This window comes from Streptomyces sp. NPDC001373, from assembly GCF_042895815.1.
Taxonomy (GTDB): Bacteria; Actinomycetota; Actinomycetes; order Streptomycetales; family Streptomycetaceae; genus Streptomyces.
In genome coordinates this window covers 243,180-297,075 of record NZ_JBIAWQ010000009.1, presented here as the reverse complement: position 1 = coordinate 297,075, position 53,896 = coordinate 243,180, and the positions used below count along the sequence as shown (strand labels likewise).

The following is a 53,896-nucleotide window of genomic DNA, read 5'->3' as shown; positions in this document are numbered from 1 at the left end:
GGTCACGCGACCGCCGGTGGCGCACGCCGCCCCGGTTTTGTATCGTGTAGGAACAAAGTGGTTCCGTCCACACTCCCTGACCGGTGGACGGAACCACTTGTTTCTCTTCTCCCGCCCGTCTGGAGTCCCGCCGATGCCGGCCAGCACCGATTCCGCCAGCGTCGTCCTCACCGCCAGGGCCCTGCTCCTGGACATGGACGGCACCCTCGTCAACTCCGACGCGGTGGTCGAGCGCTGCTGGCGCGCGTGGGCGCTGTCCCACGGGCTGGACCCGCAGAAGGCCCTCACGGTGGTCCACGGCCGCCAGGGCTACGCCACCATGGCCCTCCTGCTCCCCGGGCGCCCGATGGAGCTCAACCACACCGAGAACGCCGAGATGCTGGCCCGCGAGACGGCCGACACCGATGGCGTGGTGCCGGTGGCGGGCGCGCCGGAGTTCATGGCGGCGATCTCCCGCCTGCCGCACGCCCTGGTCACCTCCGCCGACGCCGCCCTCGCCGGGGTCCGGATGACGGCGGCGGCCCTGCCGATGCCGGACGTACGGATCACCGCCGAGTCCGTCGGGGCCAGCAAGCCCGACCCGGAGGGCTTCCTCAAGGGCGCCGCCGAACTGGGCGTGGACCCGGCCGACTGCGTGGTCTTCGAGGACTCCGGCGCCGGTATCGCGGCGGGTCTGGCGGCCGGCATGCGCGTGGTCGGCACAGGCCCCCGCGCCGCCGCCCACGGCCCGACGGTCCACGTCGACGACCTCACCTCGGTCCGGGTCGAAGCCCTCGCGGACGGCTCGATCCGGCTCACCCTCACCCCGGCGCGCTAGCCGCGCCGGGGCGGACGGGGCGCGTCAGGCGTCAGCCGACGATCGCCTCGTACAGGGAGAACGCGGCCAGCGCCGCCATGACACCTGCCGCGATCTTGGTGATGAGCCGCAGCGGTACGTACTTCATGAGGGTGCGGCCGCCCAGGATGCCGATGCCCGCCACCGCCCAGAGCGCCAGCACCGCGCCGAGGCCGACGGAGAGCGGGTTCTCGTAGCGCGCGGCGAGGTTGGCGGTCATGATCTGGGTCAGGTCGCCGAACTCCGCCACCAGGATCAGCGTGAAGCCGGCGCCGGAGACCTTCCAGAAGGACTGGTCGGCGGGCGGCTTGACCTTCTCGTCCTCGTCGCTCTTCTTGAAGAGCAGCATGGCCGCGCCCGCCAGGAAGAGCAGGCCGACGACGGCCTGGACGAGCCGGTGCGGCAGGAGCGTGAGCACGCTGCCGGCGGCGATGGCGAGCGCGACGTGCAGGGCGAAGGCGGCGGCCACGCCCGCGAAGACGTAGGAGGCGCGGTAGCGGGTACCGAGCATCAGACCGGCCAGAGCCGTCTTGTCGGGGAGTTCGGCGAGGAAGACGACGCCGAAGGCGATCGCCAGCACGGTGAAGCTGAACACGGGGGTGAAACCTCGATCGGTCGGGCAGGACGCCATCGGGACCGAGAGACCTGGGGTGGTTCAGGGGTCGCTTCGGCTCGGCGGCGCCCTGAGGACAACGACACTCCGCACGCCTCGCGCATGCGGAGTGCGCATGCTGCGTCGCGCGCGTCGCGTCACATGGACAGGACACTGCGGCCGAAGGTCTCGCTAGCGGTCCGCTGACGCGGCTCGCCTCCGGGCGCCGGCTGGGGTGACCCAGCAGTATGTCGACGGTCCGGCGAAGAGCTACTCCCCTTCTGCTCCGCCCAGGGTACGCGACGGCCGCTGCGGCACCACCCTGCCCGGAATGTGAGCTTGACCCCACCCTGCCCCGTCCCTCCGGGCGGAATCTCAACTTCCCCTTGAACAGGGGCCGTTGATCTTCTTGATGTGACGTGCCCATGTCGGCAATCTGTCACCTGGCGCCCATCCCCGCGACACCCGGCGCCGCCACCATGGCCGCGCCCCGCCGGGGCCGCACGGCCACCAACCCCCCGCTTCAGGGAGCCCCCTCATGGCCCTCACGTCCGTCCGCACGCCCTCCGTCTACGCGCGTCGCATCCGCCGCGCCGGACGCGCCGGCGTCCTCGCGTCCGCCGTCGCACTCGCCGCCCTCACCTCCCTCGTGAACGCCCCGGCCGCGCTGGCCTCCCCGCCCACCCCGATCAGCGCCGCCGAGGCCCGCGCCTACCTGGCGACGGTCACGCCGGCGGCCGAGGGCTCCCTCACCGGCTACAGCCGTTCCCAGTTCCCGCACTGGAGCACGGTCTCCGGCACCTGCAACACCCGGGAGACGGTCCTCAAGCGCGACGGCGTGAACGTCGTCACCGACTCCTCCTGCGCCGCCGTGAGCGGCAGCTGGTATTCCGAGTACGACGGCGCCACCTGGACCGCCGCCTCGGACGTCGACATCGACCACATGGTCCCGCTCGCCGAGGCCTGGCGTTCGGGCGCCAACACCTGGACGACCAGCAAGCGCCAGCAGTTCGCCAACGACCTCACCCGCCCCCAGCTCATAGCCGTCACCGACAACGTCAACCAGGCCAAGGGCGACCTCGACCCCGGCAAGTGGCTGCCGCCGCGGACCGCCTACCGCTGCACGTACGCCCGGTCGTGGGTCCAGGTGAAGCAGTACTGGGGGCTGAGCATGGACGCCGGGGAGAAGACCGCCCTGGTGAACATCCTGAACGGCTGCTGACCCCGCCGCCTCCGGGATTTTTCACCCCCGCGATCCCCCGCCAGGGGGAGGCCGGGCAGCCACCCCTCCCCGTACCGTGATCGAAAGGGCTGTCGAGGAGGGGGAGCCTGATGGCCGGACTGCGGCTGGGACCACTGCTGCGCCACGTCGACTGGGACACGGGCGGCTCCGCCACGATCTGGATCGAGGCGGACCGCCCCTGCACCGCCGAGGTGCGCTGCGCCGACGGGGCCGGCGGCAGCGCCCGCACCTTCCAGATCACCGGCCACCACTACGCGCTGGTCCCCGTCACCGGCCTGACGCCTGGCACGGCCACGGCGTACGAGGTGCTGCTCGACGGCGTCCCCGTCTGGCCCGAGCCCGACGGCCGCTTCCCGCCCAGCACGATCGCCGCCCCCGCGGTGGGCGGCGGCCCCGGCCCCCACGCACCGGGCCTGCGGGTCACCTTCGGCTCGTGCCGGCAGGCCGCCCCGCCCGCCGGCCGCCGCGGGCCGCACGGCGCCGACGCCCTGGACGCCCTCGCGGCGCGCCTGGCCGCCGACCCGGCGGAGGTCCGGCCGGACCTGCTGCTGCTCCTCGGCGACCAGGTCTACGCCGACCGGCTGTCGAAGGAGACCCGGCGCTGGCTGGCGGCCCGCCGCGACCTGCGTGAGGCCCCGGGCGCCCAGGTCGCGGACTACGAGGAGTACACCCGCGTCTACGACGAGTCCTGGGGCGACCCGGAGATCCGCTGGCTGCTGTCGACCGTCCCCAGCCTGCACATGTTCGACGACCACGACGTCATAGACGACTGGAACACCAGCGCCTCCTGGCAGGCGGAGATGCGCGCGACCCCGTGGTGGCCGGAGCGGGTCCTCAGCGGACTGATGTCGTACTGGGTGTACCAGCACCTGGGCAACCTCTCCCCCGCCGAGCTCGCGGCGGACCCCCTCTACGCGGCCGTGCGGGCCACCCCCGACGGTACGGACGCGCTGCGCGCCTTCGCGGCCGCCGCGGACGCCGATCCGGCCTCGGTGCGCTGGAGCTACCGGCGGGACTTCGGCCGGACGCGGCTGCTGATGGTCGACACCCGCGCCGCGCGGGTGCTGGCCGAGGACGGGCGGGCCATGCTCGACCCGGCGGAGCAGCGCTGGCTCCGGGAGAACGCCCTGTCCGGGCACGGCGGATACGACCACCTGCTGATCGGCTCCTCGCTGCCGTGGCTGATGCCCCCGCTGATCCACGACGCCGAGGTGTGGAACGCCGCGCTCTGCCGCGGGGAGCGCGGTCCGAGGTGGGCCCGGATCGGGGAGGACCTGCGGCGGCGCGGCGATCTGGAGCACTGGGCGGCGTTCCCGGCGTCGTTCGCCGCGCTGAGCGACCTGATAGAGGAGGTCGGGACGGGCCCGAAGGCGCCGGCGACGGTCGCCGTCCTCTCCGGGGACGTCCATCACGCGTACGTGGCCGAGCCGCTCATACCCGGTACGGCCCGGGTCTTCCAGCTGACCTGTTCGCCGGTGCACAACTCCATCCCCGCAGTGGTGAAGTGGGGCTTCCGGCTGGGCTGGTCACGGCTGGGCCACCGGCTGGGGCGCGGTCTCGCGCGGCACGGCCGGACGGGACGGCCGGCGCTGAGCTGGCGGCGTACGGGCGGCCCGTGGTTCGGCAACCAGCTGATGACGCTCACCCTGGCGGGACGCGGCGCCGGTCTCCGCCTCGACCAGGCCCGCTCGTCGCGGCCCGGCGCCCGTCTGGTGACGGTGCTGGACCGCCGGCTCACCGGAGCGGAGTAGGCCGGGACTCCGGCGCGCCGGCGCCGGGCGTACGCTGTATGGCTGTCAAGCCGCCCCTGCCGCCTCCCCGCGACCACGCGGCGCTCCGGACTGGGGAGTCCCGCTGTGATCGAGACGATGGGGTCGCTGACCGCGAGCCCGTGGATCTACGTCCTGGTGGCGGTGTCGGTCCTGCTCGACGTGTTCCTGCCGGTGCTGCCGAGCGGGGTGCTGGTGATCACCGGCGCGGCGGCCGCGGCGGCGGGCGGACCGCCCGCGCGGGTGCCGGACGTCGCGGTGCTGCTGACGGTAGCCGCCACTGCCTCGGTGCTGGGCGACATGGCCGCCTACCGGCTGGCCCGCCGCAGCGGGCCGCGCCTGGACCGGGCCATCGCCCGCTCCCGCCGCCTGACCCTGGCCCACGAACGGCTGAGCACGGCCCTGGCGCGCGGCGGCGGCCTGCTGGTGGTCCTCGCCCGCTTCGCCCCGGCCGGCCGGTCGGTGGTCTCGCTGGGCGCGGGCAAGACGCGGCGCAGGGTGGCGGAGTTCCTGCCCTGGTCGGTCCTGGCGGGCATCAGCTGGGCGGGCTACAGCGTGGCCCTGGGCTACTTCGGCACCCAGTGGCTGGGCACGGCCTGGCTCGGCACGGCCGTCTCCCTGATCGCCCTCTTCACGGCGGGCTCCCTGGCCGCCTTCCTCCTCCGCCGCCCGCCCACCACCCCCACCGCGGCGGCCTGACCACCCCGGCCCCACCACAGCCCGCACGCGGGCCCGGGCCCACCCCGGCCCGCTCCTCACGGCGACGACCGACCCTGGCACCCACCGCCCTGCTCTCCCCCTCCCCGAACCTCACGGGCGCGCCCCACGGCGACAGCCCGCGCCCCGCAAGCAGGCGCGGCCCGGCAAGAACGCGCCCCTCACGAGTCCCAGCCGGCCCCGGACGACCCCGCTCCCACCGCCTTGCGGACACGGGCGCAGCGCCGCAGGGACGCGACTCGCGCCGGACCGACCCGGGCCGGGCGACACAGGCCGGGCCCCGGCCACCGCGGGACACCCCGAAGCCGGGCCCCACCCGGCACCCGGCCCGCACCACACCCCCGCATGCGGCACCAGCCCTCCCCCTCCTCCCCCCTCGGAGGGATGGGCCGGGTGGGGCAGTGGGTCACCCGTTCACCCGGCAGCGATCGCCGCCTACCCTCCGGGCTTCTAGCGTCCAGAACACGGCGCGCCATCGAACCGGCGTCACATCCATGTCCCGGACGCGCCGTTCCGAGAAGCCCGAGGAGATCCCACCATGCCGCCCACGCGCATCCGGCATCGCCTGACCGGAGTCGCCGCCGCGACCCTGGTCGTCGCAGCCGCCGCACCCGCCACGCTCGCCTCCGCCACCCCCGCGGGCGGTGTGACCCCTTCCGCCACCGTCTCGCCCGGCACCGTCTCCCCCGGCGGCCGCGTCACCCTCAACGTCGACGGCTGCTCGACCCGCACCGGCCGGGCGTCCTCCCGCGTCTTCAACGCCGTCACGCTGGCCCCGGGCAGCGCGAACGCCTCGAACCTCTTCGGCTCGGCCACCGTCTTCAGCGACGCCACGCCCGGCTCCTACCCCGTCACCTTCGAGTGCGGCGGCCGGCGGGTCACCGTCACCCTCCAGGTCTCCCCCGGCGCGGCCCGTGGCGGCCTCGGCGGCAGCATGGACTCCGTGGGCCGGGGCGAGATCGCCGTCGGCGGCGCCCTCGCGGCCGGTGCGCTCGGCGCCGGGATCTGGATGCTGCGCCGCCGCGCGGCGGAGGCCCGCTGAGCCGCCCGTCCCCGGCCTCAGACGGCGGCCGCGGCCTGCCCGCGCACCTTCACCCCGTCCAGGAGCAGCCGCGTCGCCTCGGCCACCGCGTCCACGGCGGCGTCGAACACCTCACGGTTGTGCGCGGCGGGCGCCCGGAACCCGGAGACCTTCCGTACGTACTGGAGCGCGGCCGCTCGGATCTCCTCCTCGGTGGCCTTCTCGGGGATGGCGGGCGGGCGCAGGGTCTTGATGGAGCGGCACATACCCCCACTATGGCCCCACGGACGGAAGCTCCGCCCCGGAAAGCCTCATGATGAGCCCGGCCTGCAGCCGTCCCCGCAGGTCCGGGTCGGCGACCTCCTCCAGCAGGGCGATCGCCTGCCGGGTGCTCTCCGCGGCCCGCCGGTCCTCCCTCAGGGACGCGGTCTGGGCGGCCATGTAGCGCAGGGCGATGTCGGCCCGCCGGTGGAACAGCTGCCCGACGAGGGTGACGACCAGGCCCACGGAGCTGGTCACCACCCCGATGTAGGCGTCCCCGCCGGTCTCGGCCTTCCAGACCCCGAGCCCGATCCCGAAGAGCAGCACGGCCGCGCCGGCCCCGGCGAACCGCTGGCTGGTGGCGAAGCTGCTGCGCGCCTGCGCCAGCCCGTAGGCGTAGTACTCGACGAGCATCGGGGTGAAGTCGTCGTGCCGGTCCCCGGGCCCCTCCCCGTGCCCCGCCGAGGCGTCCACCAGCCGGGGGTCGCCCGCCTCGGGCGGCTGCTCCCCCAGCTGGGCGAGCAGCCGTTCCCGCTCCGCGTCCCGCTCCCGCTCGAACCGCTCCCGCCCCGGCCACCACACCAGCCCCAGCCCGCCGACGGCCAGCCCGAACGCCCCGACGGCCCAGACCCACTCCCCGGCACCGGCCACGCCCATCACCCCTGTGGGATGGTCCCCGTCCCACCGCGCGGGAAACCGGCCCGGATCCTAGACTGACGAACGCCCGGAATGTCCGCCAGCAGGAACCCGAGGGAGACGCCCGATGGCCAAGCGAGGGAACAAGAAGCGCGCCCGCAAGAAGAAGAAGGCCAACCACGGAAAGCGCCCCAACGCCTGACCGGGGCCGCCCCACCCCGAAGCCCCTGGCCGCGACCGGCCGGGGGCTCGCAGACGGGGATCACCTCCCAGGTACGCCGAGGAGACCCGGCCCGCTGTCGACGGGGAGCACACCGGTCCCGACGGCCGGCCTCCCCCGCGGCAGGCTCGCCGCCGACGCCGGCGCCGCCGGCACCCACAGGGACGCGATACCGGCGGCGACGAAGGCGGCCGAGGTCAGGACCAAGCTGTAGCGGAACATCCGCCGCTTCACCGGGGCGGACCCCGCGGTCTGGACGCGATGGGACATGACTGCTGCTCCTCTCCCGTTCCCGTCGCCCCGCCAAACCGGCGCGACCGGACCTCAACCAAGCCCGCGGGCGACACCCCGAGTCACGCCCCGGAAAACCGTGACGTGACGAACCCGCCCACCGCCCCCGGACACAACAAGAAAGGCCCAGGCTCCCCCAAACAACGGGTGACCTGGGCCTTCATCGCGTTCACGACTGGTGGGCGCGGACGGTTTCGAACCGCCGACATCTGCTTTGTAAGAGCAGCGCTCTACCCCTGAGCTACGCACCCGTGGACGAGTGGACAGCCTACATGGAGGGCGCACCCCCCACGCAAACCCGTTGCCTTGGGGGAGAATGGACCGGAGCTTGGCGGACGGGGCACGGGAGAGGGATTGTGACGACGGCACCCCGGCGGTGGTTCGGCGGGCGGGACGAGAGTCGGCGGGCGGATGCCCAGGCGGCCAAGGACGCCGCCGCGGCCGCGTTCTACGAGTTGGACACCGCCCAGCGGGACCTGCGGATCTCGATGGAGACCATCGCCGCCGCCGACGGTTCTCCCGCCGCGCGGCAGGCCGCCGAGGGGTTCGCCGCGCTCGGGCGGCGCATCGACGAGGTCAGCCACACCTACATCGAGGCGGTCGACGCGCACGACCTGGACCGGGTCGACCTGGAGGGGTCCGTCGCCGGGCAGGCCAGGCAGCAGCTGACGCGGGCCCGGGACGAACTCGTCCGGGTCAAGGGGGAGCTGGAGCGGTTCACGCAGGGGCTGCAGCCGCTGCTGGACAAGGCGGAGACGCAGTTGGCCCGGGTGGCGCCGGCGCGGGAGCGAGCAAAGGCGGCACTGCTGGCCGCGAGCGACGCGCTGGACGCCGTACGGGCCACGGGGATGCGGGCCGACGACCTGGCGGCGCGCCTGGCCGCGCTGGGGCCCGAGCTGACGAAGCTGAACCAGGGCGCGGCGCAGCACGGGGTGCAGGAGACCGTGCAGCGGGCCGACCGGATCCTGCGGGACGCGGAGGCGGTACAGGCCGAGGCGGAGCGCCTGCCGGAGCGTGCGGCGGAGATCGACCGGCGGCTGGTGAGCCTGCGGACCCGGGCGCAGGCGTTGCGCAACCGGGCGGACCGGGTGGATCCGGTGCTCAGCGAGCTGCGCCGCCGGTTCAGCGCGGCCTGCTGGCAGGACCTCCAGCACGTCCCCGACCAGGCCGTACGGGATGTCGCGCAGGCCGAGGAGCGCCTGGCGGAGGCGGGCCGGGCGCGCGAGGAGCAGCGCTGGGCCGATGTGGCGGCTCTGGTCGAGGCCGTGCGTACGGGACTGGACGCCACCGACGAGGCGGTGTCGGCCGCGCAGGACCGGCTGTCGCGGCTGGAGGCGGTGGCCCGGGACCCGCAGGCGGAGGTGCGGCGGACCCGGTTCGCGATCCGGGACGCGCAGCGCCTGGCGATGGAGGGCCGCAGCGTGCCCGATCCTCGGCACGCGCGGCCGCTGGACGAGTCGGTGGCCCGGATGGAGCGGGCGCTCGCCGGGCTGGAGGGCCGCCACCCCGACTACTGGCACTTCCTCCAGGAGCTGGAGGAGGTACGGGCGGCGGTCGCCCGGGTGGTGGCCGACATGCGGGGCCGCCGCGCCGGCGACTGAGGACCGGCCGACGGGCTAACGGCGGACCGGCCTGTGCCGCGGGCGGCCTGCCCGGGATGGCGCCGGCCGGGACGGGAAGGTGGGCGGAGTTGTCCGGGGGCGGGCTTCGGCGGATGCTGGAGGGTGCCGGGAACGGAACCGAGGAGGGCGCCATGGCTGCCCGAACTTTCCACAGGCCCCGCGAGCGCCACGCATCCCCCGCGCCCCGGGAGTCGTACGCGCCGCACGCGGCCTACGGGTGCACCGAGCCGCACGAGCACTACGCGCCCTACGTGCCCCACGAGCCCTACGGGCCGCCCCCCGCACCGCACGGCCCCGGGCTGGTGCAGCGGATGCTGCACCCCGTCAACGCCAGCCTCGACGAACACCTGCCCATCGACCACAAGCTGAGCAAGGTCTACCGGGTCGGCGCCGGGCTGACGGGCCTGCTGCTGATCGTCTTCGGGATCCTGGGACTGGTCCACCGGATCGGGTTCTTCGACACCGGCGGCGACACGGTCCTGGCCCTGAACACCAACGGTGCGCTGAGCGTGCTGTCGATCTGCATCGGGGCCCTGCTCGTCGCCGGGATGGTGATCGGCGGGACCTTCGCCTCCACCCTCAACATCACGCTGGGGCTGCTCTTCATCGCCAGCGGGTTCGTCAACCTGGCCCTGCTGGACACCGGGCTGAACGTCCTGGCCTTCAAGATCCAGAACGTGCTGTTCAGCTTCGTCGTCGGCGTGATGCTGATGTGGTTCGGGATGTACGGACGGGTGGGCAGCGCCCTCCCCCACGACAACCCGTACTGGCGGGCCCGCCACCCCGAGCAGGCCGCCCGGGAGGAACGGGCCCGTGGCGGGGCGGCGGCTCTGTAGCCTGTGCGCATGCCTCGTTACGAATACCGCTGCCGGACCTGCGACGACACCTTTGAGGTGAGCCGTCCGATGGCCGAGTCGTCCGCGCCCGCCGACTGCCCGGCCGGGCACGCCGACACCGTGAAGCTGCTCTCCGCCGTCGCCGTCGGCGGGACCGGCGCCGCCCCCGCGCCCTCCGGCGGGGGCTGCTGCGGCGGAGGCGGCTGCTGCTGAACGGAGCCCCGGGCGCCCGGCCCCCCGTCGGCCAGGTCGTCCCGGCTCCCGCCGGCCGGCCGTCCCGGTGCTAGCGCTTGCGCGACAGGGTGAGGCCGTCCGAGACGGCCAGCAGGACGGAGTCCATGCGGGTGTCCGCCATGACGTGCTCGTTGAACGCGCGGACGCTCGCACCCCTGCTGTCGGGCGACTCGTCGAGCACCGTCCCGTGGAAGAGGGTGTTGTCCGTGACGATCAGCCCGCCCGGCCGCATCCTCGGTACGAGCTCCTCCCAGTAGAGGATCTGGTTCTGCTTGTCCGCGTCGACGTAGGCCAGGTCGACGTGCGGTTCGGCCGGCATGGCGCGCAGCGTGTCCAGGGCGGGGGCGATGCGCAGGTCGATGCGGTCCGCGACGCCGGCCGCCTCCCAGGCCTCGCGGCCGTACGCGGTCCACTCCTGCGACACGTCACAGGCGATCAGGCGGCCGTCCGCCGGGAGGGCCTGGGCCATGGACAGGGCGGAGAAGCCGGTGAAGGTGCCGACCTCCACGATGTGCTTCGCGCCCGTCAGCCGGACCAGGAAGGCCAGCAGGGGCCCCTGCTCCTCCGCCGACTGCATGCCGGCGGACTCGGGGAACTTCTCCCAGGTGGTGGCGACCAGCCCCCGCTGGATCTCGTCCAGCGGGGGATTGTGCGCGAGGACGTAGCGGTAGAGCTCGTCGGTGATCTTGGTGCTGTTGCCCTTGGTCATGCGGCCAGTGTCGCAACCGCCCGGCCGAAGGAGCGGACGATCTCCTCACCGGCGAGTACACCGGCCTCGTGCAGGGCCGTCACCGTCGGCGCCGTCCAGCCCGCGTCGGCCAGTTCGCCGTGTCCCGGCCGCCAGGCCCGGTCGGCCGCCAGCAGCAGGTCCGCGTCGAGCAGGGAGTCGCCGGCGGCGAGGGTGGTGTGGGCGCCCGTGCGGCGGGCGACCTCGCGCATCGCGGCGCTCTTGGTCAGCGGGCGCGGCACGGCGTAGATCTTGCGGCCCTGGAGGGAGACGGTCCAGCCCCGCTCCTCGGCCCAGCGGGTGAGGGCCTTGAGCCACTCGTCGGGGACCAGCGCCCGCTCGACGACCAGGTACGCGAAGAGGTCCTCCGCGACCCGGGCCTTGCGCAGCCACTGCGGGTCGGACACGTCCAGCAGGTGCTGCTGGACCTCCTCCAGCGGGGCGCACTCCTCGGCGAGCCGCCGGGCCACCACGCGCCGCCAGTCGCGGTCGGGCACGCCGTCCACCAGCAGCTGTCCGCCGTTGGCGCAGATCGCGTACGGCGCCGGTGGTCCGGGGAAGCGGATCCGCTGGTACTGCTTGCGCGTACGGGTGGTGGTCGGGACGAACACCACCGCCGGGCCGGCGGCCAGTTCGGCGAGCAGCGCCGCCGCCGTCTGCGTCATGAAGGACAGCGGCCTGCCCTCGTGCACCTCGACGCACAACAGCCGGGGGGCCTGCGGGTCGGGCATGGTCAGGCCGAGGGCGGCCGCCGAGTAGATGAGCGTGCGGTCGAGGTCACTGGCTACGAGGACGGTCACTTGGCTGCCACTGCCTTTCCGTCGGCGCCCGTGGCGCCGCGCGTGAAGCGGGGGTGGATGAGTCCTACACAGGTGTACGGGAGGTCGTCGACCTCTTCGACCGGCACGCCGCGCTGCCCGGCGAGCAGGCGGACGTGGTCCAGGTCGGCGCCGGCGCCGCGCTGGGCCAGGATCCTCCACGGCACGCGGCGCAGCAGTACACGGGTGGTCTCGCCGACGCCGGGCTTGACCAGGTTCACGTCGTGGATGCCGTACTCCTCGCTGATCCGCTCGACCGCCGCCCAGCCCACCCAGGTCGGGGTGCGGTCGGCGGCGAGGAGTTCCTTGACCTCGGCGTCGACGGCCTCGGCGACCTCGTCGAAGCGGGCGGCGACGGCGTCCACGAAGGCGCCCGAGACGTCGGCGCCGGCCAGCTCCCGGTAGAACTTCGCGCCGTGGAAGTCGTCGGGGCCGACCAGGTCGGAGCGGAGCACCGTGCGCGAGACCAGTCCGGAGACGGTGGAGTTCAGGCAGGCGGAGGGGATCAGGAAGTCCTCGCGGGTGCCGTACGTCTCCACGCAGGCGCCGGGGTCGGCGAGGACCACGATCTCCGGGTTGAAGCCCTCGAAGCCGGACAGGGCCTCGCGCAGTTCGCGCGTGATGGCGCCCTTGCCGGTCCAGCCGTCCACGAAGACCACGTCGGCCGGGTCGTGATGGGCCGCGAGCCAGCGCAGGGCGTTGGCGTCGATGCCGCGGCCGCGCACGATGGAGACGGCGTAGTGCGGCAGGTCGAGGCCGTGCCGGGCGGCGGCCCAGCGGCGCATCAGCACGCCGACGGGGGTTCCGGCGCGGGCCAGGGACACCAGTACCGGGGAGGGGGAGCGCTCCGCGAGCACCGTCTCGGTGACGGTGCCGACGGCGCGGGCCACGCGGGCGGCGGAGGCAGTCAGGGCGTCCTGGTAGAGCTTCTGGTAGCGCTCGGAGGGCTGGTACTCGACGGGCAGGGACTCGGCGTAGTGCGCGCCGCCCGCCTGGATGGCCTCCTCGCGCTCCTCGGTCGGGGCCTCCAGCTCGACGGCGGAGAGGTCCTGGAGCAGCCAGCCGACGTCCTCGGGGGCGTACGAGGAGAAGGCGGGCCCCCGCAGGGGCTCCGGCAGGGTCGGCTCGGACATGGTCGGCTCCTGCCGGTGGGGCGCGTCGGGTATGCCGGGCGCGTACGAGGGGACGACGGCCAGCACGACGCGGCCGGTGTGCGGGGCCAGGGCGGCGAGCAGCCCGGTGTGCAGGCCGGGGGTGTCGCCGGCGGAGTCCACGACGGCGACGACGGCGTCGAAGCCGGCGCCCGCGACGTTGTAGGCGTAGCGGTCGCCGGGACCGTCGGCCGGAGCGTCGTGCGCGGGGAAGACGAGCCGGGTGCGGATGGCGTAGCCGGGGTCGTCGACGGCGAGGACGGGCGAGCGGGTGGTCGAGGAGAAGCGCACCTCGTCCGCCGCCCCCGACTCCTCCAGGGCCGCCGCCAGGCGCAGCGGGGCGTACATCAGCTCCTCGTTGCCGAGGACGAGGACCCGGCCGGGCCGCTCGCCCAGCCCGGCGGCGACCTGCCGGGCGAGGGCGGGCAGGGCCGCCTCCAGCGCCTCTCGGTGGCCGGGGGTGAAGCCGTGCCGGCCCCCGTCGGGGACCCCGGCGGGCCACTCGAGGGCGACGCGGGCGTACGGGGCCCCTGCGGGGCCCCTCGCGGTGTCGCCCCCGAAGGCGGGCCCGGCCGTGCCCCGCGCCTCGTGTTCCTCGACCAGGGCCTGGCCCCTGGCCAGGACGCCCTCCGGCAGGCAGACCGTGCCGGAGGCCAGGGCGACCAGGTCGACGCGGGCGCCCAGCTCGGCGGCGAAGGCGGTGAGACGGTCCCGGTCGGCGGCGGAGCGCATGTCGACGAGGGCGACGACCACGTAGTGGCGGCGCGGGTGGCGGGCGTGCAGGTCGCGGATGGTGTTCAGGACGGTGTTGCCGGTGGAGAACTCGTCGTCGACGAGGACCAGCGGCCCGTCGCCCGCCAGCAGCTTCGGGTCCTCGGGCAGCAGCAGGTGCGAGGTGGCGTGCGAGTGCGCCTCCTCGAAGCCGCCGGCGGGCCGCATGCCGGGCACCGGGCGGCGCGTGGAGTGCAGGTACGGGGCCGCGCCCAGGCCGTCGGCGACGCAGTGGCCCAGCCCGGTGGCGGTCTCGGCGTAGCCGAGGACCAGGGCGGAGGCGGAGCGGTCGCCGAGGAGCTCCCGGACCCGCTCGCCGAGCCCGTATCCGGCGGCGTAGACGGTCGCGGGGGACTGCGGGACGTGCTTGCCCAGCACCTGGGAGACCAGCAGGTGGGCGCGCTTGGGGTTGCGCCGCAGCGCGAGCCCGAGCAGTTCGGCGAGCCGGGCCGCGCCCTGCGGGCCCTCGCCCGCCGGACCCTCCAGGCGTACGCCCAGCCGCTGCGCCACCCAGGTCCCCGGCCACTGCGCGTCGATCGTCTTGCCCTTCATCGCCGTCCTCGTCGTCCGCTGCGGCCCGCTCACAGCTTGAGCCCGGCCGTCAGGAGGTCGACGAAGCCGACCTCCTCCTTCGCCACACCGAAGACCTCGGCGCGCAGCATGGTGCGCTCGGCCCAGGCCCGGTGGGGCTTCACCTCGTTCATCTTGTTCGTGTAGGCGGAACGCATCACGCCGCCGCCGTCGCGCTCGGGCCGCAGGATGTCCTGGGCGTCGCTGAACTCCTCGTGGGAGACCACCGACAGCGCGTGCACCGGCGTGACGTGGGCGGGGTGGATGCAGGTCTTGCCCAGCAGCCCGTTGGCGCGGTCCAGCTCGACCTCGCGCAGCAGCCCGTCCAGGTCGTGTTCGATCAGGGCGGTGCGCAGTTCCTCGACGCCCTCCTCCAGGAAGGGGCTGCGGCGCAGCTGCGGCTTGAAGAGGCGCTGCTGGCTGCGGAAGTACTCCCAGACGGGGCCGGTGACGGTGAAGCCGGTGCCGTCGGCGCGGCTGAGGACGTTGACCACGTCGGCGATGACGCCGGCCACGATCTGGACGTCGTACGCGGTCATGTCGGGGGTGCGGCGCAGTCCGTACACGGAGCAGAAGTCGGTGACACCCAGGCGCAGGGCCAGGACGCGCTCGCGGTGGCGGTCGACGGTGCGCGAGATGCCGGCGAGGGCCCCGGCCCGGGTTTCGAGGTGGAGGAGGTCGGGGGTCTCCAGCACGGGCATGGCGTACAGCCGGGGCAGGCCGCTGACGGCCTCGGCGTGGGCCACGGCGTCGAGGAAGCCCGTCCCCCGGTCCGCCGTGAACTTCGGAAGTACGAATCCGGCCAGGTTCCGCGCGGATGCGCCGAGGCGGCGGACGAGGTCGGGTATCTGCTCGGGGGTGCGGACGCGGATGAAGAGGAGCGGGAGCTCTCCGGCGGCGGCGTCCGCACCGGGTCCGGCGTCGAGCTCGGCGAACTGGCGGACGAGGTTCTCCTCGCCGTCGACCACGTCGGCGTCGCTGATGGAATCCTCCAGGCAGAGGACCATCGAGACCACGCCGCGGCCGGCCTGCTTGCGGATGTCGGCGGCCAGGCGCGGCCGGGTGGCCGGGCTGTAGAGGGTGGCCCCGAGCGCTGCGGCGAGCGTGCGGGCGGGTGAGGCCAGGGTGAACTCGGCGGGCTCCTGGTGGAAGAGGCCCTCACGGACCGTGGGCGATATATGCCCGAAGTGACGCATGTGCTTCCCCCGTACTGCCTCAGAGGCCCGACTGGCGTGGCCGGTAATAGTACGTACGAACGTGAGTCAAGAGTTCCTCAAGCACATGAAGTTCCGGTAACCCTCTCGCACCATGCCCAGCTCCACCGTTCCGGACAAGGCCCTACGGGGGGCCGCATTGTTCCTCCCCCGCCCGGGAGGGCAGGATGACGGGCATGACGCACGCGATGCAGAAGGGCTCGAACATCCCGGTGGCCGCCACGGCGGTCCGGGCGGTGCTGCGCTGGACCACCGGGCCCGAGGTGCCGGACGTGGACGCCTCCGCGCTGCTCGTGGGGGCGGACGGGCGCGTGCGCTCGGACGAGGACTTCGTGTTCTACAACCAGCCCCGCCACCCCTCGGGGTCCGTCTGGCGCCTGGGCAAGAAGCAGGTGGGCGACGGGGTGACCGACGCGGTCCAGGCGGATCTGCGGGCCGTCCCCCCGGCCGTGGACCGGATTCTGGTGGTGGCCTCCGCCGAGGACGTGCCCTTCCAGCGGGTGCACGACCTGCGCATCCAGCTCTACGACGCCTCCCCCGGCGCCGGGGCGGAGCCGCTGGCCCACTTCGACGTGCGGCCGGAGACGGGCGCCGAGACGGCGCTGATGTGCGGCGAGCTCTACCGCCGGGGCGAGGGGTGGAAGTTCCGCGCGCTGGGCGAGGGCTACTCCAACGGCCTGGTGGGGCTGGCGACGGACCACGGGATCTCCGTCGACGAGAACGCCGGCGAGGCCGCCGAGGGCGCCCCCGCGGCTCCCCCGGCCGCCGCGGGGGCCGGGGACGACCGGACCGCCGCCATGCGCCCGCCGGCGCCCGCCTCGGTCACCCAGGCCCCGCCGCCCGTCCAGCCCGCCTACGGCTACCCGCAGCAGGTCTCCCCGGTGCCCGTGCCGGCGCCGGGCGGGGACCCGTCGTTCCGGCTGCCGGTGCAGGGCCCGCAGTTCATCCGCCGCTGACGGCCGGGGCGCCGCCGCCGGGGCTCAGGCCTTGGTCTTGTAGCCCCGGCCCCACTGGAGCCCCCAGCCGTACAGCCGGTCGAGCTCGGCCTGGAACCCGTACACGAACTTCACCTCGCGGCGGACGACCAGCTCGCCCTTGACGTTCTGGAGGGAGACCACCGCGCAGGAGCGGGCCTGCGGGTGGCGCTCCTCCAGGGGGATCTCGATCCTCGGGCCCGCGGTCGGGTAGAGGGTGACGAGGGCGTGCGTGCGGTCGAAGGCCGGGGTCTGGTCGTAGATGTAGACGAAGACCAGCAGCCGCTTGATCTGGTCGGCGTGGTCGAGGTTGACGTAGAGGGTCTCCCCTGAGGGGGAGCCGAACCGGTCGTCCCCGCTGAGCTTCACGTACGGCGGGTCGTTGAGGTCGCCGAGCAGGTTGCCCAGCGGCTGTACGGCGCCGCGGGTGCCGTCCGCCAGCTCGTACAGGCACCCCATGTCGAGGTCGACGTTCACCATGCCCTGGGTGTGGGCCTGCACCATGTCGGGCTTGAACAGCTTGAACGGGTGGCGGAAGAGCTGCCCGCTCTGGCCGGAGCGGCCGCCGATGTCCGAGGTGCGCATCCGCCAGGAGAGGTTCACCCGGAGGTTGCCGTGGACGGCCTGCTGTTTGGTGAGCGAGACGGTCGGCTGCCGTTTGGTCAGCTCGATGGCGTTCGACGAGGCGTTGCCCGAGTCGAACCGCATGGCGCGGGCGCCCCTGACCCCGTCGAAGAACCCGTCGAAGAACCCCATGTACCCCAACCCCCCTGGTCGGTCCGTGCGCGGATATGCGGCGGGGGGGGGGGGGGGGGGGGGGGGGGGGGGCCCCCCCCCCCCCCCCCCCGCCGGTGAAGAGACGGCTCGTGTAGGAGCGTTCCGCAATCGGGGCCGGGTCACACCCCGGCGCCGACCTCCGCGGGCTCTCCGTCGCCGCCCTCGGCCTCCAGCCGCTTGTTGCGGCGCACGGAGGACCAGAAGGACCAGGCGATCAGCACGACGCCGACGAGGCCCGTGATGACCTCGTTGATCTCGTACTGGATGGTGACGAGCAGGATCACGGCGAGGGCGCCGATGGCGTAGTGCGCGCCGTGCTCCAGGTAGACGTAGTCGTCGAGAGTGCCCTGGCGGACCAGGTAGACCGTGAGCGACCGGACGTACATGGCACCGATGCCGAGGCCGAGGGCCATCAGCACGATGTCGTTGGTGATGGCGAAGGCGCCGATGACCCCGTCGAAGGAGAAGGAGGCGTCGAGGACCTCGAGGTAGAGGAACATGAAGAACGCGGCCTTGCCGGCCATCGCGACGGCCGAGACGGGCTTGCCGCTCTTCTTGGCCGCTTCCTCCGCCTCGTGCTCGGCCTCCTCCTCTTCCTCCAGTCTGTTCTCGAAGTAGCCGGAGAGGCCTCCGACGATCATGTAGGTGATCAGGCCGAGGACTCCGGAGATCAGGACGGTCTGCGCCTTGTCCACGTGGACCCCGCCGTGCTGGTGGGCCTGGGTGGCGAAGGTCATCGAGGTGATGACGAGGATGATCAGCGCGATGCACGCGGACAGCATGTCGATCTTGCCGAGCTTGGCGAGCGGGCGTTCCAGCCAGGCGAGCCACTTGATGTCGCGGTCCTCGAAGATGAAGTCGAGGAAGATCATCAGAAGGAACATGCCGCCGAAGGCGGCGATGGACGGGTGGGCGTCCGTGACGAGCTGCTGGTATCTGTCCTTGTCGGTCATCGCGAGATCGACGGCCTCGAGGGGCCCGATCTTGGCGCTGATCGCGACGATCACGACGGGGAAGACCAGGCGCATGCCGAACACGGCGATGAGGACGCCGACCGTGAGGAAGATCTTCTGCCAGAAGGCATTCATCTTCTTCAGGATTCCGGCGTTGACCACCGCATTGTCGAAGGACAGCGAGATCTCGAGGATCGTCAGGATCGCCACGATCCCAAAAGCGGTCCACCCCCCGTAGAACACCGCTGCGGCCAGACCGAGCGCAGTGACTGCGAACGACCAGCCGAAGGTTTTGAGAACCACTGGCACCCCATCGTCTTGTACGGCTTTACGAAACGTTGACCCCGAAGTCTAGAGCGATGCCCCGCAGGCCCGACGCGTACCCCTGTCCCACCGCACGGAACTTCCATTCGCCCCCGTAGCGGTAGACCTCGCCGAAGATCATCGCCGTTTCGCTGGAGGCGTCCTCGGTCAGGTCGTAGCGGGCGAGTTCCTGGTCGTCCGCCATGTTCACCACACGGATGAAGGCATTGCTGACCTGGCCGAAGCTCTGCCGGCGGCTGTCCGCCTCGTGGATGGAGACGGGGAAGACGATCTTGTCGACCTGGGCCGGGACCTTCGTGAGGTCGATGATGATCGACTCGTCGTCGCCCTCGCCCTCGCCGGTGAGGTTGTCGCCGGTGTGCTCGACAGATCCCTCGGGGCTCTTCAGGTTGTTGTAGAAGACGAAGTACTGGTCGCCGAGCACCCGGCCGTCGCGGCAGAGCAGCGCGCTGGCGTCGAGGTCGAAGTCGGCCCCCGTGGTCGAGCGCGCGTCCCATCCGAGGCCGATCAGAACCCGGGTGAGGTTCGGTGCCTGCTTGGACAGGGAGACGTTGCCCCCCTTGGCGAGTGTGACGCCCATGATGTGGTCCTCCCCGAACGACGTGGTGATGGTGGCCGCGCCACCCGGCTCCATGGTGGCAAAGCCGGTCCGGCGCCGTACACAGAGGTGCACGGCGCCGGACGTACGAACTTCTCTCGGCTCAGACGTTGACGCCGAAGTCCTGCGCGATACCGCGCAGACCCGAGGCGTAACCCTGGCCGATGGCGCGGAACTTCCACTCCGCGCCGTTGCGGTACAGCTCGCCGAAGACCATGGCGGTCTCGGTGGAGGCGTCCTCGGAGAGGTCGTAGCGGGCGAGCTCGCTGTTGTCGGCCTGGTTCACGACGCGGATGTAGGCGTTGCGGACCTGGCCGAAGCTCTGCTGGCGGCTCTCGGCCTCGTAGATGGAGACCGGGAAGACGATCTTGGCAACGTCGGCGGGGACGCCGGCCAGGTTGACCTTGATCGCCTCGTCGTCGCCCTCGCCCTCGCCGGTCAGGTTGTCACCGGTGTGCTCGACCGAGCCGTCCGGGCTCTTCAGGTTGTTGAAGAACACGAAGTTCGAGTCGGTGGCGACCTTGCCCTGGTCGTTGGTCAGGATCGCGCTGGCGTCGAGGTCGAAGTCGACACCGGTGGTGGTGCGGGCGTCCCAGCCCAGACCGACGATGACCGCCGTCAGGTTGGGCGCGGCCTTGGTCAGCGAGACGTTGCCGCCCTTGCTGAGGCTGACTCCCACGAGTCCTCCATTGGTGTGTGTGGGGCGGTGCCCCGCGTGCGTTGCTAACGGATCAACGTTTAGATCCTAGTGACGGGTTCCCGCCCACAGGCGGTTTTCACGGCGAACCCGTCCGGGCGTCCTCAGAGGCTGTCGAGGGCCTTGATGTACTCGTTCAGGTCACGGGCGTCGGGCAGCCCGTTGACGACGCTCCAGCGCACGACGCCGTCCTTGTCGATGACGAAGGTGCCGCGGACCGCGCAGCCCTTCTCCTCGTCGAAGACGCCGTACGCGCGGGAGGTCTTCCCGTGCGGCCAGAAGTCGGAGAGCAGCGGGTACTCCAGGCCCTCCTGGTCGGCGAAGACGCGCAGGGTCGGCACGGAGTCGTTGGAGACGGCCAGCAGCTGGACGTCGTCGTTCTGGAAGCGGGGCAGCTGGTCGCGCAGCTCGCAGAGCTCGCCGGTGCACACGCCGGTGAAGGCGAACGGGTAGAAGAGCAGCACGACGGCCTTCTCCCCCCGGAAGTCGGAGAGCCGCACGGTGGCGCCGTGGTTGTCCTTGAGCTCGAAGTCCGGGGCCTTGTGTCCGACCTCGATCGCCATCTCTCGCATCCCTTCGTTCCTGTGGTCCCGCACGGGGCCGTTCGGGTGAGACCCACCCTAAGGCCGGTCCCGGCCGATCGGGCCGCCGACGGGCGCGGCGCGCCGCGACGGGCACGGCCGGCGGCGGTGCGGGGCCCGGAACGCGCACACCCCGCCGGGCCCGGTGTGATCCGGGCCCGCGGGGTGTGCGTCCCACTTGGCTGCGGGGAGCGGCTCAGCGCTTGGACTTGGCCGCCTTCGGCGTCACCAGCTTGGTGGAGGTCCACTCCTTGCCGACGGGCAGGCCCTTGGCCAACGAGAGACCGGCGGTCTCGGCGGCCTCGCTGATGTCGCTGGCCTCGACGTAGCCGTCACGGCCCGTCTTGGGGGTCAGCAGCAGGATCAGTGCGCCGTCCTCGACCAGCTCGGTCGCATCGACCAGGGCGTCCGTCAGATCGCCGTCCTCGTCGCGGAACCACAGCAGCACCGCGTCGGCGACGTCGTCGTAGTCCTCGTCGGCGAGCTCACTGACGAGGTCCTCGACGGTTTCACGGAATTCCTGATCGACGTCCTCGTCGTAGCCGATCTCCTGGACCACCTGTTCGGACTGGAAACCCAGCCGGGCGGCCAGGCTCTCCGCGTGGTCCGCGGTCGCGCTCACGGGGTGCCTCCTGCTCATGTTCGGTGAATGTCTTTCGGCGGCGCGCGTACGCGCAGCATTGGGCGTAGTCCACACGGGCGCGGCGGATCGCGCAAGTACCCGGCCGCCGAGACCGTCGAAACGGTGACGATTGCGGCCGTCTCGCCGCAACTTTCAGGGTTCCCGAGGGGACCACCGGTGATTCATCCCACACCATTCCAGCGCATTCGGCACCGCAGAGGACTTTCCTACCTGTTTGAGGGACGAACGTCCTTACGAACCCGGTGATCGTCCTGGGCGTAAGGTTGCGATTTGGCCCCGCCGAGTCCAGGACCGGCACGGCCCGCCCGGCGCTCCTTCCCCGCTCCAGGTGTTACCCAGTGGTAGAGGTGAAGATTTCGCCCGGGCGTAAGACCATGGGAGGCGGCGACCCAAGGCACGACTCCCCTGACAGCGAAGGAACAGCGTGGCTTCCGCATCCGATCGCAATCCGATCATCATTGGCGGCCTGCCGAGCCAGGTCCCGGACTTCGACCCGGAGGAGACCAAGGAGTGGCTCGACTCCCTGGACGCCGCCGTCGACGAGCGGGGCCGTGAGCGCGCCCGCTACCTGATGCTGCGACTGATCGAGCGGGCCCGCGAGAGGCGCGTGGCCGTCCCCGAGATGCGCTCCACGGACTACGTCAACACCATCGCGACCAAGGACGAGCCCTTCTTCCCCGGCAACGAGGAGATCGAGCGCAAGGTCCTCAACGCCACCCGCTGGAACGCGGCCGTCATGGTCTCGCGCGCCCAGCGCCCGGGGATCGGCGTCGGCGGGCACATCGCCACCTTCGCCTCCTCCGCCTCCCTCTACGACGTGGGCTTCAACCACTTCTTCCGGGGCAAGGACGAGGGCGACGGCGGCGACCAGATCTTCTTCCAGGGCCACGCCTCCCCCGGCATCTACGCCCGCGCCTACCTGCTCGACCGGCTCTCGGAGCAGCAGCTCGACGCGTTCCGCCAGGAGAAGTCGAAGGCCCCGTACGGCCTGTCGAGCTACCCGCACCCGCGGCTGATGCCGGACTTCTGGGAGTTCCCGACCGTCTCGATGGGCCTCGGCCCGCTCGGTGCGATCTACCAGGCCCGGATGAACCGGTACATGGAGGCCCGCGGGATCGCCGACACCTCCAGGTCCCACGTCTGGGCGTATCTCGGCGACGGCGAGATGGACGAGCCGGAGTCGCTCGGCCAGCTGTCCCTGGCCGCCCGCGAGGGCCTGGACAACCTGACCTTCGTCGTCAACTGCAACCTCCAGCGCCTCGACGGCCCGGTGCGCGGCAACGGCAAGATCATCCAGGAGCTGGAGTCGATCTTCCGCGGCGCCGGCTGGAACGTCATCAAGCTGATCTGGGACCGCTCCTGGGACCCGCTGCTGGCCCAGGACCGCGACGGCATCCTGGTCAACAAGATGAACTCCACCCCCGACGGGCAGTTCCAGACGTACGCCACCGAGTCCGGCGCGTACATCCGCGAGCACTTCTTCGGCGGCGACCAGCGGCTGCGCGCGATGGTCGAGAACATGACCGACCGGCAGATCCAGCACCTGGGCCGCGGTGGCCACGACCACAAGAAGGTCTACGCGGCCTACGCGGCGGCCAAGGCCCACAAGGGCCAGCCGACGGTGATCCTGGCGCAGACGGTCAAGGGCTGGACGCTCGGCCCGAACTTCGAGGGCCGCAACGCCACGCACCAGATGAAGAAGCTGACGGTCGACGACCTCAAGCGCTTCCGCGACCGGCTGCACATCCCGGTCACCGACGCGCAGCTGGAGAGCGGTGCCCCGCCGTACTACCACCCGGGCCGCAACTCGCCCGAGATCCAGTACATGCACGACCAGCGCAGCGCCCACGGCGGGTACGTGCCCACCCGCGTGGTGCGCGCGAAGCCCCTGGCCCTCCCGGACGACAAGGCCTACGCGGCCGCCAAGAAGGGCTCGGGCCAGCAGTCGATCGCCACCACGATGGCCTTCGTCCGCATCCTGAAGGACCTGATGCGGGACAAGGAGATCGGCAAGCGCTTCGTGCTGATCGCCCCCGACGAGTACCGCACCTTCGGCATGGACGCCTTCTTCCCCAGTGCCAAGATCTACAACCCGCTGGGCCAGCAGTACGAGGCGGTCGACCGCGACCTGCTCCTCGCCTACAAGGAGTCCCCGACCGGCCAGATGCTGCACGACGGCATCTCGGAGGCCGGCTGCACGGCCTCGCTGATCGCCGCGGGTTCGGCGTACGCGACGCACGGCGAGCCGCTGATCCCGGTCTACGTCTTCTACTCGATGTTCGGTTTCCAGCGGACGGGTGACCAGTTCTGGCAGATGGCCGACCAGCTGGCGCGCGGTTTCGTCCTGGGTGCGACCGCCGGCCGGACCACCCTGACGGGTGAGGGCCTCCAGCACGCCGACGGTCACTCCCAGCTGCTGGCGTCGACCAACCCGGGCTGCGTGGCGTACGACCCGGCCTACGGCTACGAGATCGCGCACATCGTCAAGGACGGCCTGCGGCGCATGTACGGCCCGACGGAGACGAACGAGCCGGGCGAGGACGTCTTCTACTACCTGACGGTCTACAACGAGCCGATCCAGCACCCGGCCGAGCCGGCGGACGTCGACGTGGACGGCATCCTCAAGGGCATCCACCGCGTCTCGCAGGGCACCTCGGGCGCCGTCGGGGCGCAGATCATGGCCTCGGGCGTGGCGGTGCCGTGGGCGCTGGAGGCGCAGCGGATCCTGGCCGAGGAGTGGGACGTCCGGGCGGACGTCTGGTCGGCGACCTCCTGGAACGAGCTGCGCCGCGAGGCCGTCGCGGTGGAGGAGCACAACCTGCTCCACCCGGAGGAGGAGCAGCGCGTCCCGTACGTGACCCGGAAGCTGTCGGGCGCGGAGGGGCCGTTCGTGGCGGTCTCGGACTGGATGCGCGCGGTACCGGACCAGATCGCGCGCTGGGTGCCGGGGACCTACACCTCGCTGGGCGCGGACGGTTTCGGCTTCGCCGACACCCGCGGCGCGGCGCGGCGCTTCTTCCACATCGACGCCCAGTCGGTGGTCCTGGCCACCCTCACCGAGCTCGCCCGTGAGGGGAAGATCGACCGCTCGGCGCTGAAGCAGGCCGTCGACCGGTACCAGCTGCTGGACGTCGCGGCCGCCGACCCGGGCGCGGCGGGCGGGGACGCGTAGCCGCGACGGGACGGACACGGGCGAAATCACTTTTCCGTGGGGGCGTTGGGACACCTGTCCCAACACCCCCTTCCCGTGTACCTACGATGATCCGTATGAAGGAAACCTCCCGCCAGGCGCGGTGGGAGCGCCGTACTCAGGTCCCCCTGCTGGTGCTCGCCGTGGCATTCGCCGTCGCCTACGCCGTGCCCATCGTCGCGCCGGACGCGGGAGAGGGGGTGCACCGGGCCTGCACGCACGCGGAGTGGGCGGTGTGGGCGGCCTTCGCGGTGGACTACGTGGTGCGGCTGGGGCTGTCCGCGAACCGGCGGGTCTTCGTCCGGACGCACTGGCTGGACCTGGCGGCGGTGGTGCTGCCGCTGGTCCAGCCGCTGCGGCTGCTGCGGCTGGTGGCGACCCTGATGCTGGTGGGGCGGCGGGCGCGGATGGCCCCGCAGATCCGGCTGACCACGTACGTGGCGGGTGCCGTGGTCGGGTTGCTGATGTTCGGCTCGCTCGCGGTGCTGAGCGTGGAGCGGGACGCGCCGCACGGGAACATCAAGAACCTGGGCGACGCGGTGTGGTGGTCCTTCACCACCATGACCACGGTCGGGTACGGGGACCACTCCCCCACCACCGGTCTGGGCCGGGTCCTGGCGGTGGGGCTGATGCTGTCGGGGATCGCCCTGCTCGGTGTGGTGACCGCCAACATCGCCGCCTGGTTCATCGCGCGTTTCGAGCGCGACGACCAGGTGGAGCGGCTCCAGCTGGCGGCCGTCCGGGAACTCCAGGAGGAGGTGCGGGCGCTGCGGGCCGAGGTCGCGCGGCTGGGCCACGGCTCCCGGTGCGCGATGCCCGCCCAGGCCGGCCCGGGGCCCGAGGCGGCCGCCGGCCAGGCCGGGCCTACCGCTCCCACACCTTGAACGCCCTGACCTGGTAGGGGGACTGGGGCAGCCAGACCCCGTCACCGGGGTAGGTCTGGAACTCGCCGGTCTCCGCGCACTCGGCCGACTGGTACGTGGTCACCGGACGCCCGGTGCGGTTGACCAGGGACTGGAAGCCGGCCTTCGGCGGCAGGGCGGTGCAGCTGTTGATGTCGAGGGTGCTGAGGTCGTAGGTCTGCCTGGTGCCCTTGAAGTCGGGTTTCGCCCACAGGCACAGCTCTCCCGTGGCACAGGGCGGGGCCCCGGCGGCGTGGGCGCCGCCGGCGGTGGACGGGATGAGGGCGCAGGCGGCCAGGAGGGCGGCGGCGAGGGTGGTGACGCGTGCGGTGCTCCACGTACGCATGACGGGGTCAACTCCTTGTGGACGTACGGGCCCCGGACCGTTTCCGAGGACTCCGTGGCACCACGCTGACCTGCGACGACGTACGAGCGGAAGGGGCCGCGGGCGGGTCCACCCTGATAGGCGACAGCCCCGCCACGGGGCTGCGGCGGGGCTGCGGCGGGCGCGGGGTTGACGCGGCCGTGACGGCGGGCGGTCCGGTTCAGATGTGGGCGGCGCCCGCCCCGGCCCCGGCGTTCTCGCCGCGCTTGGTGAAGCAGGCGACGACCGCGGCGAGGACCGCGACCACTGCGGCGCAGGTGAAGGCCGTGCTCATGCCGGAGACGAAGGTCTCGTGCGCGACGGTGGAGATGGTCCGCGCGACCGGCTCGGGCACCCCCGGCGGGACGGGGGCGATGCCGACCTGGACGCCCCGCTCCGCGAGCTCCAGCTGCTCGGGGGTGAGCGGGGGCAGGCCCGCGCCCTTCCAGTTGTCCCCGAACGTGTCACTGACCTCCGCGGCCATGACCGCTCCGAGGACGGCGGTGCCGAGGCTTCCGCCGACCTGCATGGCGGCCTGCTGGAGACCGCCGGCCACACCGGAGAGCTCCAGCGGTGCGTTGCCGACGATGACCTCGGTGGCGCCGACCATGACGGGCGCGAGGCCCAGGCCCAGGAGTGCGAACCACAGGGACATCGTGAGGGTGCCGGTGTCGGGGGTGAGGCGGGACATCCCGAAGCAGGCGACGGCCGTGGCCACCATGCCGGCGACCAGCGGGACGCGCGGGCCGACCTTGGTGATGGCGGCGCCGGCCAGCGGCGAACCGATGATCATCATGCCGGTGAGCGGCAGCAGGCGCAGACCGCTGTCGACCGGGCTCATGCCGTGCACGTTCTGCAGGTAGAAGGTGACGAAGAACAGGCCGCCCATGAAGGCGAAGGCCATCAGCACCATCAGAACGGTGCCCGCGGACAGCGCCGTCGAGCGGAACATGCCGAGCGGGATCAGCGGCTCGGAGACCCGGGTCTCCCAGAAGGCGAAGAGGCCGAAGCACACCAGGGAGCCCAGGAGGAAGAGCAGGGTCCTCACATCGCCCCAGCCCCACTCGGCGGCCTTGATCAGCGCCCAGATCAGGGAGAACATCGCCGCGGACAGCAGCACGATGCCCGGCAGGTCGAAGGAGCGCGGGGCGTTCTCGGCGCGGTGGTCGAGCAGGATGAACAGTCCGAAGAGCAGCGCGACCACGCCGACCGGCACGTTGATGAAGAAGACGGACTGCCAGCTGACGTGCTCCACGAGCAGGCCGCCGACGATGGGCCCGGCCGCGGTCGACGCGCCGATGACCATGCCCCAGATGCCGATGGCCATGTTGAGCTTCTCGGCGGGGAAGGTGGCGCGCAGCAGGCCGAGGGCCGCGGGCATCAGGAGGGCGCCGAAGAGGCCCTGGGCGACGCGGAAGCCGATCACGAGCCCGACCCCGTTGGACAGGCCGATCACCGCCGAGGAGAGCCCGAAGCCGGCGATGCCCATGAGGAAGGTCTGGCGGTGCCCGAAGCGGTCGCCGAGCTTGCCGGCGGTGATCAGGGAGACCGCCAGGGCCAGCAGGTAGCCGTTGGTGATCCACTGCACCTGGGCCAGGCTGGCGCCGAGGTCCTTCTGGATCGCGGGGTTGGCGACGGCGACGATCGTGCCGTCGAGGGTGACCATCATGACGCCGATCGCCACCGCGAACAGCGTGAGCCACGGGTGGCCGCGCAGACCGGAGCGGACCGGTGACGGACTCGATTCCTTGGCAAGGGTGATCTGACCAGTCATGCCCAGCAGGTTAGTGACAGCGACTGACAGTTCACAAACGGCTTAGCGCGGCAGTAGCTGTCAGCTCCGTCACAGGTACCCTGACCGCTCACTCAGCGTCAGATTCAGCATCAGAGAGGACCCCGCGGTGATGACCGACGAGCGTCCCGCCCCGGCGGCCGGACTGCGCGAGCGCAAGAAGCGGCGCACCCGGGACGCGCTGCTGCGCGCCGCGCTGCTCCTGTTCATCTCGCAGGGGTACGAGCGGACGACCGTCGACGAGATCACCGAGACGGTCGAGGTCTCCCAGCGCACCTTCTTCCGCTACTTCGCGAACAAGGAGGAGGTCGCCTTCGCCGTCCAGGACCTGGTCGAGTCCCACTTCGTCGACGCGCTGGGCGCCCGCCCGCCCGGCGAGCCGCCGCTGGAGGCCATGCGGGGCGCCGTGCTCGCCGCCTGGGACACCCTGGACGAGGCCCTCTCCGAGGTGGTCCCCGTCGACCTGTACATGCAGGCCTACCGGCTGATCGAGTCCACGCCGGCCCTGCTCGCCGTCCACCTGCGGCGCTCCACGGAGCTGGAGGAGAGGATCGCGCGGCTGATCGCCGACCGCGAGGGGCTGGACCTGGACGCCGATCCGCGGCCCCGGGTCGCCGTCGCCGCGTTCTCCGGGGTGATGCGGGTCACCGGGAGGCTCTGGGGGCAGGGCGAGGACGTCAGCGTGACCGCGATCCGCCGGATGACCGAGGCCTACCTCGACCAGATCGGACCCGCCCTGGCGGGTCACTGGCGTCGGCCCGCGCCCGCCGAAAGCGCCTGAGGCCCGGCAGCGCGCGGCGGCCCCGGCAAAGCCGCCGGGCGTCTCCGGCCGGCGGTCCGGAGCACTCGACGGCGAGTTCCGGCCACCCCTCCGAAGATCCCCAACCGCCCCCGCCGCGACGGAGCGTGACCGTGCGGGGCGATGCGTACCACGGTCTGCCGTGAGTCCTGTCACCCCTGGCACCGCTGGCTCCAGGGGTCTCTTAGTCTGGCTCCAGTGAACCTGCCCGGCCGCCCCGCCCACCCCATCGCCGACGCCCCCGTCGACGCCCCCGTGCGTCCGGCCGTCCTGCGCATGCTGCTCGCGCTCGGCGTCGTCTTCCTCATGCTGGCGACCACCGGCTGGACCGCCGTGCACCGCCCGGAGACCGCGGTTCCGGCGCGGGCCGCCGCGCTCGCCGCGTGGGCCACGGCCCGGATCGACGGCCGGCCGGTGCCCGCGGCCGACGCCCCCGTGCGGACGGTCGCCCGTTTCTTCGCCGACCTCGACACGACCCGGCGCAACCACCTCGCCGACGGCTACCCGCTCGTGGTCGGCAACCTCGACGGGGTGCCCGCCACGACCCGCTACCGGGCCAACCACAACGCGCTCGCCCAGACCGCGCGCCTGGAGGAGGCCCGGGGCAAGGACGTGGCCCTCACCCCTGCCGACCGCGCCAACGCCATACGCAGGGCCCACCGCTTCGAGTCCCTCGCGGCGGGCGACCGACAGATCCTGCTCTTCGACCCCACCGGCGACGGCCTGGTCGCCGAGGTCTTCGGAGACCTCGACGGCGCCCGCCGGGTCTCGGTGATCGTCCCGGGCGTGGACACCGACGCCCTCACCTTCGAGCGCAGCCAGCGCCGGCTCACGGCCCCCGCCGGCATGGCGCAATCCCTGTACGAGGCCGAGCGCGCGGCCGCGCCCGCCGCCCGTACGGCCGTCATCGCCTGGGCCGGCTACGTGGCCCCCACCGGCGTGGGGGTGGACGCCGCCACCGGCCGGCTCGCCGTCCTCGGGTCCGTGCGGCTGGCGTCGCTGGCCGCGGCCCTGCCCGGGGACGCGGGCGTGGCCCTGTTCTGCCACAGCTACGGGTCCGTGGTGTGCGGGGTGGCCGCGCACGCGCTGCCGGAGCGGGTGACCGACGTGGTGGTGGCGGGCAGCCCCGGCATGCGCGTAGGGAACGCCGCGGAGCTGCACACCTCGGCGCGGGTGTGGGCCACCCGCGCCGAGGGCGACTGGATCGCCGACGTCCCGCACCTGGAGGTCGGCGGGGTCGGCCACGGGGCGGACCCGGTGTCGCCCGCGTTCGGCGCCCGGCTGCTCTCGTCCGCCGGGGCGCACAGCCACACCGGCTATTTCGAGCCAGGCACGGCCTCGCTGGAGAACTTCGCCAAGATCGGAACCGGCGATTTCGGTTCCGTCGCGTGCGCGAACGGCAGCGACGACTGCCGGAGCGGGATCTCCGGCACGGAAGGTGACTGACCGGTCGCGGACGGCTGCCTGAGGAACGCCTGACGGGCGTCCGACGCACCCCAGACCCGTAACAAGTCGAAAAATCGGGCCGGCTGACGAGGGGGACGCGCAGGGGCGCGTCCCTTTACCATGTGCCGCATGGGTGACGTACTGGCCGGAAATCATGCCGTCTGGGAGTTCGACGCCGACTCGGACTCGGTGCTCATCCGCTTCGCACGGGGGATGCGCACTCCGCGGCTCTGGAACGCGCTGGGCGAGCGCCGGATCCCCCTCGAAGCGCTGTCCGGGGTGTCGGTGGGTGCTGCCGCGGCCGGTGTCGGGCGGCGGGAGACCGTGGTGCTGCGCGCCACGCCGCGACCCGGGGCCGATCCGCTGATGGAGGCTGCCGCCGGGCAGCTGAAGGAGTCCTGCGATCCGTACCGGCTGGTGGTGCCCGCCGACCGGGCGGAGCAGGCCGCCGCCTTCGCCGGGGCGCTGCGCGACCGGCTGGGGCCGGACGGCGCCGACGCTCCGGCGGAACGGTTCCTCGTCGCGGTCCCGCGGCCTCCGCTCCAGCTGAAGGCGTACGACGCGCGGGTCGGGTTCGACGGCACGGCCGTGACGTTCCACTGGTCGCGCACGGGCGCGAGCAGTGCGAAGTGGCGCGCCGGGGACCAGAGGTTCGCGCTGGCGGCGCTGTCCGGGGTGGAGTGGGTGTCCCCCGACCGCCCCGGGGGCGGGTACCTGCGGCTGCTGCCGCGGGACGGCGCCGCGACCCCGGAAGCCCCCGACCACGACCTCGCGGCGGCGGTGTTCGGCGTGGGCTACGGGGCGGTGCACGAGTCGCTGCCCTTCGCGGCCGCCGTGCTCGCCGCGCTGCGGGAGCGGGCGCCGGTCGGAGCCGTCCCCCGCGCCCGGATATCGGGGGAACGGCTCCAGCACCTCAGCGAGCTGCACAGCACGGGCCTGCTGACCGACGCGGAGTACGAGACCCTCCGCGCCCGCTTCACGGCCGGCGCCTGATCCGCCGGGGGCGCGGGTCCGCGCGACCCTCGCCCTCGGCGGATCAGTCCTCGCGGGAGTCCGACGTGAAGGCCATGTCCGGGTAGCGGGCGCCCATCACCTGGGACGCGAGGGGCTCCAGCAGGTCCAGCTCCGCGGCCGTGAGGGTGATCCGGGTCGCGGCCGCGTTCTCCGCGAGGCGGCCCGGCTTGCGGGTGCCCGGGATCGGCACGACCGTCAGCCCGTGCACCGACGCCCGCTGCTGCACCCACGCCAGCGCGACCTGCGCCGCCGTCGCCCCGCGGGCGGCGGCGATCTCCCGGACCGGAGCCAGCAGGGCCGCGTTGGCCTTGGCGTTCTCCCCCGTGAAGCGGGGCTGGTTGCGCCGGAAGTCACCGGCGGACAACTCGGCGGCCGCGTCCGCGAAGGCCCCCGTCAGGAACCCGCGCCCGAGGGGCGAGTACGGCACGAAGGCCACGCCCAGCTCCGCCGCCGCGCCCACCGCGCTGCGCTCCACGCCCCGGCTGAACAGCGACCACTCCGACTGCAGGGCCGCGATCGGGTGCACCGCGTGCGCCTCGCGCAGCTCGGCTCCGGTCACCTCGCTGAGACCCAGGTGGCGCACCTTCCCCTCCTGCACCAGCTCGGCCATCGCGCCCACCGACTCGGCGAAGGGCACGGCCGGGTCGCGCCGGTGCATGTAGTAGAGGTCGATGACGTCCACGCCGAGCCGCCGCAGGCTGCCCTCGACGGCCCGCCGGACGTACGCGCGGTCGTTGCGGACCCCCCGGTACGCCGGGTCGTCGCTGCGCTCGATGGCGAACTTCGTCGCCAGGGTGATCTCGTCCCGGTGGGCGGCCACGAAGGGCGCCAGGAACTCCTCGTTCGCCCCGCGTCCGTAGATGTCCGCCGTGTCGAAGAGGGTGATGCCGACGGCCAGCGCCGCGTCCAGGGTCGCGCGGGCCGCCGCCCCGTCGGTCTCCCCGTAGAACTCGCTCATGCCCATGCAGCCGAGACCCTGGATCCCGACGACCGGGCCGCCCTTGCCCAGCTCGGCGCGTGCGATGGTGATCTGCTCCGTCATGACTGTGCCTTCCCCGTTCCCGCGCCCACCGCTCCCACGGTGTTCCGCGCATACATAGCGATCTTGCAGTCCAGTACCTCGAGCGCGTCCGTCAGCTCCGCGACCCGTGCCAGCACCTCGTGGCGCGTCCGCTCCAGGAGCGCGCGGCGCTCGTCCACCGTGTGGTCCCCTTCGCGGACGAGTTCGGCGTACCGGACCATGTCCGCCACCGACATCCCGGTGGCGCGCAGCTTGCCCACGAAGGCGAGCCAGCCGAGGTCCTTGTCGCTGAACCGCCGCTGTCCCGAATGGGAGCGGTCCACGTGCGGCATCAGGCCGATCCGCTCGTACCAGCGCAGCGTGTGCTGGGTCAGACCGGTCCGCGCCTCGACCTCGCTGATCGTGTACCGCGTCTCCGTCAGGTTCATGACCACTACGCTAAAACCCTGGAGTGCGCTCCAGGCAAGTGCGCGAAGTAGGCTCGGGCCCATGGAGAGCATGGAAGGCCTCAACGGCCTGGAAAGCCTGCGGACGATCGAGGACTGGCCGGTGCCCGCCGCCGCGGCGGCGGTCGTGCGCGCCGACGGGAGCCTGGCCGGCTCGCACGGTCCGGTGGACCGCCGCTTCCCGCTGGCCTCGGTCACCAAGCCGCTCGCCGCGTACGCGGTCCTCGTCGCGTACGAGGAGGGGGCGGTCGAGCTCGACGAGCCGGCCGGGCCCGAGGGCTCGACGGTCCGTCACCTCCTCGCGCACACCAGCGGCCTGGCCTTCGACGAGCACCGCGCGACGGCCCCGCCCGGACAGCGCCGGCTGTACTCCAACGCCGGCTTCGAGGTGCTCGGCGACCACCTCGCGAAGGCCACCGGGATCCCCTTCGCCGACTACCTGCGCGAGGCCGTCTTCGAGCCGCTGGGCATGAACTCCTCGACCCTGGAGGGGTCTCCGGCCAAGGACGGCGTCTCCACCGTCTCCGACCTGGTGCGCTTCGCCGCTGAACTCCAGTGCCCCCGGCTGCTGGACGTCCGTACGGTCGCCGAGGCCACCTCGGTGGTCCATCCCGGCCTCAAGGGCGTCCTGCCCGGCTACGGGCACCAGTCCCCCAACGACTGGGGGCTCGGCCTGGAGATCCGCGACGGCAAGACCCCGCACTGGACGGGCCTGACTTCCTCCCCGCGCACCTTCGGGCACTTCGGCCAGTCCGGCACCTTCCTGTGGGTGGACCCCGACGTCCGCGCCGCCTGCGTGGCGCTGACGGACCGCGCCTTCGGACCCTGGGCCGTGGAGGCCTGGACCCCCTTCACCGACGCGGTCCTCGCGGAGCTGCGCTCCCGCTAGGCGGGCAGCTCCCAGATCAGCAGTTCGCCCGGGGAACCGGCCGTGATCTCCAGGTTCTTCTCGCCGGTGATCCGCGCCGAGTCCCCGGGTCCCAGCTCGGCGCCGTCGAGCCTCAGGTCCCCGTGCACCACGTGCAGGTAGACCCGCTCCGCGTCCGGCACGGGGATCCGCTCGCCCGCGGCGGGCCGCCGGACGTGCAGTACGGCCCCGGCCGCCGGGACCTCGTACGGGGTCCCGTCCGCGAGGTCCCGCACGACCTCGTACGAGGGCTCCCCGCCCGCGGCCAGCGGCGCGAGCCAGGTCTGGACGAACCACAGCGGGCGGGCCGCGTCGTTGCGCTCCACGTGCCGGGCCCCGGAGCCCGAGCCCAGCCGCTGGACGTCCCCGGGCCGGACGGTGACGGTGTGCCCGGTGGTGCTGTCGCGGTGGGTGAGCTCGCCCTCCACCACCCAGGTCACGATCTCGGTGTGGCTGTGCGGGTGCTCGTCGAAGCCGGAGCCGGGGGCGAGCAGCTCCTCGTTGCAGGCGAGCACCGGGCCGAAGCGGATGTTGTCCGGGTCGTAGGAGGAGCCGAAGGAGAAGGCGTGCCGGGTGGTGATCCCGGTACCCGGATCCCCTCCCTCGTACCGGTCGGCGGCGCGGCGTACATCGATCATGGGAGCCACGGTAGCCCTCTCCGGGGGACCCCGGCCCGGGACCCGGGTCCGCGCCGGGCCGTCGATAAGGCAGTCTTGTCCCGTGCCCCAACCCGAACGTGAGCATTCCCCCGAGACCCGTCCCGCGCATCCGGCCCATCCGCATGCGGCGACGCTGCGCCGGCTGGAGAAGTCCTCCGGCCGGCTCGCCGCCAACGCGATCGCGCGCATGGACGAGGCCCTGCCGTGGTACCGGGCGATGCCTCCGGAGAACCGGTCGTGGATCGGCCTGGTCGCCCAGGCGGGCATCGCCGCGTTCACGGAGTGGTTCCGGCACCCGGAGACCCCGCAGGCCATCTCGACCGACGTGTTCGGCACGGCGCCGCGGGAGCTGACCCGGGCGATCACCCTGCGCCAGACCGTGGAGATGGTCCGTACGACGATCGAGGTCATGGAGGCCGCGATCGACGAGGTCGCGGCCCCCGGGGACGAGTCGATCCTGCGCGAGGCACTGCTGGTGTACGCCCGGGAGATCGCCTTCGCGACGGCCCAGGTGTACGCGCAGGCCGCCGAGGCGCGCGGGGCGTGGGACGCCCGGCTGGAGTCGCTCGTCGTCAACGCCGTGCTGTCGGGCGAGGCGGACGAGGGCGCCCTGTCGCGCGCGGCGGCGCTCGGCTGGAACTCCCCGGAGCACGTGTGCGTGGTGCTGGGCACGGCCCCGGAGGGGGACAGCGAACTGACGGTCGAGGCGATCCGGCGCGCGGCCCGCCACCACAAGCTCCAGGTGCTCACGGGCGTGCTGGGCGACCGGCTGGTGGTGATCGCGGGCGGCAGCGACAACCCGCTCCAGGTGGCGAAGTCTCTGATCGGCCCGTTCGCGGCCGGTCCGGTGGTGGCGGGGCCGGTGGTTCCGGACCTGCTGAACGCGACGAAGTCCGCGCAGGCGGCGGCCGCCGGGCTGAAGGCGTGCACGGCCTGGCAGGACGCGCCCCGGCCGGTCCTGGCGGACGATCTCCTGCCCGAGCGGGCCATCGCCTCGGATCCCTCGGCCAGGGAGCAGCTGGTGGAGGAGATCTACAGACCGCTGGAGGAGGCGGGCTCGGCGCTGCTGGAGACGCTGAGCGTCTACCTGGAGCAGGCGAGCAGCCTGGAGGGGGCGGCGCGGATGCTCTTCGTGCACCCCAACACGGTGCGCTACCGGCTCCGACGTGTGACCGACGTCACCGGTTGGTCACCCTCCGATGTCCGGTCGGCCTTTACGCTGCGGATCGCCCTGATTCTCGGGCGTCTGGCCGACGGAGATCAGCAGCCCTAGACTTTTGTCGGACATCAACAATTACCCCGACGGTTCTTCGTCCCTGTCCCCACGGGCGGCGGAGACCATCCACAAGAGAGAGTGTGAGGGTGCTCGTACTCGTCGCTCCCGGCCAAGGCGCTCAGACGCCCGGCTTCCTGACTCCCTGGCTCGAACTCCCCGGCGCCGCCGAGCGCGTCGCGGGGTGGTCCGACGCCATCGGGCTGGACCTCGTCCACTACGGCACCAAGGCCGACGAGGACGAGATCCGCGACACGGCGGTGGCACAGCCCCTGCTGGTCGCGGCAGGCCTGCTGTCCGCCTCCGCGCTGGGCACCCCGACGGCCTTCGGTGCCGTCGCCGGCCACAGCGTCGGTGAGATCACCGCGGCCGCGTACGCCGGTGTGCTGGGCGAGGGCGACGCGCTGTCGTTCGTCCGCACCCGCGGGCTGGCCATGGCCGAGGCCGCCGCCGTCACCGAGACGGGCATGGCCGCGGTCCTGGGCGGTGACCAGGCGGTGGTCGTCGCGCACCTGGAGAGGCTGGGGCTGACCCCGGCCAACATCAACGGCGCCGGCCAGATCGTGGCCGCGGGCACCGCGGAGCAGATCGCGGCCCTGGTCGCGGACAAGCCCGAGGGCGCGATGAAGGTCGTCCCCCTCAAGGTCGCCGGTGCCTTCCACACGCACCACATGGCGCCCGCGGTCGCCACGCTGGCGGAGGCCGCGAAGGCCCTCGCCCCGGCCGACCCGGCGCTGAAGTACGTGTCCAACCGGGACGGACTCGTGGTCGAGTCGGGCGCCGACGTCGTCGCCCGCCTGGTGGGCCAGGTCGCGAACCCGGTGCGCTGGGACCTGTGCATGGAGACCTTCTCCGAGCTGGGCGTCACCGGGATCGTCGAGCTGAGCCCCGGCGGCACCCTGACGGGTCTGGCCAAGCGCGCGCTCAAGGGCGTGCCGAACGTGGCACTCAAGACGCCGGACGACCTCGACAAGGCCGCAAAGCTCATCGCCGAGCTGACGGCCTGAGAGTAGGAGCCCACACAGCATGTCCAAGATCAAGCCGGCCAAGGGCTCCCCGTACGCCCGCATCCTCGGCGTCGGCGGCTACCGCCCGACCCGTGTGGTGCCCAACGAGGTCATCCTCGAGACGATCGACTCCTCGGACGAGTGGATCCGCTCCCGCTCCGGCATCGCGTCCCGGCACTGGGCCTCGCCCCAGGAGACCGTCGCCGCGATGTCGGTGGAGGCCTCCGGCAAGGCGCTCGCCGACGCCGGGATCTCTCCCGAGCAGATCGGCGCGGTGATCGTCTCGACGGTCTCGCACTTCAAGCAGACCCCGGCCATCGCGACCGAGATCGCGCACCGGATCGGCGCGGGCAAGCCCGCCGCCTTCGACATCTCCGCGGGCTGTGCCGGTTTCGGCTACGGCCTGACCCTCGCCAAGGGCATGGTGGTGGAGGGGTCCGCCGAGTACGTCCTCGTCATCGGGGTCGAGCGGCTGTCGGACCTGACGGACCTGGAGGACCGGGCGACCGCCTTCCTGTTCGGCGACGGCGCGGGCGCCGTGGTCGTCGGCCCGTCGGACGAGCCGGCCATCGGCCCCACGGTGTGGGGTTCGGAGGGCGACAAGTCCGAGACCATCAAGCAGACCGTGCCGTGGGACGAGTTCCGCAGCACGGACGCCGCCCAGAAGTTCCCGGCCATCACCCAGGAGGGCCAGGCGGTCTTCCGCTGGGCCGTCTTCGAGATGGCGAAGGTGGCCCAGCAGGCGCTCGACGCCGCCGGGATCACCCCGGATGACCTGGACGTCTTCATTCCGCACCAGGCCAACATGCGGATCATCGACTCGATGGTGAAGACTCTCAAGCTGCCGGAGCACGTCACGGTCGCCCGCGACGTGGAAACCACCGGCAACACGTCGGCCGCCTCGATCCCGCTCGCCATGGAGCGGCTCCTGGCGACCGGAGCGGCGAAGAGCGGCGACACCGCGCTCGTCATCGGCTTCGGGGCGGGGCTCGTCTACGCCGCGACGGTCGTTACCCTCCCCTAGGGCCCGGATCACTTCCGGACCTGTTCCACCAGCTAGCTAGCCACAGAAGGAGCGCCACATGGCCGCCACGCAGGACGAAATCGTCGAGGGTCTCGCGGAGATCGTCAACGAGATCGCGGGCATCCCGGTCGAGGACGTCGAGATCGACAAGTCCTTCACCGACGACCTGGACGTCGACTCGCTGTCCATGGTCGAGGTCGTCGTCGCCGCCGAAGAGCGCTTCGACGTCAAGATCCCCGACGAGGACGTCAAGAACCTCAAGACGGTCGGCGACGCCGCCGCCTACATCCTGAAGCACCAGGCCTGAGCCTGACGAGCGTTTGTCGCCACCCCGCGGTGGCGCCGTGACAATTCAGCACCCCCTGAGACGTGGAGAAAGAATTCCTGTGAGCCCGACCAATCGCACCGTGGTCGTCACCGGTATCGGCGCAACCACTCCGCTGGGTGGCGACAGCGCTTCGACCTGGGAAGGTCTGCTCGCCGGCCGGTCCGGTGTCTCGCCCCTGGAGGGCGAGCGCTTCGCCGAACTGCCGGTCCGTATCGCCGCCCAGGCCGCTGTGGACCCGGCCGAGGTACTCCCCCGCCCGCTGGCCCGCAAGCTCGACCGCTCGGCACAGTTCGCCCTCATCGCGGCCCGCGAGGCCTGGGCCGACGCGGGTTACACCGCTCCGGCCGGCGCTGAGACGTCAGCCGACGCGGCGGGCGCGACGGTCGTCCCCGAGCGTCTGGGCACCGTGATCGCCTCCGGCATCGGCGGCGTCACCACCCTGCTCGACCAGTACGACGTACTGAAGGAAAAGGGTGTGCGCCGGGTCTCCCCGCACACCGTCCCCATGCTCATGCCGAACGGCCCCTCCGCCAACGTCGGCCTGGAGGTCAACGCCCGCGCCGGTGTCCACACCCCGGTCAGCGCGTGCGCGTCGGGCGCCGAGGCCATCGGCTACGCCGTCGAGATGATCCGCACCGGCCGTGCCGACGTGGTCGTCGCCGGCGGCACCGAGGCGGCCATCCACCCGCTGCCGATCGCGGCGTTCGCCAACATGATGGCGATGTCCAAGAACAACGAGAGCCCGACCACAGCCTCCCGCCCGTACGACAAGGCCCGCGACGGCTTCGTCCTCGGCGAGGGCGCCGGCGTCGTGGTCCTGGAGTCCGCCGAGCACGCCGCCAAGCGCGGCGCCCGGGTCTACTGCGAGGTGCTGGGCCAGGGCCTGTCCGCGGACAGCCACCACATCGCGCAGCCGGAGCCGACGGGCCGCGGTGTCGCGGCCGCCGTGCAGAACCTGCTCGACAACACGGACCTCGACCCGTCCGAGCTCGTCCACGTCAACGCGCACGCCACGTCCACCCCGCAGGGTGACACGGCCGAGCTGAAGGCCCTGCGCAAGGTCCTGGGCGACGACCTCGATCACGTCGCGATCTCCGCGACCAAGTCGATGACCGGTCACCTGCTGGGCGGCGCGGGCGGTATCGAGACGGTGGCGACCGTGCTGGCGCTGTACCACCGGATCGCCCCGCCGACGATCAACATCGACGACCTGGACGACGAGATCGACGCCGACATCGTGCGCGGCGAGCCCCGCAAGCTGCCGGTGGAGGGTCCGATCTCCGCGATCAACAACTCCTTCGGCTTCGGCGGCCACAACGTCTCCCTCGCGTTCCGCACCGTCTGAGGGCAGGCACCCGCACCAAGGGGAAGGCCCCCTCCCGGCACTCTGCCGGGAGGGGGCCTTCCCCTTGGGTCTTCACGGGCCGCCCGGCTTCAGACCACCTGGTGGAGCCAGCGGACCGGGGCGCCCTCGCCGGCGTAGCGGAAGGGCTCCAGTTCGTCGTCCCAGGGCTTGCCGAGCAGCTTGGAGATCTCCGCCTCCAGGTCGGTCTCGCCGCGCGCGGAGCGGGCCAGGGCGGCACGCAGCCGGTCCTCGGGGATCAGGATGTCCCCGTGCATGCCGGTGACGGCGTGGAAGATGCCGAGCTCCGGGGTGGAGCTGTAGCGCTCACCCTCGGCGGTCGGACAGGGTTCGGCGGTCACCTCGAAGCGGAGCAGGTGCCAGCCGCGCAGGGCGGAGGCGAGTTTCGAGGCGGTGCCCGCCTCGGCCTGCCAGGAGAACTCCGCTCTCCAGGTGCCGGGGGAGGCGGGCTGCCTGATCCAGTCGAGGTTCACCCGCACCCCGAGCACGCCCGCAACGGCCCATTCCACGTGCGGGCAGAGCGCACGCGGTGCGGAATGCACGTACAGAACTCCACGTGTCGTCACCGGGACCTCCAGTGTGGGACGAGGTCGGGAATAAACTCCAGAAAACGGACAGTATGTGACGTGATGTAATGTAACGGAAAATATTAGACATTGCGCAGCGGCACCTGCGGCCGAAACGCCACGGGAAAAAGCTACCGTGCGCCGGGGGTCATGATGTGACGTACGGTCGCTCCGAAGCCCGTAAACACAGAGCATTCACTCAGCAGGACGCCCCGGGAAGGACACGGGGCGAGAGGGAGGGACCACCCGATGCGCACCACCGCTGCGCGCCGCCGCGTACGCCGGACCGTCACTGGCGCGGGCGTGGCGGTGGCCGTGCTGGCCGCGACGGTGACGGGGTGTGACGACGGCGCCGCGCCCGCGAAGGGGAGCGGGCGGGGGGCGCAGCCGAAGCCGCGCTGGAACCCGGCGCCGACCTCCGTCGCCGCCGTCGGGGACTCCATCACCCGGGGTTTCGACGCCTGTTCGGTACTGGCCGACTGCCCGGAGGTCTCCTGGGCCACCGGCAGCGACCCCGCCGTCAACTCCCTGGCGGCCCGCCTGCTGGGCGGGGCGCAGGTGCCCGAACGCAGCTGGAACTACGCGGTGACCGGGTCGCGCATGGCGGACCTGCCCGGCCAGCTGACCGAGGCGGCGGAGCACAAGCCGGGCCTGGTCACGGTGATGGTGGGCTCGAACGACGCCTGCCGGCCCACGGCTTCGTCCATGACCCCGGTGGCGGAGTTCCGGGCCGAATTCGAACAGGCGCTGAAGGGGCTGCGGGCGGCCTCGCCCGCCTCGCAGGTGTACGTGTCCTCCGTCCCGGACCTCCAGCGGCTGTGGGAGCAGGGCAAGGACAGCCCGATGGTGCGTCAGGTCTGGAAGCTGGGGATCTGTCAGTCCATGCTGGCCGAGCCCCTGTCCGCCGACGCGGAGGCGACGGCGCGCCGCGAGAAGGTGCGGGCGCGGGTGGTCGAGTACAACGAGGCGCTGCGCCAGGTCTGCGCGCAGGACGAGCTGTGCCGCTACGACGGCGGAGCCGTCTTCCAGTACCCGTTCGCGGCGGACCAGCTGAGCCACTGGGACTGGTTCCACCCCGGCCGGGACGGGCAGGCGCGGCTCGCGGAACTGGCCCACCGGCAGGTGACGGCGGCACAGCCGCCGCGTTGACGCTCCCCCGCCGGCGCGGGAGGGGACCCGGCCCCGCGCCGAAGGGCCGGGGCGGCTGTCAGGGGCCGCCGCCGGCCCGGTTCCCAGGCCGCGGCAAGGGTGATTTCCGGCCAATCCCCCGCCCCGGCGTGTCGCGGCCCTTTGCCCGCTAGAGGTCGAGGGTGACCGTCAGCCGGGTGTCGGCGTGCGAGTGGCTCGCGCGGACCTCGTAGGTGCCGCCGATCCGGCGCCAGCCGTGGGCCTCCTCGTCCCAGACCTCGAAGGCCCGGGCGGGGAGCTCGATCTCCGGCTCGACGCTCTCCCCGGGGCCGGCGGCGACGGACGCGAAGCCGGCCAGCCAGCTCGCGGGGCGCTCGACGGTCGTGCTCCGCGCGCTGTCGGAGGCAGCCGCGACGGGTGCCAGGTAGATCTGGACGACCTCGCGGCCCGGCCGGGTCCCGGTGTTGGTGAGGCGGACCCGGACGGACTCGGCGGTGGCCTCCAGGGACTCGTAGGCCCAGTCGGTGTAGCCGAGGCCGTGCCCGAAGGGGTAGGCGGGCCGCACGCCCCGGGCCTCGTAGGCCCGGTAGCCGACGAACAGCCCCTCGCGGTACTCCAGCCGCCCCCCGCTGGGGACGACCTCGGTGACGGGCGCGTCGGCGAGGGCGGCGGGCCAGGTGGTGGGCAGGCGCCCGCCGGGCTCGGCGTCCCCGAAGAGCACGTCGGCCAGCGCGGCCCCGCCCTCCTGCCCGGGGAACCAGGTCAGCAGCACGGCGGCGACGTCCTCGCGCCACGGCAGTTCGACCGGGGAGCCCGCGTTGACGACGACCACGGTGTTCGGGTTGGCGGCGGCGACGGCCCGGACCAGGTCGTCCTGGCGGCCCGGCAGCCCGAGGCCGCCGCGGTCGAAGCCCTCCGACTCCACCCGCTCGGTGGTGGCGACGACCACGACGGCGGTGTCGGCGGCGCGGGCGGCCCGTACGGCCTCGGCGATCAGCTCGTCGGGGTCGCGGCGGGGGCCGAGGTGCAGCAGGGAGAACATGACCGCCTTGAGCGGCATCGCGCCCATGTCGGGCACGTGGTGGGTGAGGGAGACCTCGACGGGCTCCCCGGCGGCCAGGACGGCCCGCGCACGCTCGCTGGGGGCGCCGAAGAAGGCCTCGAAGGGGTCGGCCTCGTCGCCCATCTCCTGGACGCCCTCCCACAGGGTCCGGCCGCCGACGGCGAGGCGGAAGGCGCCGAGCCCGCGGGTGCCGAAGACGTGCTCGCCGCTCTCGCGCGGGACGAACGTCCCGGTGACCTCGACGGAGGCCATCGTCCCGTACGAGACCCCCTCGGGCAGGTCCTCGCCGATCCACTGGACCTGCCCGGTCGGCAGGCTGCCCTCGCCGAGGACCGCCCCGGAGGCGTCGCGGCAGACGGCACGCAGCTCGAAGCCCTGCCCCGCGGGGGCGGGCTCGGCGCTGGGGTCGGCGCCGACGGCGTAGGCCAGGGCCCCCTCGGGCAGTGCGGCGGTGAGCCCGTCGAGCGGGGAGACCACCCGCTCGGGGAAGACGGTGGCGCTGCCGCCGCCCAGGACGCGGGCGTCGCGGGCGGCGGCTCCGATCAGGGCGACGGTGCGGCCGGCGGACCGCTCCAGCGGCAGGGCGCCGCCCTCGTTGCGGACGAGGACGGCCCCGCGGACGGCCAGCTCTCGGGCCAGGGCCTGCCCGTCGAGCGGCGCGGGCGGCTCGGCGACGGCGGCGGGGGCGCCCTCCAGGAGCCCGGCGCGTGCGGCGAGGCGCAGGACGTTGCGCACGGCCCCGTCCACGGTGGCCGCGTCCGCCCCGCCGGCCCGCACGGCCTCGGCGAGGGCGGGCCCGTAGACGGTCGTCGGGCCGGGCATGGCCACGTCGAGGCCGCCGTCGAGGCAGCCGGCGGTGGAGCGGGCGGCCATCCAGTCGGAGACGTTGCACCCGTCGAAGCCCCACTCGCCCCGCAGGACCCCGTTCACCAGCTGCCCGTGCTCCGTCATGGTGGTGCCGTTGACACGGTTGTAGGCGGTCATGACGCCCCAGGGGCGGGCGCCGCGGACGATGGCCTCGAAGGGGGCCAGGTAGACCTCGCGCAGCGGGCGGGGGGCGATGACGCTGTCGACGGTGAAGCGCTCGGTCTCGGCGTCGTTGCCGACGAAGTGCTTGACGGTGGTGCCGACGCCGCCGTCCTGGACGCCCTGGACGTAGCCGGTGCCGATGGCCCCCGTGAGGTACGGATCCTCGGAGTAGCACTCGAAGTGGCGGCCGCCGAGCGGGGAGCGGTGCAGGTTGACGGTGGGCGCGAGGAGGACGTGGACGCCCTTGCGGCGGGCCTCCTGGGCCAGCAGCCGGCCGGCCCGGCGGGCCAGGACCGGGTCCCAGGAGGCGGCGAGGGCGGTCGGGGAGGGCAGGGCGACGGAGGGGTCGTCGGCGGTCCAGCGCACACCCCGGACGCCGATGGGGCCGTCGGACATGACCAGCGAGCCCAGCCCGATCTCCGGGAGGGCGGGCAGGGACCACATGTCCTGACCGGACAGGAGGCGGGTCTTGGCGTCGAGGTCCAGCTTGTCCAGGGCCGCCTCGACGGCGTCCTCGCGGAGCTGCTCGCTCGCGCGCTCGTCGGGGACCTGATCGGCAGCGGTCACGGCCGTGCCTCCTCGCTCTGTGGGTGCGGTGCGGTGCGGTGCGGTGCGCCCATGGTGGACCCTTGCCCTGTAGGACGGTAGGTCTTGTCATCTTTTCGTGATCCACGCATGGCGTACGGTCGTACGACTGCGGACCGGATCCGAACGGAAGGGGTGTGGCGGGGCGATGGTCAGGGCCAAGAGCGAGGAGCGGCGCGGCGAGATCGTCCGTGCGGCGGTCGAGGTGATCGCCGAACGCGGCTACCGGGGCGCCTCCCTGGCCTCCGTCGCCGAGCGCGTGGGCCTCACCCAGCAGGGCCTGCTGCACTACTTCCCGACCAAGGAGGCCCTGCTGGTCGCGGTCCTGGAGGAGCGCGACCGCTGGGACACCGGCGGCGGCTCCCGCGCCTCCGCCGACACGTGGCGGCTGGACCTGCTGGCCTCCCTGGTGGAGTACAACGCCATGCGGCCCGGCATCGTCCAGACCTTCTCCGCCCTGCTCGGCGAGAGCGTCACCGACGGCCACCCGGCCCGCGCCTTCTTCACCGAGCGCTACGCGCAGGTGCGCGGCGAGATGGCCGCCCTGCTGCGCGCCGAGTTCGGCGAGCTCCTCCCCTCGGGCCTCACCCCGGAACAGGCCGCCCCCCTGCTCACGGCGGTCATGGACGGCCTCCAGTACCAGTGGCTGCTCGCCCCGGAATCGGTCGACATGCCCGGTGCGTTCCGCTCCTTCCTGACCCTGCTGCGGGGCCCCGGCGCGTAGCCGGCCGCCCCCACCGGGCATCCTTTCCCCCGGACTTCGAGCGGGGGGACACCACATGGAGCCGGAAGAGCACGAGAAGAAGGTCGCGTGGTCGGAGCTGTTCTTCGACCTCGTGCTGGTCTTCGCCGTGACCCAGGTCTCGGCACTGCTGCACCACGACCACGGGTGGGCCGGCACCGGCCGCGCCCTGATCGTCTTCGTCCCCGTCTACTGGGTGTGGGTCGGCAACACGATCCACGCCAACACCCACGACGCCGACCGGCCGACGGAGCGGATCGGCCTCTTCGCCGCCGGACTGTGCGGCCTCCTCATGGCCCTGGCCCTGCCCGACGCCTTCGGGGACCGCGGACCGCTCCTGGCCGGCGCCTACTTCGGAGCCCGCCTCGTCCTCGCCGTGCTCGCACACGGCCGCAGCCGCCGCCCGAGGCCCACCCCGGTGACCCTGTCGGTGCTGCTCAGCGGCCCCCTGCTGCTGGCCGGCTCCTTCCTCGACGGGTCCGCCCGGACCGGACTGTGGGCCCTGGCCGCCGCCGTGGACCTGGCCGCGCCCCGGCTGACCCGCCGCACCATGGTCCGGCTCAGCTTCGACTCGGGCCACCTCGCCGAGCGGTTCGGTCTGTTCGTGATGATCGCCCTGGGCGAGTCGATCGTGGCCGTCGGCGCCCCGGTGGCCTCCTCCCCCGAGCTGGACACCGGCGCGCTGGCCGCCGTAGCCGTGGCCTTCGCCCTGGTCTGCAGCCTGTGGTGGGTGTACTTCCACCTCGCGGCCGACGCCGTCCGGCACGGGCTGGAGACCGCGGCCGTACGGGCCGACGTGGCCCGGCAGGTCCTCTCGTACGGGCACCTCTCCCTGATCGCCTCCATCATCGCGGTGGCCGTCGGCATGGCCGAGGCCGTCGCCCACCCCGGGACCCGGCTCCCGCTCGGCGTCGCCGCCCTCCTCTACGGGGGCTGCGCCCTCTTCCTCGCCACCTTCGGCTACACCCGCTGGCACCTCTTCCGCTCCTGGTCGGTGACCCGGCTGACCGCAGCCGCGCTCGTCCTGCTCCTGCTGCCGGGGGCCGTACTGCTGCCCTCGCTGGCGGCGCTCGCACTGCTGACCGCCGTGGTGACCGGACTCAACCTGGTGGAGCTGGCCTTCGTACGCCGCCGCGGGCAGCTCCCCGGCGCCGTCCTGGCATCCTGAGCGCCATGAAGATCGCCGCCGCACAGCTCACCTGCACACCCGGCGACGTCGCCGCCAACGCCGCGCAGGCCGCCGCCCTCGCCGCGCAGGCCCGCGACCGGGGCGCGGAGCTCGTGGTCTTCCCGGAGTTCACCCTCACCGGCTACGAACTGGAAGCCCTCGCCGAGGGCCCCTCCCTCTGGATGGCCGACGCCGACGACCCCCGCCTGGACGGACTGCGCTCGTCCGGCACCGCCGTGGCCGTCAACGTCGCCCTGCGCACCCCGGACCCGCTGCCCGCCATCGCCACCCTGGTCTACGACGCGTCCGGCGCGCACCTCACCACGTACGCCAAGCAGCACCTCTACCAGCACGAACAGGGCGCCTTCACCCCGGGCACCGCGGACGGCCGCTTCGAACTCGGCGGCATCCGCTTCTCCCTGGGCGTCTGCTTCGACAACCACTTCCCCGACCTGCCCGCCCGGGGCGCGGCCGACGGCTGCCGGGTCCACCTGGCGAGCTCCCTGTACGGCACGGGCGGCGGCATCGCCGAACGCGCCACCATCTACCCGGGCATGGCCAAGGACCACGGCCTCCACGTCGTCCTCGCCAACCACGTCGGCCCGGCCGGCCCCTGGACCGGCTGCGGCGGCGCGGCGATCTGGTCCCCCGACGGCACCCTCCTCGCCGAGGCGGACGCCCACACCCCGACGGTGGCCACGGCGGACGTCCTCCCCGCCTAGTGATCCGGCAGCAGGTGTTTGGCGCCCCACTCCCCCAGGGACTCCAGGGCCCCGTTCAGCTCCCGGCCGAGCGGGGTCAGGGAGTACTCCACCCGGGGCGGGACCTCGTCGTAGACCTCGCGGTGGACTATGCCGTCCGTCTCCAGCTCCCGCAGCTGCGCCGCGAGGACCTTCTCCGACACCCCGGGCACCAGGCGGCGCATCTCACCGAACCTCAGGCCCGGGCGCTGGTCCAGCTCCCACAGGATCGAGACCTTCCATTTTCCGTCGATCACCGACATCGCCGCGGCGATCCCGCAGTGGTCCGCGCCCGGCCTGCGCGTCAGCGCCATCCCGCCCACCCCTCCCACCTGCTCGCTCACCTCGAGGTAACCACCCACTCCGAAGTGCGTACTTGAGCAACCGTCAGCCTGTCACCAGGCTAAACGGCATGACCGACAACGACACCGCGCACCGCCCGCTCACCCTGCTCGGCCTCGGCGACATGGGCACCGCCCTCGCCCGTACCTGGCTCGCCGCCGGGCACCCCCTGACCGTCTGGAACCGCACCCCCGCCAAGGCGCAGCCCCTGGCCGCCGAAGGCGCGGCCGTCGCCGCGAGCCCCGCCGGGGCCGTCGCCGCGAACACCCTGATCGTGCTCTGTCTGCTGGACGACGCGAGCATCGGCTCCGTCCTGGACGGGATCGACCTGACCGGCAAGGACCTGGTCAGCCTCACCACCGGCACGCCCGCCGAGGGCCGGGCCCGGGCCGCCTGGGCCGAGGAGCGCGGCGCCCGCTTCCTGGACGCCGGGATCATGGCCACCCCGTCGATGATCGGCGTCCCCGAAGCCGGCGGATACGTGTTCTACAGCGGCTCCCGCGCCCTCTTCGACACCCACCGCGCGACCCTGGAGGTCCCGGCCGGCGCCCGCTTCGTCGGCACGGACCCGGGCCACGCGGCCCTGCACGACGTGGCGCTGCTGAGCGCGATGAACGGGCTGTTCGCCGGGATCTCGCACGCCTACGCGCTGATCGAGGGCGAGGACATCGCCCCGCAGGACCTGGCACCGCTGCTGTCGGAGTGGCTGGGCGCGATGGGGTTCTTCGTCGGGAACGCCGCCGAGCGGCTGACCTCCCGGGACTTCACCACCGGGGTGGTGTCCAACCTGGCCATGCAGGTCACGGCGAGCGGCACGCTGCTGCGCACCGCCGCCGACCAGGGGGTCAGCGCGGAGCTGATCGAGCCGTACCTGAAGCTGATGAAGGAGCGGCTGGACGCCGACCCGGCCGCCCACGCGGGCGAGGACACGGTGGGGGCGATCACCCTGCTGCGGCGCGGGTCCGGGCGCTGACGCACCCGGGGCCCGGCGTCAGGAGTAGGACCGCGGGTCCGGCCGGTACCCGCCCGGTTGCCCCAGCCCCGGCCCCTGGGCCTGGCCGTAGCCGTGCCCCTGGACCGGGGGCTGACCGTACGCGGGCGCCTGCTGCCCGTAGCCCTGGCCCGGAGCGGGGGCGTAGCCCTGACCGCCGTAGCCCTGGCCGGGCGCCGGCGGGTACGCCTGGCCCGGGGCCTGGGCGTAGCCCGGGCCGTAGGGCCCCGCGGCCCCGTACGGCCCCGCCTGGGCCGGGGCGGCGGTGCCGTCCTGGCCGCCTTCCTCGTCCCGCGCGTCGTCCTCGGAGCCGTCGGCCCCCACCAGGTCCCGCGCCAGCAGGGTCGCCCCCGCCACCGCGCCCGGCATCAGGAAGACCGCGACGAACGGGATCAGGAACAGCAGCACCAGCGGCACCCCGAAGCCGAGCGCCGTAGCGCGCCGCCCGCGCAGCAGGACGAGCTGCTCGTCGAGGTCCACCCGGCGTCGCTGGAGGGCGACCGAGGTCAGCTCCTGGGCGAGGAAGAAGCCGGAGACGCCGAAGCCGATCGCCGGGACCACCGTCTGCCCGACCACCGGGATGAACCCGAGGGCGAACAGCAGGATCCCGTAGAGCATCACCCGCACCAGCAGCCGCAGGCTGTCCCGGGCGGAGATCCACAGGTCCTCCCAGAACGAGCGCCCCGACTCCGGGACCTCACCGCCCTCGGTGCGGTCGACCTGCTCCGAGAGGGACTCGTAGAAGGGCTGGCCGACCAGCAGGGTCACCGCGGTGAAGGTGATCACCGAGAGGAAGAGCCCGAGGGAGACGACCAGGGCCGTCAGGAACCCGCGGAAGAGCCCGAGCCATGGCGAGGACCAGTCCGAGGCGAACGGCGTCGCCCAGGCGGTGAAGTCGTCGGCCCCGTAGAAGAGGCCGGTCAGCGCGGCGCCGTAGAGCACCAGCGAGACCAGGCCCGGCAGCAGGCCGAAGCCCAGCCAGCGGCCGTTGGCGAACACCCATCTCTGTCCGGCCCACAGGTACCGGAAACCCCCCGCAAGATCACGCATGCGGCCAGTTTACGGCGAAGGCCGCACCCCCCGGGGGGTGCGGCCTTCGTGGAGCTGCGGCGCGGGAACGTCAGGCGACGTTCAGCTCGACCGTGATGTTGCCGCGGGTCGCCTTGGAGTACGGGCAGATCCGGTCGGCCTTCTCGACCAGGTCCTTCGCGACGGCGGCATCCACGTTCGGGATCGAGGCGGTGAGCTTGACGATGATGCCGAAGCCCTCGTCGTTCTTGCCGATGCCGACCTCGGCGGTCACGGTGGAGCCGGTGACGTCGACGTTCTCGTTGCGGGCCGCGACGCTGAGGGCGCCCTGGAAGCAGGCGCTGTAGCCGGCGGCGAACAGCTGCTCCGGGTTGGTGCCGGCGCCGCTGCCGCCGAGCTCCTTCGGCGGGTTCACGACGACGTCGAGCTGTCCGTCGTCGGTGGCGACGCGGCCGTCGCGGCCGTTCTCGGCGGTGGCGACGGCCGTGTACGCGACGTCGGACTGGGTGATGGACATGAAAGTGGATCCTCCGGATAGACGCCGCGACTCGCGCCCACGATCGCGACGGTATGGAGGGAGCCTAACGGTTGCCCGCTCCCCTGCCCGAGGGAGGGTTTCTCCGAACCCGGTGGGGGGATTCCTGGCTCACGCCGCCTGGCCGGGCAGCGCCCGGCCAGGTCTTCCGCCATCGGCACCACCCGGGGCCGGACCAGCCCGGGCGAGCAGGACGTGCGGAGTCCTTGTCCCGGGGGGACACCGCTCCGCACACGCGGGTCTCCTGGAGTGCCCCGGCCCGACGGCCGGGGCATCCTCCGCTCAGCGGGTGAACGTGACGATCATCTTTCCGGTGTTCTCGCCGCGCAGCATTCCGAGGAAGGCCTCGGGCGCGTTCTCGACGCCCTCGACGACCGTCTCGTCGTAGCGGAGCTCGCCGGAGGCCAGCCAGCCGGCCACGTCCTTGACGAACTGCGGCTGGAGGGCGGCGTGGTCCCCGACCAGGATGCCCTGGAGGCGCAGGCGCTTGCCGATGACCATCATGAGGTTGCGCGGGCCCGGGGCGGGCTCGGTGTCGTTGTAGCCGGCGATCGCACCGCACAGGGTGGCACGGCCGTGCACGTTCATCTCGGAGATGGCCGCTTCGAGGTGGTCGCCGCCGACGTTGTCGAAGTAGACGTCGACGCCCTCGGGGGCGGCCTCCTTCAGCTGCTTCGCGACGGGGCCGTTCTTGTAGTTGAAGGCGGTGTCGAAGCCGTACTTCTCCGTGAGGAGGGTCACCTTCTCGTCCGAGCCGGCGGAGCCGATCACCCGCGAGGCGCCCTTGATCTTCGCGAACTGGCCGACGAGGCCGCCGACCGCGCCCGCCGCACCGGAGACGAAGACGGAGTCGCCCTCCTTGAACGAGGCGACCGCGAAGAGGCCCGCGTAAGCGGTCAGGCCCGGCATGCCGAGGACGCCGAGGTAGGCGGAGAGGGGGGCGAGGGAGGCGTCGACCTTGGTGGCGTGCTTCGCGTCGAGCTCGGCGTACTCGCGCCAGCCCAGCATGTGCAGGACGTGGTCACCGACCTCGAAGCCCTCCGCGTCGGAGGCGACGACCTCGCCGACCGCGCCGCCCTGCATCGGCTCGTCGAGCTGGAAGGGCGGGATGTAGGACTTGGTCTCGTTCATCCGGCCGCGCATGTACGGGTCCACGGACATGTGGAGGTTGCGGACCAGGATCCGGCCGGCGCCGGGCTCGGCGGACACGGGCACCTCACGGAGGGCGAAGTCCTCGGCCACGGGCCAGCCCTGCGGACGGCGGACGAGGTGCCATTCGCGGCTGACGGCGGGGATCTGAGACATGAGGGGCTCCAGAAAGAGGGTGGGGAACGCGGTGGGGACGGGAAGCGGGAACGCCGGAGACCACGGACCATGGAGGACCGCGGAAGCCGGAGAATTGCTTCACGACCTGAAACAACCATGCTCCTGGATATTTCATGTTGTCAAGCAAATGGGTACGCTGGTCCCATGCCCAGTCGTCGCGCAGACCCAGTGACCGTCGAGGTCGTCGAGCTCATCGGCGACGTCGTGGCCCGCTACCACATGGAGTACGAGGAGGCGGCCGCCCGCCACCAGCTCACCGGCGCCCAGGCGAAGGTCCTGACGCTGCTGTCGCTGGAGCCGCTGCCCATGCGCCGCATCGCGCAGAAGCTGCGCTGCGAGCCGTCCAACGTCACCGGCATCATCGACCGGCTGGAGACCCGCGGCCTGGTCGAACGCCGTCCGGACCCGGCCGACCGCCGGGTGAAGCTCGCCGCGCCCACCGGGGAGGGGGCCGAGACGGCGGAGCGGCTGCGCGAGTCGCTGGACTTCGCGCGCGAGCCGCTGGCCGGGCTCTCCGCCGAGGAACGCACGACCTTGCGGGATCTGCTCAAGCGGATGCTGGACTGAGACCCGGGGCCCGTCGGCCCGGCCCGCTCAGCAGAAGATCCAGAACACGCAGGTGTCGGTCGGCTGCGGCGTCGGCTTGCCCTGCTTGGTCTTCGTCGGACTCGGGTGCGCCGTGCCGGAGGTGCCGGCCGACGGCTTCCCCGATCCCGTCGGCCGTACGGTCGCCCCACCGCCGGAACCTTTCTGCGAAGGGGTCCCCGTCGGGGCGGAGGCGCTCCCGCTCGGCCCCGGCTGCGCCGACCCGCTCGGGCTCGCGCTGGGCCGGGCCGTCTTCGCCGCCCCGCCCGGGGCCTTCGGCAGGGCCGAGGGCGCGGCGGGGGCCTCGCTCGGGAGGGCGTCGGGCTGCTTGGGCCCGTTGTCGGTGAGCACCACCTCGTCGGCCCGGTTGACCCCCTCGTCGTCGCCCACGATCCGGGCCACGGCGATCGAGCCCCCGGCCGCGAGCACCAGCCCCAGCCCGACGGCCAGGGCCGTCCGCCCGCGCCTGCGGCGGGTGGCCGCGCGCTTGCGCGTGCCGGCCCGGCCCCCGTGGGGGGCGGTCAGCACGACGAGGGAGTCCGCGAACACCTCGGCCAGCGCGGGCTGCGGCTCGGGGGCCGGGGCCGGCGCGCCGGGCGCGGCGGCCGACAGGTACTCGGCCGGGGTCCCGCACCCCGCGCACGCGAGCGCGCCGTTGAGGTGTCTCTGGCAGGCGGGGCAGAAGTAGTTCATGGCGCCCGCAGGCTATGCGGTCCCCGGCAACATAAGTATTCCGGGAGCGTGAGGATCCTGTGTGGAATCGTGGCTTCCATGACCGCGACCCCCCGTCCGAGCCGCCCGGGAGCCTTCGGGCCGGACTCCTTCCAGCTGGTGCTGCTGCGCAGGATGGCGGACTTCCAGCCGGATCTCGCGGAGGCGGCCCGGCTGCGGCTGGGCGCCACCCTCGCCGAGCAGCGGGAGGCCAACCGGCGCTGGCAGGCGATGGTCCGCTCCCCCCGGTCGCGCGGGGCACTGGCCCGCTACCGGTCGGCGCTGGGCCCGCCGGAGTCGGCGGAGCCGCGGCGGATCGGGGACCTGGAGTGCGAGGCGCTGCTGTGGCCGGTGCCGCTCTGGCCGGAGCTGCGGTTCGAGGTGCTGGCGGCGCCGGACGGGGCGGTGTGGAACGAGTGGCTGGTGCGGGCCCCGGGCGCGCGGGGGCCCGTACTGGAGACGGACGCGGATCTGCTGCCCTGGTCGGCGACGGTGGACGAGGTGGCCCGGGCCTTCGCTCCGGCCCGGCCGATGGAGGGCACCGCGCCGACGCGCTGGCGGCTGGCGTTCACCGCGTCGGGGCGGGCCCTGGTGGCGGAGTTCACGTACGGCCTGCTCCAGCGGGTGCAGCCGGCGGGGGAGGGGGCGGCCTAGCCAGGGCCCGGCCTCAGGAGCGGAGGAAGGCGCGGACGCCCCAGGCGGTGGAGGTGCGGTGGTGGGGGCCGGCCGGCGAGATCCAGTGGTCCACGGTCGCCGTTCCGCCGCCGCACTTGACGCACCAGCGGCCGACGAGGGAGCCGAAGGAGTGGCCCACGAAGTCCGCGCGGAGGGAACCCCAGACGCCCGGATCGGCGTTGTGGCCGTGGACGAACACCACCGGATTGCGGGCCGCGGCGGCCGTGCGGGCGGCCGCAGCCTGGGCCGGGACGAGCGCGAGCAGGGTGAGGCAGAGGGTCAGGAGTGCCAGGAACCTCTGGCGGGGCGTCAGCATCTGGTCCCCTATACCTTGTTACGCACGGGTAGCGCGGACGGTGCGCGCATGCTGCTGCCTGTCGGTACAGAAATCCACCCCCGTGCAGCACGTCCGCCCCGCACGACGCGCCCCGGCCGGAGCATTCCAGCAGGCGGTATGCCCTATTAACCCGAGAAGATATGAAATGCGACCGGCGTCCGCCGGTCCCCTTCTGTACCAGCGCTCTCGGGAGGACCTGCCGTGACCGTCAGTCTTGAGCAGTTGCGCCGCTGCCACGTCGCCGTCGACCTGGGGGCCGCGAGGACCCGCGTCTACGTGAAGGGAGCCGGACTGGTCGTCGACGAACCCAGCGTCGCCGCCGTCAACACCCGTACCGGCGCCCTCATCGCCGTCGGCACCTTCGCCGAGCGGATGACGGGCCGCACACCCGACTACATCCGCGTCGTGCGCCCCGTCTCCGGCGGCACCGTCGTCGACATCGAGATGGCCCAGCGGATGCTGCGTCACCTCCTCGGCGAGAAGCTGCGCCGGGCCCTGCGCCGCAAGCCCCGACTGCGTGCCGCCTGCTGCACCCCGCACGACGCCGACCCGCTGGCCCAGCGCGCGGCCGTCGAGACGATGGTCGGACTGGGCGCGCGGCGCGTCGAACTGGTCGACACCCTGATCGCGGCGGCCGTCGGCTGCGGCCTGCCCGTGGAGCAGCCGACCGCGACGATGATCATGGTGTGCGGGGCGGCGGCCACCCAGGTCGCGGTCCTCTCCCTCGGCTCGATCGTCACCGCCGAGCGGATCCCCGTCGGCGGCGAGGCCATCGACCACGCGGTGGTCCAGCACCTGCGCCACGCCCACGAGCTGATGCTGCCGAGCCAGGCCGTCCGCCCCCTCCAGCTGGCCCTGCACGGCAACGGCATCACCTCCGACGGGCCCGCCTCGACCCTGATCCACGGCCGCGACGTGGCCACCGGGCTGGCCCGCTCCGTCCACGTGGACACGGCTGCCGTCCGGGACGCCATCCACACCCCGCTGACGGCCGTCCTCGACGGCATCGGCAAGGTACTGCGCGACTGCCCGCCGGACCTGGTCGCGGACCTGACGGACCGGGGGATCATGATGGTGGGCGGCAGCGCCCTGCTGCCGGGGCTGGACCAGATGCTGAGGGATTCGACCGGAATGCCCGTGGCCATCGCGGAACGGCCCGACGTGTGCGCCGTCATGGGTCTCGGCGCGATGCTCGAAGGGAAGATCGCCCCGATGGTCCTCAACCCGCTGGCCGAATGAGGCAGGAGCCTGCCGCCGAAGGGACGGGTGGTCCGGGGTCCGTGCCGGCGAACGAGCCGGGGTCCGTGCAGGGTTCCCGTCCGGGGACCGAGCCGGGTCCGGGTTCGGGTTCGGGCTCCGAGCCGGAGTCCGGTGCCGAGCCCGAGTCCGGTGCCGAGCCGGGGTCCGGGGCCGAGCCCGAGTCCGGTGCCGAGCCCGAGTCCGGTGCCGAGCCGGAGTCCGGGACCGAGCCCGAGTCCGGTGCCGAGCCGGAGCCCGAGCCGGAGCCCGGGCCGGAGTCCGGGGTGGGCGGGCTGGTGGCCGGCGCGACGCCGTCCGGCCTCCCGGTGCTGCTGGACGCCGTCCTCAGCGTCGGCTCGGAGCCGGAGCTCCAGGCCACCCTCCAGCACGTCGTGGACTCCGCCACCGAGCTGTGCGGGGCCCGGTACGGAGCGCTCGGGGTCGTCGACCCGGAGCGCGGCAGGCTCACCCAGCTGTTCACCTCCGGGATGACCG

At 72.9% G+C, this 53,896-nt stretch carries 58 protein-coding genes and 1 tRNA gene (2 of these 59 only partly in view); 31 read left to right on the top strand and 28 right to left on the bottom strand.

The annotated features are described in order from the left end of the window. A protein-coding gene (locus ACFY15_RS22165; protein ID WP_390825975.1) for a peptidoglycan-binding protein crosses the window boundary here: on the top strand, window position 1 shows a 1-nt sliver of it. The gene continues 1,094 nt to the left of window position 1, outside the view; a 1-nt sliver of its 1,095-nt coding sequence is all that appears in the window; the start codon falls outside the window, past its left edge; the stop codon is cut by the window's left edge — 1 of its three bases falls inside, at window position 1. A gap of 132 nt (window positions 2-133) precedes the next feature. Continuing rightward, window positions 134-817, top strand: coding sequence for an HAD-IA family hydrolase (locus ACFY15_RS22160; RefSeq protein ID WP_390825974.1), 684 nt, complete (start codon window positions 134-136; stop codon window positions 815-817). A 31-nt stretch (window positions 818-848) separates the two neighbouring features. On the opposite strand, the gene ACFY15_RS22155 is transcribed toward ACFY15_RS22160, so the two are convergent. Next, the gene (locus ACFY15_RS22155) at window positions 849-1,430 is read right to left on the bottom strand and encodes a TMEM165/GDT1 family protein (protein ID WP_390689152.1); all 582 of its coding nucleotides are present in this window, start codon (window positions 1,428-1,430) and stop codon (window positions 849-851) included. Between the two features lie 535 nt (window positions 1,431-1,965). Between ACFY15_RS22155 and ACFY15_RS22150 the strand changes: the two genes are divergently transcribed. From ACFY15_RS22150 to ACFY15_RS22135, 4 genes are all read left to right on the top strand, one after another. Further along, entirely contained in the window at window positions 1,966-2,649 is a 684-nt protein-coding gene (locus tag ACFY15_RS22150) for a DUF1524 domain-containing protein (protein ID WP_390689151.1), read from the top strand. A gap of 110 nt (window positions 2,650-2,759) precedes the next feature. Next, window positions 2,760-4,421, top strand: a complete 1,662-nt coding sequence (locus ACFY15_RS22145) for an alkaline phosphatase D family protein (RefSeq protein WP_390689150.1) — start codon at window positions 2,760-2,762, stop codon at window positions 4,419-4,421. Between the two features lie 117 nt (window positions 4,422-4,538). Beyond that, window positions 4,539-5,138 (top strand): DedA family protein, encoded by a 600-nt coding sequence (locus ACFY15_RS22140; protein ID WP_390689175.1) that lies wholly within the window; start codon window positions 4,539-4,541, stop codon window positions 5,136-5,138. Between the two features lie 556 nt (window positions 5,139-5,694). Further along, window positions 5,695-6,198: a hypothetical protein gene (locus ACFY15_RS22135; RefSeq protein WP_390689149.1), complete on the top strand. Its 504-nt coding sequence runs from the start codon at window positions 5,695-5,697 to the stop codon at window positions 6,196-6,198. Window positions 6,199-6,215: 17 nt separating this feature from the next. Here ACFY15_RS22135 and ACFY15_RS22130 read toward each other — a convergent pair whose 3' ends face one another. Both ACFY15_RS22130 and ACFY15_RS22125 read right to left on the bottom strand, forming a co-directional pair. Further along, window positions 6,216-6,443 carry a DUF2277 domain-containing protein gene (locus tag ACFY15_RS22130; protein ID WP_390689148.1) on the bottom strand — a complete coding sequence of 76 codons (228 nt, stop codon included), beginning with the start codon at window positions 6,441-6,443 and terminating at the stop codon, window positions 6,216-6,218. A gap of 7 nt (window positions 6,444-6,450) precedes the next feature. Then, window positions 6,451-7,089: a hypothetical protein gene (locus ACFY15_RS22125; RefSeq protein ID WP_390689147.1), complete on the bottom strand. Its 639-nt coding sequence runs from the start codon at window positions 7,087-7,089 to the stop codon at window positions 6,451-6,453. Window positions 7,090-7,201: 112 nt separating this feature from the next. Between ACFY15_RS22125 and ACFY15_RS22120 the strand changes: the two genes are divergently transcribed. Continuing rightward, a complete protein-coding gene (locus ACFY15_RS22120) occupies window positions 7,202-7,276 on the top strand; it encodes a 50S ribosomal protein bL37 (RefSeq protein WP_099895366.1) in 75 nt (24 codons plus the stop codon). A gap of 60 nt (window positions 7,277-7,336) precedes the next feature. Here the strand turns inward: ACFY15_RS22120 and ACFY15_RS22115 are convergent, their stop codons facing one another. Next, window positions 7,337-7,564, bottom strand: a complete 228-nt coding sequence (locus ACFY15_RS22115) for a hypothetical protein (protein WP_390825973.1) — start codon at window positions 7,562-7,564, stop codon at window positions 7,337-7,339. Window positions 7,565-7,761: 197 nt separating this feature from the next. After that, a tRNA-Val gene (locus tag ACFY15_RS22110) sits at window positions 7,762-7,836 on the bottom strand. Between the two features lie 21 nt (window positions 7,837-7,857). Here ACFY15_RS22110 and ACFY15_RS22105 point away from each other — a divergent pair. The 3 genes from ACFY15_RS22105 to ACFY15_RS22095 all read left to right on the top strand — a co-directional run bounded on the left by ACFY15_RS22105 (window position 7,858) and on the right by ACFY15_RS22095 (window position 10,256). Then, entirely contained in the window at window positions 7,858-9,186 is a 1,329-nt protein-coding gene (locus ACFY15_RS22105; RefSeq protein ID WP_390825985.1) for a hypothetical protein, read from the top strand. 152 nt (window positions 9,187-9,338) lie between these two features. After that, window positions 9,339-10,043 carry a DUF4383 domain-containing protein gene (locus ACFY15_RS22100; RefSeq protein WP_390689146.1) on the top strand — a complete coding sequence of 235 codons (705 nt, stop codon included), beginning with the start codon at window positions 9,339-9,341 and terminating at the stop codon, window positions 10,041-10,043. Window positions 10,044-10,052: 9 nt separating this feature from the next. Next, window positions 10,053-10,256 carry a zinc ribbon domain-containing protein gene (locus tag ACFY15_RS22095; RefSeq protein WP_390689145.1) on the top strand — a complete coding sequence of 68 codons (204 nt, stop codon included), beginning with the start codon at window positions 10,053-10,055 and terminating at the stop codon, window positions 10,254-10,256. Window positions 10,257-10,326: 70 nt separating this feature from the next. Here ACFY15_RS22095 and ACFY15_RS22090 read toward each other — a convergent pair whose 3' ends face one another. Genes ACFY15_RS22090 through ACFY15_RS22075 form a run of 4 tightly spaced genes read right to left on the bottom strand, consistent with a single transcriptional unit; the run spans window position 10,327 to window position 15,510 of the window. Further along, window positions 10,327-10,986: an O-methyltransferase gene (locus ACFY15_RS22090; protein ID WP_390689144.1), complete on the bottom strand. Its 660-nt coding sequence runs from the start codon at window positions 10,984-10,986 to the stop codon at window positions 10,327-10,329. Further along, the gene (locus ACFY15_RS22085; RefSeq protein WP_390825972.1) at window positions 10,983-11,804 is read right to left on the bottom strand and encodes an HAD family hydrolase; all 822 of its coding nucleotides are present in this window, start codon (window positions 11,802-11,804) and stop codon (window positions 10,983-10,985) included. The genes ACFY15_RS22090 and ACFY15_RS22085 overlap by 4 nt, the downstream gene beginning before the upstream one ends. After that, a complete protein-coding gene (locus tag ACFY15_RS22080; protein ID WP_390825971.1) occupies window positions 11,801-14,296 on the bottom strand; it encodes a phosphoribosyltransferase in 2,496 nt (831 codons plus the stop codon). The genes ACFY15_RS22085 and ACFY15_RS22080 overlap by 4 nt, the downstream gene beginning before the upstream one ends. 29 nt (window positions 14,297-14,325) lie before the next feature. Continuing rightward, window positions 14,326-15,510, bottom strand: coding sequence for an HpcH/HpaI aldolase/citrate lyase family protein (locus ACFY15_RS22075; protein WP_390689141.1), 1,185 nt, complete (start codon window positions 15,508-15,510; stop codon window positions 14,326-14,328). A gap of 194 nt (window positions 15,511-15,704) precedes the next feature. Here ACFY15_RS22075 and ACFY15_RS22070 point away from each other — a divergent pair, with 194 nt between their 5' ends. Beyond that, window positions 15,705-16,484, top strand: a complete 780-nt coding sequence (locus tag ACFY15_RS22070; RefSeq protein ID WP_390689140.1) for a TerD family protein — start codon at window positions 15,705-15,707, stop codon at window positions 16,482-16,484. A 24-nt stretch (window positions 16,485-16,508) separates the two neighbouring features. Here the strand turns inward: ACFY15_RS22070 and ACFY15_RS22065 are convergent, their stop codons facing one another. The 6 genes from ACFY15_RS22065 to ACFY15_RS22040 form a co-directional block, all read right to left on the bottom strand. After that, the gene (locus ACFY15_RS22065) at window positions 16,509-17,258 is read right to left on the bottom strand and encodes a Tellurium resistance (RefSeq protein ID WP_366453147.1); all 750 of its coding nucleotides are present in this window, start codon (window positions 17,256-17,258) and stop codon (window positions 16,509-16,511) included. A gap of 140 nt (window positions 17,259-17,398) precedes the next feature. Continuing rightward, window positions 17,399-18,535, bottom strand: a complete 1,137-nt coding sequence (locus ACFY15_RS22060; RefSeq protein ID WP_390689139.1) for a DUF475 domain-containing protein — start codon at window positions 18,533-18,535, stop codon at window positions 17,399-17,401. Window positions 18,536-18,560: 25 nt separating this feature from the next. Further along, the gene (locus ACFY15_RS22055; protein ID WP_344155774.1) at window positions 18,561-19,136 is read right to left on the bottom strand and encodes a TerD family protein; all 576 of its coding nucleotides are present in this window, start codon (window positions 19,134-19,136) and stop codon (window positions 18,561-18,563) included. A 121-nt stretch (window positions 19,137-19,257) separates the two neighbouring features. Further along, entirely contained in the window at window positions 19,258-19,833 is a 576-nt protein-coding gene (locus ACFY15_RS22050) for a TerD family protein (RefSeq protein WP_042816748.1), read from the bottom strand. A gap of 122 nt (window positions 19,834-19,955) precedes the next feature. Continuing rightward, on the bottom strand, window positions 19,956-20,414 hold the full coding sequence (locus ACFY15_RS22045) for a peroxiredoxin (RefSeq protein ID WP_390689173.1): 459 nt from the start codon (window positions 20,412-20,414) through the stop codon (window positions 19,956-19,958). A 214-nt stretch (window positions 20,415-20,628) separates the two neighbouring features. Then, a complete protein-coding gene (locus ACFY15_RS22040; RefSeq protein ID WP_042819086.1) occupies window positions 20,629-21,054 on the bottom strand; it encodes a DUF3052 domain-containing protein in 426 nt (141 codons plus the stop codon). 445 nt (window positions 21,055-21,499) lie between these two features. On the opposite strand from ACFY15_RS22040, the gene aceE reads away from it, so the two are divergent. Both aceE and ACFY15_RS22030 read left to right on the top strand, forming a co-directional pair. Beyond that, complete coding sequence (gene aceE, locus ACFY15_RS22035; RefSeq protein ID WP_390689138.1) at window positions 21,500-24,247, top strand: pyruvate dehydrogenase (acetyl-transferring), homodimeric type; 2,748 nt, start codon at window positions 21,500-21,502, stop codon at window positions 24,245-24,247. Between the two features lie 95 nt (window positions 24,248-24,342). Then, complete coding sequence (locus tag ACFY15_RS22030) at window positions 24,343-25,149, top strand: ion channel (protein ID WP_390689137.1); 807 nt, start codon at window positions 24,343-24,345, stop codon at window positions 25,147-25,149. Here ACFY15_RS22030 and ACFY15_RS22025 read toward each other — a convergent pair. After that, a complete protein-coding gene (locus ACFY15_RS22025) occupies window positions 25,130-25,513 on the bottom strand; it encodes a peptidase inhibitor family I36 protein (RefSeq protein WP_390689136.1) in 384 nt (127 codons plus the stop codon). The two genes, ACFY15_RS22030 and ACFY15_RS22025, sit on opposite strands and share 20 nt — an antisense overlap. A gap of 199 nt (window positions 25,514-25,712) precedes the next feature. Beyond that, window positions 25,713-27,305 (bottom strand): MFS transporter, encoded by a 1,593-nt coding sequence (locus tag ACFY15_RS22020; RefSeq protein ID WP_390689135.1) that lies wholly within the window; start codon window positions 27,303-27,305, stop codon window positions 25,713-25,715. A gap of 130 nt (window positions 27,306-27,435) precedes the next feature. Between ACFY15_RS22020 and ACFY15_RS22015 the strand changes: the two genes are divergently transcribed. The 3 genes from ACFY15_RS22015 to ACFY15_RS22005 all read left to right on the top strand — a co-directional run bounded on the left by ACFY15_RS22015 (window position 27,436) and on the right by ACFY15_RS22005 (window position 30,561). Next, a complete protein-coding gene (locus ACFY15_RS22015) occupies window positions 27,436-28,104 on the top strand; it encodes a TetR/AcrR family transcriptional regulator (RefSeq protein WP_390689134.1) in 669 nt (222 codons plus the stop codon). Window positions 28,105-28,398: 294 nt separating this feature from the next. Then, window positions 28,399-29,568, top strand: coding sequence for an alpha/beta hydrolase (locus ACFY15_RS22010; RefSeq protein ID WP_390825984.1), 1,170 nt, complete (start codon window positions 28,399-28,401; stop codon window positions 29,566-29,568). Between the two features lie 129 nt (window positions 29,569-29,697). Next, window positions 29,698-30,561, top strand: a complete 864-nt coding sequence (locus ACFY15_RS22005; protein WP_390689133.1) for a DUF4429 domain-containing protein — start codon at window positions 29,698-29,700, stop codon at window positions 30,559-30,561. A gap of 43 nt (window positions 30,562-30,604) precedes the next feature. Here the strand turns inward: ACFY15_RS22005 and ACFY15_RS22000 are convergent, their stop codons facing one another. Beyond that, a complete protein-coding gene (locus tag ACFY15_RS22000; protein ID WP_390689132.1) occupies window positions 30,605-31,624 on the bottom strand; it encodes an aldo/keto reductase in 1,020 nt (339 codons plus the stop codon). Further along, window positions 31,621-32,031, bottom strand: coding sequence for a MerR family transcriptional regulator (locus ACFY15_RS21995; RefSeq protein ID WP_390689131.1), 411 nt, complete (start codon window positions 32,029-32,031; stop codon window positions 31,621-31,623). Before ACFY15_RS21995 ends, ACFY15_RS22000 begins: the two co-directional genes overlap by 4 nt. 88 nt (window positions 32,032-32,119) lie before the next feature. Here ACFY15_RS21995 and ACFY15_RS21990 point away from each other — a divergent pair, with 88 nt between their 5' ends. Further along, complete coding sequence (locus ACFY15_RS21990; RefSeq protein ID WP_390689171.1) at window positions 32,120-32,938, top strand: serine hydrolase domain-containing protein; 819 nt, start codon at window positions 32,120-32,122, stop codon at window positions 32,936-32,938. On the opposite strand, the gene ACFY15_RS21985 is transcribed toward ACFY15_RS21990, so the two are convergent. Beyond that, complete coding sequence (locus ACFY15_RS21985; protein ID WP_390689130.1) at window positions 32,935-33,594, bottom strand: pirin family protein; 660 nt, start codon at window positions 33,592-33,594, stop codon at window positions 32,935-32,937. The two genes, ACFY15_RS21990 and ACFY15_RS21985, sit on opposite strands and share 4 nt — an antisense overlap. A gap of 82 nt (window positions 33,595-33,676) precedes the next feature. Here ACFY15_RS21985 and ACFY15_RS21980 point away from each other — a divergent pair, with 82 nt between their 5' ends. From ACFY15_RS21980 to ACFY15_RS21960, 5 genes are all read left to right on the top strand, one after another. Beyond that, window positions 33,677-34,888 (top strand): CdaR family transcriptional regulator, encoded by a 1,212-nt coding sequence (locus ACFY15_RS21980; protein ID WP_042819076.1) that lies wholly within the window; start codon window positions 33,677-33,679, stop codon window positions 34,886-34,888. An 89-nt stretch (window positions 34,889-34,977) separates the two neighbouring features. Then, on the top strand, window positions 34,978-35,895 hold the full coding sequence (locus ACFY15_RS21975) for an ACP S-malonyltransferase (RefSeq protein WP_390689129.1): 918 nt from the start codon (window positions 34,978-34,980) through the stop codon (window positions 35,893-35,895). Window positions 35,896-35,914: 19 nt separating this feature from the next. Continuing rightward, window positions 35,915-36,919 (top strand): ketoacyl-ACP synthase III, encoded by a 1,005-nt coding sequence (locus ACFY15_RS21970; RefSeq protein WP_390689128.1) that lies wholly within the window; start codon window positions 35,915-35,917, stop codon window positions 36,917-36,919. 58 nt (window positions 36,920-36,977) lie between these two features. Beyond that, window positions 36,978-37,226, top strand: a complete 249-nt coding sequence (locus ACFY15_RS21965; RefSeq protein ID WP_390689127.1) for an acyl carrier protein — start codon at window positions 36,978-36,980, stop codon at window positions 37,224-37,226. Between the two features lie 79 nt (window positions 37,227-37,305). Continuing rightward, on the top strand, window positions 37,306-38,592 hold the full coding sequence (locus tag ACFY15_RS21960) for a beta-ketoacyl-[acyl-carrier-protein] synthase family protein (RefSeq protein WP_390689126.1): 1,287 nt from the start codon (window positions 37,306-37,308) through the stop codon (window positions 38,590-38,592). A gap of 89 nt (window positions 38,593-38,681) precedes the next feature. Here the strand turns inward: ACFY15_RS21960 and ACFY15_RS21955 are convergent, their stop codons facing one another. Beyond that, on the bottom strand, window positions 38,682-39,176 hold the full coding sequence (locus ACFY15_RS21955) for a DUF3145 domain-containing protein (RefSeq protein ID WP_285536194.1): 495 nt from the start codon (window positions 39,174-39,176) through the stop codon (window positions 38,682-38,684). Window positions 39,177-39,425: 249 nt separating this feature from the next. On the opposite strand from ACFY15_RS21955, the gene ACFY15_RS21950 reads away from it, so the two are divergent. Beyond that, a complete protein-coding gene (locus ACFY15_RS21950) occupies window positions 39,426-40,325 on the top strand; it encodes an SGNH/GDSL hydrolase family protein (protein WP_390825970.1) in 900 nt (299 codons plus the stop codon). Window positions 40,326-40,473: 148 nt separating this feature from the next. Here ACFY15_RS21950 and ACFY15_RS21945 read toward each other — a convergent pair whose 3' ends face one another. Then, entirely contained in the window at window positions 40,474-42,963 is a 2,490-nt protein-coding gene (locus tag ACFY15_RS21945; protein WP_390689124.1) for a beta-glucosidase, read from the bottom strand. A 166-nt stretch (window positions 42,964-43,129) separates the two neighbouring features. Here ACFY15_RS21945 and ACFY15_RS21940 point away from each other — a divergent pair, with 166 nt between their 5' ends. The 3 genes from ACFY15_RS21940 to ACFY15_RS21930 are packed head-to-tail and all read left to right on the top strand — an operon-like array spanning window position 43,130 to window position 45,613. Next, window positions 43,130-43,705, top strand: a complete 576-nt coding sequence (locus ACFY15_RS21940) for a TetR/AcrR family transcriptional regulator (protein WP_390689123.1) — start codon at window positions 43,130-43,132, stop codon at window positions 43,703-43,705. 55 nt (window positions 43,706-43,760) lie between these two features. Then, window positions 43,761-44,891: a low temperature requirement protein A gene (locus tag ACFY15_RS21935; protein WP_390689122.1), complete on the top strand. Its 1,131-nt coding sequence runs from the start codon at window positions 43,761-43,763 to the stop codon at window positions 44,889-44,891. Window positions 44,892-44,896: 5 nt separating this feature from the next. Continuing rightward, window positions 44,897-45,613: a carbon-nitrogen hydrolase family protein gene (locus ACFY15_RS21930; RefSeq protein ID WP_390689121.1), complete on the top strand. Its 717-nt coding sequence runs from the start codon at window positions 44,897-44,899 to the stop codon at window positions 45,611-45,613. Here the strand turns inward: ACFY15_RS21930 and ACFY15_RS21925 are convergent. Beyond that, window positions 45,610-45,945, bottom strand: coding sequence for a winged helix-turn-helix transcriptional regulator (locus ACFY15_RS21925; RefSeq protein WP_390689170.1), 336 nt, complete (start codon window positions 45,943-45,945; stop codon window positions 45,610-45,612). The two genes, ACFY15_RS21930 and ACFY15_RS21925, sit on opposite strands and share 4 nt — an antisense overlap. Window positions 45,946-46,043: 98 nt before the next feature. Between ACFY15_RS21925 and ACFY15_RS21920 the strand changes: the two genes are divergently transcribed. Next, a complete protein-coding gene (locus ACFY15_RS21920) occupies window positions 46,044-46,946 on the top strand; it encodes an NAD(P)-dependent oxidoreductase (protein WP_390689120.1) in 903 nt (300 codons plus the stop codon). A gap of 18 nt (window positions 46,947-46,964) precedes the next feature. On the opposite strand, the gene ACFY15_RS21915 is transcribed toward ACFY15_RS21920, so the two are convergent. The 3 genes from ACFY15_RS21915 to ACFY15_RS21905 form a co-directional block, all read right to left on the bottom strand. Beyond that, on the bottom strand, window positions 46,965-48,014 hold the full coding sequence (locus tag ACFY15_RS21915; RefSeq protein ID WP_390689119.1) for an EI24 domain-containing protein: 1,050 nt from the start codon (window positions 48,012-48,014) through the stop codon (window positions 46,965-46,967). Between the two features lie 70 nt (window positions 48,015-48,084). Then, window positions 48,085-48,510, bottom strand: coding sequence for an organic hydroperoxide resistance protein (locus ACFY15_RS21910; RefSeq protein ID WP_390689118.1), 426 nt, complete (start codon window positions 48,508-48,510; stop codon window positions 48,085-48,087). A 300-nt stretch (window positions 48,511-48,810) separates the two neighbouring features. Next, window positions 48,811-49,833 carry an NADP-dependent oxidoreductase gene (locus ACFY15_RS21905; RefSeq protein WP_390689117.1) on the bottom strand — a complete coding sequence of 341 codons (1,023 nt, stop codon included), beginning with the start codon at window positions 49,831-49,833 and terminating at the stop codon, window positions 48,811-48,813. Window positions 49,834-49,998: 165 nt separating this feature from the next. Here ACFY15_RS21905 and ACFY15_RS21900 point away from each other — a divergent pair, with 165 nt between their 5' ends. Beyond that, complete coding sequence (locus tag ACFY15_RS21900; RefSeq protein WP_390689116.1) at window positions 49,999-50,421, top strand: MarR family winged helix-turn-helix transcriptional regulator; 423 nt, start codon at window positions 49,999-50,001, stop codon at window positions 50,419-50,421. A gap of 27 nt (window positions 50,422-50,448) precedes the next feature. Here the strand turns inward: ACFY15_RS21900 and ACFY15_RS21895 are convergent, their stop codons facing one another. Further along, window positions 50,449-51,132 carry a hypothetical protein gene (locus tag ACFY15_RS21895; RefSeq protein ID WP_390825969.1) on the bottom strand — a complete coding sequence of 228 codons (684 nt, stop codon included), beginning with the start codon at window positions 51,130-51,132 and terminating at the stop codon, window positions 50,449-50,451. A 78-nt stretch (window positions 51,133-51,210) separates the two neighbouring features. Between ACFY15_RS21895 and ACFY15_RS21890 the strand changes: the two genes are divergently transcribed. Next, window positions 51,211-51,804 (top strand): hypothetical protein, encoded by a 594-nt coding sequence (locus ACFY15_RS21890; RefSeq protein ID WP_390689114.1) that lies wholly within the window; start codon window positions 51,211-51,213, stop codon window positions 51,802-51,804. A gap of 13 nt (window positions 51,805-51,817) precedes the next feature. Here the strand turns inward: ACFY15_RS21890 and ACFY15_RS21885 are convergent, their stop codons facing one another. Beyond that, entirely contained in the window at window positions 51,818-52,141 is a 324-nt protein-coding gene (locus tag ACFY15_RS21885; protein WP_390689113.1) for a hypothetical protein, read from the bottom strand. Window positions 52,142-52,363: 222 nt separating this feature from the next. On the opposite strand from ACFY15_RS21885, the gene ACFY15_RS21880 reads away from it, so the two are divergent. Next, window positions 52,364-53,401: a rod shape-determining protein gene (locus ACFY15_RS21880; RefSeq protein WP_390689112.1), complete on the top strand. Its 1,038-nt coding sequence runs from the start codon at window positions 52,364-52,366 to the stop codon at window positions 53,399-53,401. Between the two features lie 284 nt (window positions 53,402-53,685). Continuing rightward, a protein-coding gene (locus tag ACFY15_RS21875) for a GAF domain-containing protein (RefSeq protein WP_390689169.1) crosses the window boundary here: on the top strand, window positions 53,686-53,896 show its 5' portion. 1,355 nt of this gene lie beyond the right edge of the window; only the first 211 of its 1,566 coding nucleotides appear in the window; the start codon lies at window positions 53,686-53,688; its stop codon lies beyond the right edge, outside the window.

Bases quoted from the DNA above. Each gene is read 5' to 3' on its own strand.
- ACFY15_RS21925 (WP_390689170.1), bottom strand. From the start codon at position 45,945: ATGGCGCTGACGCGCAGGCCGGGCGCGGACCACTGCGGGATCGCCGCG.
- ACFY15_RS22090 (WP_390689144.1), bottom strand. From the start codon at position 10,986: ATGACCAAGGGCAACAGCACCAAGATCACCGACGAGCTCTACCGCTAC.
- ACFY15_RS21935 (WP_390689122.1), top strand. From the start codon at position 43,761: ATGGAGCCGGAAGAGCACGAGAAGAAGGTCGCGTGGTCGGAGCTGTTC.
- ACFY15_RS21965 (WP_390689127.1), top strand. From the start codon at position 36,978: ATGGCCGCCACGCAGGACGAAATCGTCGAGGGTCTCGCGGAGATCGTC.
- ACFY15_RS21940 (WP_390689123.1), top strand. From the start codon at position 43,130: ATGGTCAGGGCCAAGAGCGAGGAGCGGCGCGGCGAGATCGTCCGTGCG.
- ACFY15_RS21885 (WP_390689113.1), bottom strand. From the start codon at position 52,141: ATGCTGACGCCCCGCCAGAGGTTCCTGGCACTCCTGACCCTCTGCCTC.
- ACFY15_RS21930 (WP_390689121.1), top strand. From the start codon at position 44,897: ATGAAGATCGCCGCCGCACAGCTCACCTGCACACCCGGCGACGTCGCC.
- ACFY15_RS22055 (WP_344155774.1), bottom strand. From the start codon at position 19,136: ATGGGCGTCACACTCGCCAAGGGGGGCAACGTCTCCCTGTCCAAGCAG.
- ACFY15_RS21970 (WP_390689128.1), top strand. From the start codon at position 35,915: ATGTCCAAGATCAAGCCGGCCAAGGGCTCCCCGTACGCCCGCATCCTC.
- ACFY15_RS22000 (WP_390689132.1), bottom strand. From the start codon at position 31,624: ATGACGGAGCAGATCACCATCGCACGCGCCGAGCTGGGCAAGGGCGGC.
- ACFY15_RS22025 (WP_390689136.1), bottom strand. From the start codon at position 25,513: ATGCGTACGTGGAGCACCGCACGCGTCACCACCCTCGCCGCCGCCCTC.
- ACFY15_RS21900 (WP_390689116.1), top strand. From the start codon at position 49,999: ATGCCCAGTCGTCGCGCAGACCCAGTGACCGTCGAGGTCGTCGAGCTC.
- ACFY15_RS22140 (WP_390689175.1), top strand. From the start codon at position 4,539: ATGGGGTCGCTGACCGCGAGCCCGTGGATCTACGTCCTGGTGGCGGTG.
- ACFY15_RS21985 (WP_390689130.1), bottom strand. From the start codon at position 33,594: ATGATCGATGTACGCCGCGCCGCCGACCGGTACGAGGGAGGGGATCCG.
- ACFY15_RS22070 (WP_390689140.1), top strand. From the start codon at position 15,705: ATGACGCACGCGATGCAGAAGGGCTCGAACATCCCGGTGGCCGCCACG.
- ACFY15_RS21920 (WP_390689120.1), top strand. From the start codon at position 46,044: ATGACCGACAACGACACCGCGCACCGCCCGCTCACCCTGCTCGGCCTC.
- ACFY15_RS22015 (WP_390689134.1), top strand. From the start codon at position 27,436: ATGACCGACGAGCGTCCCGCCCCGGCGGCCGGACTGCGCGAGCGCAAG.
- ACFY15_RS22130 (WP_390689148.1), bottom strand. From the start codon at position 6,443: ATGTGCCGCTCCATCAAGACCCTGCGCCCGCCCGCCATCCCCGAGAAG.
- ACFY15_RS22145 (WP_390689150.1), top strand. From the start codon at position 2,760: ATGGCCGGACTGCGGCTGGGACCACTGCTGCGCCACGTCGACTGGGAC.
- ACFY15_RS22075 (WP_390689141.1), bottom strand. From the start codon at position 15,510: ATGCGTCACTTCGGGCATATATCGCCCACGGTCCGTGAGGGCCTCTTC.
- ACFY15_RS21890 (WP_390689114.1), top strand. From the start codon at position 51,211: ATGACCGCGACCCCCCGTCCGAGCCGCCCGGGAGCCTTCGGGCCGGAC.
- ACFY15_RS22080 (WP_390825971.1), bottom strand. From the start codon at position 14,296: ATGAAGGGCAAGACGATCGACGCGCAGTGGCCGGGGACCTGGGTGGCG.
- ACFY15_RS22020 (WP_390689135.1), bottom strand. From the start codon at position 27,305: ATGACTGGTCAGATCACCCTTGCCAAGGAATCGAGTCCGTCACCGGTC.
- ACFY15_RS22065 (WP_366453147.1), bottom strand. From the start codon at position 17,258: ATGGGGTTCTTCGACGGGTTCTTCGACGGGGTCAGGGGCGCCCGCGCC.
- ACFY15_RS22010 (WP_390825984.1), top strand. From the start codon at position 28,399: ATGCTGCTCGCGCTCGGCGTCGTCTTCCTCATGCTGGCGACCACCGGC.
- ACFY15_RS21910 (WP_390689118.1), bottom strand. From the start codon at position 48,510: ATGTCCATCACCCAGTCCGACGTCGCGTACACGGCCGTCGCCACCGCC.
- ACFY15_RS22105 (WP_390825985.1), top strand. From the start codon at position 7,858: ATGGAGGGCGCACCCCCCACGCAAACCCGTTGCCTTGGGGGAGAATGG.
- ACFY15_RS22095 (WP_390689145.1), top strand. From the start codon at position 10,053: ATGCCTCGTTACGAATACCGCTGCCGGACCTGCGACGACACCTTTGAG.
- ACFY15_RS21905 (WP_390689117.1), bottom strand. From the start codon at position 49,833: ATGTCTCAGATCCCCGCCGTCAGCCGCGAATGGCACCTCGTCCGCCGT.
- ACFY15_RS22150 (WP_390689151.1), top strand. From the start codon at position 1,966: ATGGCCCTCACGTCCGTCCGCACGCCCTCCGTCTACGCGCGTCGCATC.
- ACFY15_RS21995 (WP_390689131.1), bottom strand. From the start codon at position 32,031: ATGAACCTGACGGAGACGCGGTACACGATCAGCGAGGTCGAGGCGCGG.
- ACFY15_RS22045 (WP_390689173.1), bottom strand. From the start codon at position 20,414: ATGGCGATCGAGGTCGGACACAAGGCCCCGGACTTCGAGCTCAAGGAC.
- ACFY15_RS21915 (WP_390689119.1), bottom strand. From the start codon at position 48,014: ATGCGTGATCTTGCGGGGGGTTTCCGGTACCTGTGGGCCGGACAGAGA.
- ACFY15_RS22160 (WP_390825974.1), top strand. From the start codon at position 134: ATGCCGGCCAGCACCGATTCCGCCAGCGTCGTCCTCACCGCCAGGGCC.
- ACFY15_RS21950 (WP_390825970.1), top strand. From the start codon at position 39,426: ATGCGCACCACCGCTGCGCGCCGCCGCGTACGCCGGACCGTCACTGGC.
- ACFY15_RS21895 (WP_390825969.1), bottom strand. From the start codon at position 51,132: ATGAACTACTTCTGCCCCGCCTGCCAGAGACACCTCAACGGCGCGCTC.
- ACFY15_RS22005 (WP_390689133.1), top strand. From the start codon at position 29,698: ATGGGTGACGTACTGGCCGGAAATCATGCCGTCTGGGAGTTCGACGCC.
- ACFY15_RS22115 (WP_390825973.1), bottom strand. From the start codon at position 7,564: ATGTCCCATCGCGTCCAGACCGCGGGGTCCGCCCCGGTGAAGCGGCGG.
- ACFY15_RS22135 (WP_390689149.1), top strand. From the start codon at position 5,695: ATGCCGCCCACGCGCATCCGGCATCGCCTGACCGGAGTCGCCGCCGCG.
- ACFY15_RS22030 (WP_390689137.1), top strand. From the start codon at position 24,343: ATGAAGGAAACCTCCCGCCAGGCGCGGTGGGAGCGCCGTACTCAGGTC.
- ACFY15_RS22100 (WP_390689146.1), top strand. From the start codon at position 9,339: ATGGCTGCCCGAACTTTCCACAGGCCCCGCGAGCGCCACGCATCCCCC.